Raw genomic sequence first — 55410 nt, forward strand, 5'->3', positions numbered from 1 at the left:
CATTCGCGTATGTGACGGCAACCCGGAAGCTGTTCAGCGCAAGAATGATCAGCACCATATAAACGATCGCATAGGCGACTTTGCTGACCGTGCTTTGCTGGAACGCGTTTTGCAGCAGCTGGAGCAATACACAGAATATCGTCAAAAGGATCAGGGTTCCTAAAAGCTTCCCATTTGCCAGCACTTCATGAAACAAATAGGAAAAAAGCGCTTTACCCCATTCTTCAGGCGAAAAATGCTTCTCGCCTTTAATGAATTCCATTAAGCTTCCTTTTTGGCTTTCCGGAAGATGGCCGCCGTATTCCGTCATGATGTTGTTCCAAAACTCGCCGACCCGGTCCATCTCCAGCGACTCGGCCTGCTGATCGGCCATCGCTTCCGCCGATTTTTCGGCAGCGCCCGCTTCTCCAGCCGGTTCCCCGCCTTTTTCCGAAGCCTGCACCTCCCTCGCCCCCGCGAAAACGAGGCCGATGACCAAGAGCCAGAACAGTAAATGACGTTTCACACCAAAAATCCCCCTTTCTGACTACGACATGGATGGGATCAGCCCGATAATGGTTTCGATAATGACGGTTAAAATCGGAACGGCCATGACTAAAATGAGGATTTTGCCTGCAAGCTCGATTTTCGAGGCGATCGCCCCCTGCCCGGCATCCTTTGTCAGCTGTGCGCCAAACTCCGCTATATATGCGATCCCGATAATTTTCAAAATCGTTTCGACATACATCATGTTGATATTTGCATTGACGGCTATCTTTTCGATCATGCGGATGATCTCGTACACCTGATCCACTAAGAACAAAAAAATCGTACAGCCGGTAAATACGACGATCATAAAAGCAAATGTCGGTTTTTGCTCTTTGACAATCAAGCTGAGGAAGGTTGCAATCATTCCCAATCCTACGATTTGAACGATTTCAATGAGTAAGCCCCCCTATCCCTGGAATAGAAAGACAGCTTTTATCTTTTGGAAAAGATCATCGACGACAGTTGCAACCATGAATAAAATATAAATAAAGCCTAAAAGAGTGACCCATTGGGCGTATTCTTTCTTTCCCATTTGATCAAGTATGGTGTGAAGAAAAGCGACGACGATCCCGACGCCTGCTATTTGAAAAATGATATTTACGTCTACTCCCATTTCATGTGTGCTCCCCTCTTCATTACATCAATAGAAGAACCAGTAACAGTCCCGCCAAAAATCCAAGGCTTTTTACCATTTTTTCGTTTTTCGCCTGGGCGAGGTTCGCTTCGGCTTCCTCCGTTTCCAAATGGGTCAGCGCCAGTTTGATATGCTTCTGCTGCGAAACCAGATCATGCCTGCCGAGCGTTTCTCCAAATTGCCTTAAAATATCAAATTCCTTTGTTTTGAGAGCCGTTTTGGACCATACTTTCCTCAGACTGTCCTCCCAAGCTGCCCCGGCTGATGCGCTGCCTTCTTCAAGCTTTTCCGAGAACGCTTCAAACAGGGAGGAAACAGGTTCAGAAAGCTGTTCCGCGATATGCTTTGAAGCCAGACGGAGCGGAGTATGCCCATACATGATTTCAGCCTCCAGCGATTGCAGAGCGGCCAGTAGCTGCCGGATTTGCTTCGGTCTTTCACTGAAGGGTTTTGCCATTTCAAAACCCGTCCATGTGGCAGCCCCCAAAATCAACGCAGCCCCCAAAAGCTTCAGCATGGCAAAACCCTCTGATTCGCAGCAAGCGGCTCCCCGTCTCCGCCGCAGATCCGGCTGACAGTGCCGGGACCGTTTTTCCGAGATAGCTCCACGATCCGCTGAAATACGCCATGCTCCCGAAGCAGTTTTAAAGAAGGCCGTTTGCTGACATCTGAATACGTAAAACCGTGGGCTGACACGATCACCGACACCCCGGCATGCACCGCTTCTAAAAGGGCTTCGGCATCCTCCATTCTGCCGATCTCGTCCGCAATGACCACCTCGGGGCTCATCGACCTGATCATCATCATCAGCCCTTCCGCCTTCGGACAGGCGTCAAGAATATCGATGCGGTTTCCAAACTTGTACTGCGGAATGCCGTTTACACATCCGGCAATCTCTGACCTTTCATCAACGATCGCGGCCTTTTTCGCGGGGATTTTGCCGCTTCCCGTGCTGATCAATCTTCCCAGATCCCTGAGCAAAGTCGTTTTGCCTGTTTGAGGAGGACCGATGATCAGCGTGTTCAGCCATCCGTTTTGATAGAGATCCGGCACATACGGCTTTGCTATGCCGATTTTTTCTTTGGCGATCCGGATATTAAAGGAGGAAATCTCCCTGATACCCTTGACCGCCCCGTTTTCGACGACGACCCGTCCGGCAAGGCCGACGCGATGGCCGCCCTTGATCGTGATATATCCTTTTTTCAATTCCTCTTCAAGCGTATACATGCTGTAATCGCCCAGCCGGTTCAAAAATATCGCTGAATCCTCCGGTGTCGGCGCATAATTCAAAAAAAGCGGCTGCCCTTTCCGCACCAATTCCAGCGGACGACTTGTCCTCATCCGAATTTCTTCTATCTGATCCACTTCATCTTTAGTAAGCCCGGCTAGCGCCCGTTTCACCGTGTCAGGGAGAATATCTGTGATGTAATGCAAAAACGCTCCCTCCTCTTTTAGCTTGTCTTCTATAAAAATGTATGATCAAAGGAAGACTTTATGACAAGTCAGGACTCTTACCGGCCTTCATTATTTATAGATTCCTGCAATAATGAAGACAACTCCCATGAAGATGAGGATGAGTTTCGCATACGATAGCTGCCCTGCGATCTGATATATTCCGATCGTCATTGTAATAATGAAAATAAGCGGCCCGACCATTGCCAGCACGCTGTTTACGACAACCGCCTTGCGGACGTCATTAAAAAGAAGCATGATGACCGCCGCTGTAAGCTCAATCAGCGAGGATACAACTCTTAAAGCCGCCATTGTCAAAACGGTTGGATTGACTTGTCCAAAGAAAAACTTCATATCATAAACCTCCATTAACACTTCCGGCTTGTTTACAATCTATGCTCTCTCTTTAAAAAGTAGTCTTCTGATTTTTCTATTTCGAACTTGCAAAACAAAAAAAGAGCCGGCTTCATATGAAGCCGGCTCTTTAGCCGCTGGCCTACGCTCTTGATACGTAAGATCCGTCAGATGTATTGACAACGAGTGTATCCCCTTCGTTTACGAAGAATGGAACGTTGACAACTAAACCGGTTTCTGTTTTTGCCGGTTTTGTTCCGCCTGATGCTGTATCGCCTTTGATGCCCGGTTCTGTTTCCACAACCTTCAGCTCAACAGTGTTCGGAAGTTCGATTCCAAGCGTCTCTGCCTGATACATCACGATTTGAACGGACATGTTTTCAAGCAGGAACTTGAGCTCGTGTTCAATCTGAGACGTATTCAGTTCGAGCTGCTCATAGCTGCTCGTATCCATAAAAACGTGCTGATCGCCGTTGGCATACAGGTATTGCATCGTTTTTGTCTCAATTTGGGCGCGGGCCACTTTCTCGCCTGCGCGGAAGGTTTTTTCTTGAATTGCGCCGGTGCGGAGATTTCTCAGTTTTGAACGGACAAACGCTGCACCTTTACCAGGTTTGACGTGCTGGAAATCAACAACGCGCCAAATGCCTCCGTCCACTTCAATCGTTAAACCTGTGCGAAAATCGTTTACTGAAATCATGGTTTTCCTCCTATAGCTCCAATCAAACGGATTATAAAATAATTAAATCTTTTGCGGAATGGGTGAGAGATTCGTTCCCGCCGTCAGTAAGGACAATATCGTCCTCGATTCTGACTCCGCCTGTGCCCGGTATGTAGATTCCCGGTTCAACCGTTACAACCATGCCTTTTTCAAGCTGCTGGTCAGAACGGGCTGACAGCGCAGGACCTTCATGAACTTCCATGCCGAGCCCATGGCCTGTCGAATGACCGAAATATTCGCCGTAGCCTTTGGAAGAGATATAGTCCCTCGTATAGGCGTCAGCTTGTTTGCCGGTAATTCCCGGCTTGATATTATCCATGCCGATCGCCTGCGCTTCATACACGGTTTGATAAATGCTTTTCAGCTCGTCACTCGGCTCTCCCACCGCGATCGTACGCGTAATATCCGAGCAGTACCCTTTATAATAAGCCCCGAAATCCAAGGTCACAAAGTCACCCTTCTCGACAGCCTTGTCACTCGCCACACCGTGCGGCAGACTTGAACGCAGTCCCGAAGCAACGATCATATCAAATGAAGAATGATCCGCCCCCTGGCTCCGCATGTAAAATTCCAGCTCATTGGCGATTGAAATTTCTGTCATGCCGGGCTTAATAACCGTCAGAATATGGCTGAATGCATCATCTGCAATCTTTGCAGCTTCCTTTAATATCTTAATCTCTTCACTTGACTTAATCAAGCGCAACTTTTCCACCGATTGTGAAACCGGAACAAGCTCGGACGCCCCGAGCAAATCCTTGTAGGCAGCATACGTTCCGTATGTCATCTTATCCTGCTCAAAACCGATTTTATTTAATCCCATTTCTTTAATCACATCGGCCGCCTTTTGGATGATTCCGCCCGAATGCTGGACGATGTCAAAACCTTTGACTTGATGTTTGGCCTGCTCTGTGTAGCGGAAATCAGTGATAAAGACCGCTTTGTCCTCTGAAATGACAGCAAGACCTGCAGTGCCGGTAAATCCGGTTATGTACCTCAAGTTGACGCTGCTCGTCACCAGGAGCCCTTCGATGCCCAGACTGCCGAAAAGCTCTCTCAATTTTTTAAGTTTCATTGTTTAACGTCCCCCCATTTGTTATTTGTTGTTCAAAAAATAACAGACAGCAAGCTTGTAGCCTTCAAAACCGAGCCCGGTAATCTGGCCGCGCGCCACGGGTGAAATAACCGACTGCCGCCGAAACTCTTCCCTCGCATGCGGATTTGAAATGTGAACTTCGATCACCGGTATGCTGATGGCGGCTACCGCATCGCGAATGGCGTAGCTGTAATGTGAGAAAGCGCCCGGATTTAAGACGACTCCATCATATTGATCTGAAGCTTCATGAAGCGCGTCGATGATATCCCCTTCATGGTTTGACTGAAAAAACGTCAGTTCGGCCTGAACGCCTTCGGCAAATTGAAAAAGCTTTTGCTCTAAATCGGTCAATGTATCTTTTCCGTACACTTCGGGTTCACGCTTTCCCAGCATGTTTAAATTCGGACCGTTCAAAATGAATATACGCGGCAACTCTTTCCCCCCTTTTTGATGTAAAACTTGCCACCATTTGGCTTCACGCAAAAAAATGTCCACTTACAGTGAACATTTTATCATAATGCTTCCAGTCTCAACACTATTCTCTTGATTCTCCAAGCGCACTGGAGAGCTTTTCGGAATTTAATTCATTATATTCAAATGAAATCGAATAGCCGACAAACAATCCGTACAGCAAATAGATGCAAAACGTCGTGACGACTGTTTTCCTTTTCAGTTCGGCAACCGTTTGCACATCCGGAAACATCGGATTAAACAGATAAAACACGACGAACCATAAAACAGCTCCGTATAAAAGGCCCGGCCACATTCCCTTCGCTTGTTTCAGACAGCCGTAGTAAAGAAGAGCGGCGCCGATGGAGATCACCCCGATCAGCAAAATGCTGACCACCGTTCCGAGAAATCCATTTTTCCAGCCGCCGAGCATAAAGGGCTGAAGAATCATATTCGGATTCACCTCGGAAAACTTAAACAAATACGCCAGCTCTCCTAAAACGCTCCAGAGAATGCCGCCGATAAATCCCGTCGAGATGACCCTCCCGGTGAACGATACGGGATTTTCCCGTTTATTTTGCTCCAGTTCTTCAGGCTGTTTTTCATTGTCTTCATTGCTCATGCTGACAGTTCACCTCCATTCCCAGTATGTCCAAAAACGGAGGCGCCAACATGATCTCTGCAAGTTTTTTAAACAAAAGTGTAAAAATCAAGAAAACGGGTATACTTTAATTAGATTTGACAATTCGGTTCCCTAATTTCTTAAATTTTTAGGCCCATCAATCTAGAGGTTTCAGCGCTTTTCCTGTACAATAAGGTGTAAGGAAATGGTTAATGTAATCATAGATTGATACAGATAGGTTGATGCAGATGTCAAATCAAAAAAAGCCCGCTTACGGAGGGCAGGCCGTCGTCGAAGGCGTCATGTTCGGCGGCAGGCGCCATTATGTAACGGCGATCCGCAGGAAGGATCAAAGCATTGAATTTTTTAAACTGCCGCGCAAATCGAATCCGGCCCTTGAAAAGCTGAAGAAAATTCCTTTTCTCAGGGGAATCATCGCGATCATCGAAGCGAGCGCGAACGGAACCCAGCATTTGAATTTTTCAAGTGAAAGATATGATCTTGATCCTTCCTTAGACGATCAATTAAAGGAAGAGAAAAAGTCAAAGCTGACCATGATCTTCGGGCTTGCCGCTGTCGGGGTGCTTTCATTCCTTTTCAGCAAATTTATATTTACGCTGGTTCCCGTCTTTTTGGCGGAGCTTACCCGGCCGGTATTCCAGTCTGATGTCGCGCAGATTATGATCGAAAGCTTTTTTAAGCTGATTCTGCTTTTAGGCTATATTTACGTGATCTCGTGCACCCCTTTTATCAAAAGGATTTTTCAATATCACGGAGCAGAACACAAGATCATAAACTGTTTTGAACAGAACCTGCCGGTTACGGTTGAAAATGTTCAGCGCCAGTCAAGGCTTCACTACCGATGCGGAAGCAGTTTTATTTTATTCACTGTGATCGTCGGCATGTTTGTTTACTTGCTTGTTCCTGCTGACCCTCTCTGGGTCCGTATTTTAAATAGAATCGCACTGATACCAGTCGTTCTTGGCATCTCATTTGAGGTGCTGCAGCTGACAAACAAAGTGAGAAACATACCTGTTCTCAAGGCATTGGGCTATCCCGGCCTTTGGCTGCAGCTCTTGACGACAAAAGAGCCGTCTGACGATCAGGTGGAAGTGGCAATCGCAAGCTTTAACGAGCTTCTTCATATGGAGACCAAAGCAGAGGACGAACAGAAGGAACCTTCTCATATCGTAATGTAACTCTTTAACGATTTGTTAATTTTTTGGGAGGTGGACAGTTATGAAGCAACGGGTACATCCAGTCTCGGCTTTAGTGATTGCGCTTGGAATTTTGGGTTTCGTTTATTTTGCTGTCACAAGCCCCGGCCAACTGCTGCAATATTTGATTGTTTTCGCAGCGGTCGGCGCAATCATTTATTTTGTGGTCAGATATATTTCCAACCGCGATATGGGCGGCGAGGGAGCCGCTTTTAAGAAAGCGGCCAAACAGTCGCACAAGCGTTTTCAGGATCATAAAAAACGCTCAGCCAGAGGCAGGGTTAATCATCTTAGAAGCGTGCCGTCTATCAACAAATCCAAGCCCGTCTTGGTCAAGAAAAAAAGCCAGACTCAGCTGACAGTGATTGAAGGCAAAAAAAGCAAAAAGAAAAACAGAGCTTTCTTTTAATACGTCCACTGTTTCAAAAATAATTCTGTTCGTTTTTTTCCTAGCTCAATCAGAGCTAGTTTTTTTTCTGCCGAAATCGCAAATTCCGTTGACAGCACCTCTTCAACAGGTAGAAAAATAATGTTCCGTTCGTGCTTTGTGGCGATATGCCTGGCATCATGCGCTTCCTTCATCGTCTCAAAAAGCGCTCCAAACAGCTCAAACGCATTGTTGATGACCTTCTTCGGCCTCTCTTTTTCGCACGGCGTCAATGTAACGCCTAGAACCGGGCGCTTTTTTTCAGCGGTAAACAGCCAAATCGGAAAATTGCTCAGCACCCCGCCGTCCACCACCGTTGAGATGCCGGCCGAAGATTTCAGTTTGACGGGCTCAAAAAAATAGGGAATGCTGCAGCTCATCCGAACCGCCCTTGCGACGGAAAACCGTTCCGGATGTAAGCCGTAGCGGGGTAGGTCGTCAGGCAGGACAAGCATCTTGCCATTCGTTAAATCTGAAGCAATCAGCTTGAGCTTTCCTTTCTCAAAGTCGCCGAACACGGAGACACCTTTCCTCCTTAATTTTTCAGAGATCCAGTTTTCAAGCCGATCTCCCTTATACAAACCAAGGCGCCAATAGATCGAAGCCCATTGCAGCATTTTTAAAGGGAAAAAAGAAAATCTCGGATCAAGGAGCTCACCTTCGTCTAATTCCTCCACCATGCTGCGCATCTCCGCACTCGTATATCCGGCCGCAATCAATGCCGCAATGATCGACCCCGCGCTCGTTCCGGCCAGTCTTTTAAAACGGAAACCGCGTTCCTCGAGCGTTTCATATGCTCCTACAAGCGCAATGCCTTTCATTCCTCCGCCTGAAAAAACCCCGTCTATGAACATCCGTTCTCCCCCCTTAAAAGATTGGCCCTACCACCATTTTAGGAAGAAGACAGAAAAAAAAGACCATTAGAAAAACGGCCGCATACAAATAAAAAAGCCGCCGTGCCGCGGCAGCTTTTTCTACTGATTGTCCTGTTCATTTCTTTTTTGGACGCTTCTCAGATCGTCGATCCTTTGGCGGTCATCCTCAAAATACTGCACAAGGTCTCCGACCCGGTCAATGCTGTTCCAGCTTAAATGATGTTCGATTCCTTCAACATCATCATAAATTTTCTCTTCGTCAACACCAATGATTCGTAAAAACTGTTCCAGTAATTCATGTCTGTATACTAAACGCTTGCCTATTTTTTTACCTTTAGGCGTCAGCACGAGACCGCGATACTTTTCATAAATCAAATATTCATCTTTGTCGAGTTTTTGAACCATTTTTGTAACCGAGGAGGGATGGACGGCTAAAGCTTCTGCAATATCTGAGACTCTCGCATATCCTTTTTCTTCTATCAGCATATAAATTTGTTCTATGTAATCTTCCATACTCGGTGTTGTCATCAAATCCCTCCAAATCACACCTATTAAAATCATTACAAGTTTACACTATGTGCATGTAAAAAACAAGCAATCAGATAACGTTTACATCTATGCTCTATCGTTTAAAATTCCATTCATCTGTCGCGTATTTCGTCCGGGCCAATTCCTCGACAAACGCCGTTTCTTCTTCTGTCAGTTCATACGGCTGAAGATGAATGTTAAGCCCTTTTTCAAAGCCTTTTTTAAACGCTTTGCTCGCTTCTTCGATCGTCACTTTTTCCGCGGCCAGCTGATTAATGGCAACTGCCTTTTGTTTAAAATTGCGCTGCATGCGCTCCCTGATGCGGTCGTTTTTATAGATAAACAAATCAAACAGCTTGTCCTCATCCAAATCAAGGAGGATCGAGCCGTGCTGTAAGATGACCCCTTTTTGTCTCGTCTGGGCGCTCCCTGCGACTTTTCGGCCTTCGACAACGAGCTCATACCAGGAAGGCGCGTCAAAGCAGACGGATGATCTCGGGTTTTTCAGGCTTTCTTTTTCTTTCTCCGTTCTCGGTATTGCAAAATATGCCTCAAGTCCAAGCTCTCTAAAGCCTTCAAGAATGCCTTCGGAAATCACCCTGTACGCTTCCGTCACAGTCTGCGGCATGTCAGGATGCTCTTCAGATACGATCACACTGTAGGTGAGTTCTTGATCATGGAGAACGCCTCTGCCGCCGGTCGGCCTTCTTACAAAGCCCAAATTATAGTTTTTGACGGCTTCCAGATCGATTTCCTTTTCAACATTTTGAAAATAACCGACAGAAAGCGTCGCAGGATTCCATCCGTAAAAGCGGATGGTAGGCGGGATCTGCCGTTGGCTGTGCCAGTAAAGCAGCGCCTCGTCAAGTGCCATATTAAAAGCGGGCGCCCGTCGTCCCGAATCGATAAAACGCCATGTTTCCTTTTCCATAACCTACCCTCTTTTTCTTTGGTATAAAATAAGTCTACCATTCCCTTTGAAAATTGAAAATAAATTCGGCTAATCAGATGACAGAATTACCGCCCTTTACTATAATAGTATTTGTCTTAACATATCGATAAAACTTTCCCGTTTAAGGCGGGACGATGTAAAAAGGAGTCGGATCAGATTGTCTACCAGCAGCATTATTGTTCTCATCATTTGCGCCGCACTCATTATCTACGCGGTCGTTTCATACATTTATCAGCAGCGCATTATGAAAACCTTGACAGAAGAAGAGTTCCGCGCAGGGTACCGCAAAGCCCAGCTCATCGATGTGCGTGAACCGAATGAATATGAAGGCGGCCACATTCTCGGTGCAAGAAACATTCCGCTTTCCCAGCTTAAACAGAGAAAAACGGAAATCCGCACTGACAAGCCCGTCTACCTTTACTGCCAAAACAGCGTCAGAAGCGGGCGCGCAGCCCAAACGCTCCGCAAATACGGCTGCCAGGAGATTTACAACTTGAAAGGCGGCTTCAAAAAATGGAGCGGGAAAATTAAAACGAAGAAATAATGAACGGCTGTCTCGTCTGAGACGGCTTTTTTCATACAAAAAAGCCGGCGGAATCATACACCCGCCGGCTTTCATCTTATTCAGCCTCTTTCATAGCGAAGCACAGGCTTGCGCGCCGCTTTTGTTTCATCCATTCGTTTAACAACTGTAGTATGCGGTGCTTCTTGAACCATCTCTGGCGTTTCTTCCGCTTCTTTGGCAATCTGGATCATCGTTTCGATAAACGCGTCAAGCGTTTCTTTTGATTCTGTTTCTGTCGGCTCAATCATGATGCATTCCTCCACATTAAGCGGAAAGTAGATGGTCGGCGGATGGAAGCCGAAATCAAGCAGACGCTTGGCGATATCCAGCGTTCTGACGCCGAGCTTTTTCTGACGTCTGCCGGACAGCACAAATTCATGCTTGCAGTGGCGGTCAAACGGCAGATCATAATACGGCGCAAGTTTCCTCATCATATAATTCGCATTTAAAACGGCGTTTTCCGTCACTTCTTTCAACCCGTCAGGACCCATTGAACGAATATACGTATAGGCTCTCACGTTTATGCCGAAGTTGCCGTAGTACGGCTTGACCCTGCCGATGGATCGGGGGCGGTCATTGTCAAATGTAAAGCGCCCGTCTTTTTTGACCAGCACAGGTTTTGGCAAATACGGGATGAGATCGGCTTTGACGCCGACGGGACCTGAGCCCGGTCCGCCGCCCCCGTGGGGTCCCGTAAAGGTTTTATGAAGATTTAAATGCACGACATCAAATCCCATGTCGCCCGGCCGCGCTTTACTGAGCACGGCGTTGAGGTTGGCGCCGTCATAATAGAGCTTCCCTCCGGCCTGATGCACGATCTCCGCCATTTCTAAAATATGCTCTTCAAACAGGCCGAGCGTGTTCGGATTTGTCAGCATCAGCGCAGCCGTTTCTTCATTGACGACCCGTTTTAAATCTTCCAGGTCGACAAGCCCATCGGCATTCGATTTGACGGTGACCGTTTCAAATCCGGCAACCGTCGCAGATGCCGGATTTGTTCCGTGCGCAGAATCCGGAACAATCACCTTCGTTCTTTTCCGATCGCCGTTGGCCTCATGGAAGGCGCGGATCATCATCAGCCCGGTCCATTCGCCATGCGCGCCGGCCGCCGGCTGAAGTGTGACCTGATCCATGCCCGTAATTTCCTCCAAATGCTCGCTCAGGTCGTAAAGTAGCTCCAGCGCCCCCTGCACCGTATGTTCGTCCTGAAGCGGGTGAATGGCTGAAAACCCCGGAATCCTCGCGATTTTCTCATTGAGCTTCGGATTGTATTTCATCGTGCAGGAGCCAAGCGGATAAAAACCGGAATCCACGCCGTGGTTTCGCCTTGATAAAGCGGTATAATGCCGCATAATATCAAGCTCAGACACCTCGGGAAGCTCTGCCGGCTCTTTCCTGATATAGGCCTCATCCAGAAGGTCTGATTCATCTGTTTCAGGGACGTCAAGCTCAGGCAGGCTGTAGCCGACCCTTCCTTCTTTTGATATCTCAAAAATAAGCGATTGATCCTGATTATGCATGGCGATCCCCCAATTCCTTGATGAATGTATCTATTTCTTCCTTCGTCCTGAGTTCTGTCACTGCGATCAGCATATGGTCTTTCAAATCCGGATATGACAGGCCGAGATCATAGCCGCCGATGATCTCCTTTTCAAGCAGGCGTTCATTGGCTTGGGTGACAGATTCCTTCAGCTTGATCACGAATTCGTTGAACATAGGACCGTCAAACGCGACTTCAAGGCCCGCCCGCCTGGCGGCTTCTTTGGCATAAGACGCTTTCTGCATATTCTGCCAGGCGATGTCCCTGACGCCTTTTTTGCCGAGCGCCGTCATCGCAACAGAAGCGGCGAGCGCATTGAGCGCCTGGTTCGAGCAAATATTCGATGTTGCTTTATCCCGCCTGATATGCTGCTCCCTTGCCTGCAGCGTTAATACGAACCCTCTTTTTCCATTTTCATCTTCCGTCTGCCCGACAAGACGCCCCGGAACCTTCCGCATCAGCTTTTTAGTGACGGCGAAAAATCCGCAGTGGGGGCCTCCAAACGCGGCCGGTATACCGAATGGCTGGGCATCGCCGACGACGATATCGGCCCCGAATGCTCCCGGAGGCGTTAAGATGCCGAGCGCCAGCGGGTTGGCGGACACGATGAACATGCTTTTTCCTTTATGGGCGATCGGCTCGATTTCGTGCAGAGGTTCGATCTGTCCGAAAAAGTTCGGATATTGGACGATAACGGCTGCGGTTTCATCACATACCGCTGCGTCAATGGCTTCGATATCAGCCGTCCCGTTCTTGGCAGGCACTTCCACGACTTCGATGTACTGCCCTTTTGCATAAGTTTTCAGCACCTCGCGTGATTCCGGATGAACGGTCTCCGAGACGACGATTTTTTTCTTTTTCGTATGCCCTGATGCAAGCATCGCGGCTTCCGCCAGCGCCGTTCCGCCGTCATACATGGACGAGTTGCTGATATCCATTCCCGTCAATTCGCATATCATCGTCTGAAATTCAAAGATCGCCTGCAGCTCCCCTTGCGAAATTTCCGGCTGATATGGGGTGTAGGCCGTATAAAATTCAGATCTTGAAATCACATGATCGACAATGACCGGCTGATAATGGTCGTACACGCCCGCTCCCAAAAATGAAGCGTACGCGGCCGTGTCTTTATTCTTTGCCGCCAGCTTTGTCAGTTCTTTCGTGAGCTCCGTCTCGGATTTTGCTTGTTTAATTTGATATTCGCCTTTAAATCTGACGCTCTCTGGAATATCGGAGAATAAGTCGTCAATCTGGCTGACTCCGATCGCCTCTAGCATCTCTTTTTTATCCTGATCTGTCGCAGGCAGGTAGCGGTGCTTCATCTTCAGTCTCCTTTCATGATCATGGCAAACTTACGGCTGCCGTTTATAAAATGGGGTTTTCGCAATTTTCGCTTTCAGACGCTTTTTCCTGATTTCAACCTCGACAATGGTGCCGAGTTCGGCAGCCTCTTTTTTGAGCAGAGCAAGACCGACGTTTTTTTTCAAGGTCGGCGATTGTGTTCCAGTCGTCACTTCGCCCGCTTGTACGCCTTGATGGTAAACGGGATACCCGTGCCGCGGAATTCCTTTATCAAGCATTTCAAGCCCGACGAGTTTTCTGTCGGCTCCCTCTTCTTTTTGTTTTGCCAAAACAGACTTGCCGAAAAAATCCGCCTCTTTTTTCGTTTTAACAGCAAACCCGATCCCTGCTTCAATCGGCGTAATGTCTTTTGTAAGCTCCTGTCCGTATAGAGGGAGCTTCGCTTCAAAACGCAAGGTGTCTCTGGCGCCAAGACCGCACGGAATGAGGCCTTCATCCCGGCCCGTCTCTAAAAGAAGCTTCCAAATGCGGGCTGCATCTTCACCTCGGCAGTAGATTTCAAAACCGTCCTCTCCCGTGTACCCCGTTCTTGAGACAAGCGCCCGCACGCTGCCGACCGCGGTTTCATCCCGGAAGGTAAACGGCTTTAACGCGGCAAGGTCAATGTCTGTCACTTGTTGTAAGATCTGTTCGGCTTTCGGTCCCTGAAGGGCAAGCAGAGAGATTTCATCTGAGATGTTTTTGATCTTCACATCCCCCTCCGCATGCCGATTCAGCCAATCGATGTCCTTGCCGATGTTGGCTGCGTTGATGACCAGCAGATAGCGCCCGCTTCCCTTCATATAGACAAGAAGATCGTCAATCGTCCCGCCGTTTTCATCGCACATCGCTGTATACTGTGCGCCGCCTTCCTTCAATGCGGCAACATCATTGGTTAAAAGCTTCTGTAAAAACGGCAGACTGTCAGCGCCTGTGACCTCGACTTCCCCCATATGGGAAACGTCAAACAAACCGGCTTTCGTCCTTACCGCTTCATGCTCTTCTTTGATCGATGAAAACTGAACAGGCAGCTCCCAGCCGCCAAAATCAATCGTCTTTCCGCCATATTCCTTATACAGGTCAAATAAAGGCGTTCGTTTCAGCATCCTGCTTCCCCCTTTGTGTTTTAAGTTTGCCAATCATCAGAAAACGCGAAAGATTTCAATAACAAAAGCTCTTCATGCAGCCGGCATTCACGGCACAAAAAAGGACAGAGAACCCCCTTTGTCAGTTCGGAGGCTCTCTGTCCTGGCACCTGAAAGTTTACTTTGCATAAACGCAAAGATGTCCCCTTTGGTGGTTTGCTAAGCATGATTATGGTACAAACTCTCTCCAGAGTTGCGTCAAGCAAGAGTTCTTTTGCCTGAGAGATTCACTATTTCACAGTTTGCTCCTTCGGCGCCGTTATAAGGGATTCCTTATCGGTCTCTCCCCTTGCTGTCATTCGCTCATATTCATTTCTTTTCATGGACATACTAGATAAAGCGTACGATTTTTTCGCTGATGATCTACAAATATCCTACCATCATCACAGCGTTTGGGCAACAGAAAAAAGCATTAACATTTCATTATTTTTCATTTGAATTGTTCGCGTTTTATTCATTTCTTGATTAAATCAGCTTGATTCATAAAAGATTATCTTTTAAAAAAGAACATTCCATTAAATGATAAGAGAGGAAAGGCGGCGATATGATGATTCCAGAGATTCATTTTGACAAGGAGTGGCCTGAACAGTTTGCGGAACACCTTGAACAGGACGGTCCTTGGGCGAATTGGGAGCTTTACCAGCTTTCCTGCGAGGTGCAAAAACGCCTGGCGATTCCAACCTTTGAAGGGCTACAGGCTCCACACCATCTGCCTGATTTCACCCCGCTTCCCCACCAGCTTGAGGTCGCTCGAAAAGTGGTCGAACAGATGAACGGGAAAGCCATTTTAGCCGATGAAGTAGGTCTTGGAAAAACGGTTGAAGCCGGCTTGATATTAAAAGAATACATGATTCGCGGTCTGGCAAAAAAAATTTTAATTCTCGTGCCCGCTTCACTTGTATCACAGTGGGTAAAAGAACTGCGCGACAAATTTTTAATCCCGGCCGTCGAGCAGAAAAAAAGCTATGTATGGGAGCAGTGTGACGTTGTCGTCTCCTCCCTTGATACAGCGAAACGTTCGCCGCACCGGGAAACGGTATTATCCATTCAATATGATGTGGTGATTATTGATGAAGCTCACAAACTGAAAAACAATAAAACCAAAAACTACGAATTCGTCCGCAACTTAAAGAAAAAATACTGCCTGATGCTGACTGCGACACCGATTCAAAACAAGATTGACGAAATTTTCAACCTCGTCTCCCTTTTAAAGCCGGGCCATTTAGGCAATGAAAGCAACTTTAACAAAGATTATTCAAAACAAATCAATTCCGCCGAGGCGCACGAGCGATTGAAATCGCTCATCAATAAAGTCATGATCAGAAACAGGCGGCAGGATACGGGAATCACATGGACGAAGCGCCATGTCGAAACCGTGCCGATTTCTTTTTCTCCGACCGAACAGGCTTTATATGACGAAATCACAAGCCTGAAAAAAGATCACCGCCATTCGGCCGGCATGTTTTCGATTATGACATTGGAGCGCGAATGCTGTTCAAGCAGAGAAGCGGTCTATATGACGCTGAAAAACATGCTCGACAGGAAAGACCGTGAAGCCCCTGTCATCGGAGAAGCCGCGATTCATCAGCTGATCAACAGGGTAAACGAGGTTACACAGAACTCCAAAGCGATGAAAGTCGTCGAGCTGATTCAGGAACTCAACGACAAAGTCATCATTTTTACGGAATACAGGGCGACGCAAATTTATCTGCAATGGTTCCTTCAGCAAAATGGGATCAGCTCTGTGCCGTTTCGCGGCGGCTTTAAACGAGGAAAGAAAGACTGGATGAAGGACTTGTTCCGGGGCAAAGTTCAGGTGCTGATCGCCACGGAAGCGGGCGGTGAAGGGATCAACCTTCAATTTTGCAACAAAATCATCAACTATGATCTCCCCTGGAACCCGATGCGCCTTGAACAAAGAATCGGACGGATTCACCGGCTCGGCCAGGAACGGGACGTCTATATTTACAATATGGCGACAAAACATACCGTAGAGGAACATATCTTGAAGCTTCTCTACGAAAAAATCCATTTATTCGAAAAAGTTGTTGGCGACTTGGATGATATTTTGACAAAAATAGAGGTCGGTCATTTTGAAGAGCACCTTCATGATATCCTCTATTATTCAGCATCTGACGAAGAAATGAAAATCAAAATGGAAAATTTGGCATCGTTTATCTCCTGCGGGGACGACGCTGTTCAAGACCACAAACAGATTGGAGGCTGAAGGATGAGGCAGGAAGAAATACAGCGGTTTTTAGAACGCTTTTTCACCGCGAATCGATGCGACATCATTGACAAGAGCGCCGGCCATATCACCGTGCAGCTGACCGCTGAAGTCGATAAACAAATTATGAACAGGCCTTTTTATTGGCACTGGCTCGAGAAAACGGGCGGACAGCCGAATCCGATGAAAATTACGCTGATTACAAATGAAGAAGCGGCGCCTGAGGATATTGAAGGGGAATTTATTCATTTCGGCTCACCGAGGCTATTTCAAATTTTTCAGGCGGTAAAAAAGAACGGAAAATTTATCCGTCTTTATGAAAAGGTCCGCTTTATGGGAGGCCATACGCCCCTTGAACCGTGGCTCGGCTTGAATGTAACGATCTCATTCCAGTCCGACATGAAAAAAGACAAGCTTCTGTCTCTCGGCCTCCATTTAATCAGCGGACAGCTGATAGAAGGGTTTCAAGAACAAATGGAAGAAAGGGCGCTCTCTACGCACATTTCCGACTACTGCTACACCATGTCGCCTTTAATCAAACCGGAAAGCGGCATCAAACGGCTTGAACGCTATATCGAACAAGCCGCCAGAAGCGAGCCTCTTGATTGGGCTGAAGCTTCTCTTAAAAGATGGAATAACGACCTTTCCCTTCTGAATCAGTTTTATGAAGAGACGGAAGAAAAGCCTGAGGAATACGAAATTGAAAAAAAAGCCCTGCAAACACTGTACGAACCAAAAATCGAAATGAAGATCGAAAACGGCGGTTTGTTTTATCTGCAGAAAAAAACCTCAGGATAATTTTTCCGATTCGACACGGTTCTTCTTTTTATTCAGAAACCTAGGATTATAATGGAAGTAAGACGATAAACTTTCGCATCAACAATTGGACAAGTTTGGAAAAATGCTGAGGCCAGCGATTTATCTTTGTTGCCAACAACAAGGTTGACTGAAATACATAACCAAGTATTTTGGGAGGGGACATGTATCATGAAAGCGAAAAGTGAGAAGGAAGAATTGGACAAGGAGTGGGAAGATCTCATCAAAAGCGCTCTCAGAGCAGGTATTAGTCCAGAGGAAATAAGAATTTTTCTCAATTTGGGTCATAAGCCTTCGGAAGCTTCCACACCAATTGAAAGAAGTCATTCAATAAATCCTTTCTGAATGTGCTATAATATCGAAAGGAAGGTGATGACATTGATTGGCCAGCGTATTAAACAATATCGAAAAGAAAAAGGCTACTCACTATCTGAACTAGCTGAAAAGGCTGGGGTAGCGAAGTCTTATTTAAGTTCAATAGAAAGAAATTTGCAAACAAACCCCTCCATTCAATTTCTAGAAAAAGTCTCCGCTGTTCTGGACGTCTCGGTTCATACCCTGCTTGATGAGAAAGATGAAACCGAATACGATGGTCAATTAGATAGTGAATGGGAAAATCTAGTTCGTGACGCGATGGCATCAGGGGTTTCTAAAAAACAATTTCGCGAATTTTTGGATTATCAAAAATGGAAGAAAAGACAGGAAAAGGAGTAAGTGTCACATATCTTACTCCCTTTGGCATTTAAAAAATATAACGACGCCGATCAAATTTACATAAAAAAAACGGATCTGTTGATCCGCTTTTTTTTAATGGATAGCATTATTTATCTTCACTGTGTGCTCTTTCGTTCTCTTTAACATATCCTTTTTCATCGGCGTGTTTATTTCCATCGATGGTTAAGCCGTTCCATTGAGTACCCTCAAATGAGAAGTCAAGCTGTACAGAATCTCCTTGATATTTGTTCTGTATCATGTTGCCGTTGCTGTCTGTTGTTGTGTCATTGATAAATTCAATGACCATTTCGACTTTGTCGAAATCGTATGGATCTTTTGGAATACCATCGTATTGAGGCGCAGTCTTGCCCTTGATTGTCGCGACATTGATTTTGCCGTTGTCATGCAGGAAGCCCGGCTCAATTAGCTTTTTGATTTTTTCCATTGAGCTTTTATCTTTTTTCGCAGACATATTGTACAGATCATAGAGATTCGCGGAATCAAGAATGATGTTTTTAGGATATCCGTTTCCGCCTTCAACGCCGACAGTCAATACGCTGACTTTAAACTGTTTCAGGAAGTCTTCGGCAGAATTTTTCCCGCCGTTTTTCGCGTTGGCGTCAACGAAATTGCTGAAGCCCATCTGCATTAACACTTCTTTAATGGCCAATGAACCGTCATTTTTAAATGTGAATTCTTTTTTGAATTTATCACCCGGTTTTAAGTTTGACAGGTTCACTCTCGCAGACGTTTCTTTCGCATTTAAGTCAAGCGTACCTGCTGCATACGTAGCTTGTGTCGTTTCGATATCGTTAAACGCGGCCCAAGTTCCCCCTCCTACTAATGCCAGCCCAAGAGCAGCGGACGCAACTCCTAATCCAATTTTTTTCTTTGTACCCATGATAACTCCTCCTTTTATAATTGAAAAATGCTATATATGGAGACCTGAATAACAGGTGACCAACGAAAGTTACATTGAAACCCGGTCTTTTCCGGCGGCTTCGATTGCTTTTGTTTTTTGATCAATTTCACGCAATGCCGCGGATATCGTAATGACCGCATAAAGAATTAACAAGAGACCCGGCACGATCAACAAGATGGCTGTGCCGATGGGTTTGCTGGCGAAATCCAGCAGATACCCCGCATATGGAACGGTAATTCCCGAATACTTTGCGACAACGTTTTCCGCCAAAACAGGATCGGAATCGGGATTTTGGTTGTTGTCACCTTTTGTTTTAAATACGAGATTTGATTTATGTTTTGTTATACCGATAATCCGGTGGGTAACCATTGTGTTCTGATCTTGCATGAATGTAATAATATCGCCCTTTTTCAAGGACTCGGGATTTGCAACTTTTTGAACGGCGATAATTGATCCCGTTTTAAACTCCGGCTCCATTGAACCGGATAAAACCGTCTTCAATTGATAGCCGAACAGCTGAGGCTCCCCGCCCGACGATTTTGTTGATATGACAACAATGACCGCCGCAATGATCAGCGTGAAAATAATCACATATAAGAAATTGCTGACCCATTTCATGATTTTTTTCATGACGCATCCCCGCTTTCTAATGAATGTTTCTCTTTATTTTTTTCCTCACGGACGGACCGACCGCCGTCTGTTCCTTGTTTTTCTGGCTCGATTTTATCTGTTCGTTCAGTCTCCCGGAATGTTTCCGGCTTGTCTTTACGATCTGGTTTGGATTCGGCTTTTTTTGGAGGCTTCGGCGTCTTTTCTTTGCAGTCGCTGAGTTTCATCACCTTTGACCAAATAAACGGCTTTCCCCGTTTGATATCAGGATGACCTTCAGGTTTTATCAATTTAAAAACGTAAATTCCTCCACTTACCGCACGATTTGACTCAATCCTGTATAGATGGCTGCGGACTTCCTTGCCAACCGTGCCTTTGTCTATGACAGCCCCGTCTTTCAGCGGCTTTGAAGAGCTCTCGATTTTGTGCAGCTCCCATTTCCATTCTGAAGCGGTTATGCTGTTGCCGCGGTTTTTAAATTCAGCAAATAAAGGCAACGGCGCACAAGTGCTTCCTTTTGTTTTTGTCTGTTTTTGAAGCTTCAAATCGCTTCCATCCCACTCTCTATCATCTATGTCCTTGAATTTTGCAGACGCTTTCATTGACATGCTATATTTTTCCACATCATGGAACGATGCGTTCGTATTTTGATTCAGCTGACTCCCCAGTCCAATCAAAAGGTAGATGATCAACATCATTTGAAAACCGATGATCGTCTTTTTGTCTTTTTTTCGGCGTCTCCTAGTTCGAGATAATCTAATCATGACTACCCTCCTAGCAGCTTTTCGTTCGTTTTAAAGAACCTAATAGTTAGAGTATAAAGAACAAAGCTCACAATTGAAAACTGTCAAAATAGTCGATTTAGTTCGTTTTACAGAACATTTTCATTCAATTCCTCAAAAAAACTCTTAAATTCTCATCTTTTTGAAAAAAATGAAGTTCTTTATAATGTACACAATTTATTCTTATTTTTTTGTATAAACTGTGTCGACAAGGAAAAAAATAGGGAGGAAAGGATGGTGACCCATGCTGAAAAAGATCATATTATGCGTCCTTTTATTGCTTGTAAGTTCAAAACCGCTGTATGTACAAGGAGCAGGCTATCAAACAGCCGTTATGACGAAATGGGAAGAAAAAGCTGTTCAGGAAGCCAAAAAGAGATACCCGGAAGCTGAAGTCCGGCTCACCCAAAAGGTATGGGACCGAAAACGAACTGATGAAGCTGTTAAACAGTACCACCTGACCCTTAGTGAAGGAAATAAAGATTTTGGCGTATTTGTCACCATTTCGTACGAGCCTTCAACCCATAAAATTAATAAAGTGGTAGTTGTTGAAGAATATAAATAAGCCGCTTTCCTTTAGGAAAACGGCTTCCTATTTCTTGATTGAAATTCGAACCTCCTGGCCCGCGGCCCGCCGAATGGGGATGCCTTTTCTATCTTATGATTTATGACGTTTAAAAAACATCATGCAGCCGATAGGAAGAATCCCGAACCAGCGGTATATGCGGGACGGCGGTCTGCTTTCTTTGCGCTTTTCTTTCATTTCTTTTCTTTCTTGTTTTGGTGTATCCATATACTTGACAAGCTGTTCTGTCATATATTTCACATAATCGTTCGTTTTCATCTGCTCACCTCATCGCACTTCTTATGATGAAGTGTTGTCAGGCGCATACTTTTTTATACGTCTTTTTCAGGCTTAACCGCTACTTCTCTTTCCACCGGCTGATTTTCTTTTTCTTCAAATGATATTGAAATTCCGCAGTTCTCACGGTTTTCGCTGCTGTTTTTATCTTAATCCTCACAAGCTTCGTCTGTTTACCGGCTGGCAAAATGGAATACGAGACCGCACCATACGCCTTTTTTTCCTCTCTTTCCCGTTCGTCTTGGATATGCCGGACGGAATAAAGAACCCCATTTCGAAGGAGATTTTGCTGGGTGTAAAACTCTTTCGTTTGTTTGGCAAACGCTTGCTTCGTGATAAAAACCGCCGCGGAATGGCCGGCGCACAGCATGCAGATCATCGCCATAAAAAGCGCTGCGGGATAAATATAGCCTTTGGAATTGTACAGATTTAACCACCTTCATCCAGAATGATAGATTGGAAATGCCGCGCGATACTTTTTGCCGTTAAGACCGATGACATCAAAGATAACGTGGTGATCTTCAAGTCTGAATTTTACGCGTTTGACTTGCTGCAGCATCGGCATATGGCCTTTTGAATTTACTCTTTTGCGAATCAATGTCCGATACGGTTCATAGCGGACCGCATCACCTAAAGAATTTTTCAACTCAAGTACCCGGCCGTTGTTCTTTACTTTAATGTCCTCAGCTTCTTTGCATTCTTTGAGCATCTGTTCAGCTGTAATGGTCCATTCTTCCGGACGGATATCATCCTCGTTGACAGCCGGGGATAAAAACAGATGAAACATTGAGACGGCCGTTCCGGCAATGAACATGTAGACCATTAATGAACTTAAAGTATTAAGAAGGGTAAAGCCCTTTTGTTTTGAGAATTCCGAAACAATGCTGGCGGTCTTTTCTGTCTTCAATGGAGATGCAAACTTTATATTCATCTCCTTTTTCCTCCCATTCAATAAAGTAGGCGGTTCCCTGATAAAAAACGGTTTCTGCCGCCTGATAACGCCCGATCAGCATGTAGCGGCTGATCTTCTCATCTAAGATGCGGTATGCTTCTTCTTCTTTTCCCATCATGTCAGCTTTCAATTCGAGCTGATGATATGCCGGAATTAAAAAAGCGGCTATCATCATCCAAATACTAAATGCAGAAACAGTTTCAAGTGTCATAAACCCTCTATTTTTTTTGAACATTGATTCTGCCGCTTCCTAAATAAATCGTCAATTCAAACGAGGTTTTATTTGCATTAATCAACAGTTTTCCTCCTTGATTCGGAGCCCCGCTCGGGCTATAGGTGAAATGTTGTCCGATTGTCGATTTTTTTATGTCAATTTTGTGATCATACTCCCTGACAAGATAAGGGGGTAAGCTTTCATCAGCCGGCTTGATGGTATATTTGTAATGATCGGTATCAAACAGTACTTTCACCTTCTTGTTTTGAACAAAAGCTGACTGCTGGGCAAAAAGCAAATCTGCTTCAAGCTGTGCAGCAAAATGCTGGACAATCCTTTTTTCATAAGCGGATGGCAATCCGGCAAATAAACATATCATCATAATCGAGCTGATCAGCAAAACGGTGAGGCTTTCAAGAAGAGTAAACCCTTTTTGATACCTTGCCATTATCGGGTTTGTACACTGCCATTTGAAATCACAATCGGTTTTCCGTTAGGACAAGCCAAGTTCTTCTTAATGTATCCCTCTGATTCCAGATCGCCCAGACTCGGCGTTTTTCCGTCATGATCGATCTCATAAGCCGTAATTTGGGCCTGAATCATGCTTTTTAATCCCTCACAGCCTTTCTTTTGAATACTTTGGTTGTGCTTGGTGACATTCGGGATCGTAATTAAAAGCAGAATTGATATGACAAGCATGACGACTAGCATTTCAATCAGCGTAAATCCCTTTTCATTCATTTGGACGGCCTCCTTTATAACTGATTCATCATTTGATACATTGGCAACAGCATGGACAGATAGAGTATTAAAATCATGGCCGCGGTAAAACCGTAAATCAGCGGCTGCAGCAGGCCTGTCCACTTTTCCGCTTTCTTTTCAAACCGGTCGATCAGAAATTGGCTGTATGAATAAAGCTCTCTGTGAAGCTGGCCGTTTAATTGGCCGTGAGCCACCACCTTTGATAGGTCCTTTTCATAAAACGGGTGTCCGTTTAACATATGTTCTATCGCTTCCCCCTGTTTCAGCCTCTCGATCAGCCGTTTAGCTTCCTTTTGGAAAAACGGCAAAAAGGGCTGGCTTTCAAACGCTTTTAAACTGTCATATATAGACAAACCGGATGTAAGAAGATTGCTCAGCTGAAGTGATAAAAAGTAGCTGTTAAACAATTTGAGGATTCTGCCTGCCAGCGGAATTCTGATGAGAAGAGCCATTTTGTCTTCAGGGGGCTTTTGGCGGAAAGCGTACAAATAATACGCCCAAAAAACAGCAGCGGCGGCTAGTATGCACAGAAACAACAAGGAGAAACTTTCAAAAAATAAAAAGATGAAGGATGTCAGAAAGGGCGTTTCCATGTTCATCGAGTCATAGATCGCGGAAAACTGCGGAACAATGGCGGCTTTCATCATATAGACAATGAGGCAAACCGTCAAAATCAAAAATGCCGGATAATGTGCGGCTTTTTTGATTTTTTCGGCCTGTTCGATTTTACGGCGGAGCAATTCGCCGCCCTGCATAAAAGCAAATGGCACATTACCGTGACGTTCGGCGAAATAAACGATGCTGACGGCAGCTTTATGAAATGAAATCATATTTAAAACTTGAAAAACAGGATACCCTTCCGCAAGCCTTCTCCTCCCGAATGCAATATCCGTTTTTTGCTGCCGCTTTAATTGCAGTTCCAGCATGCTTAATGCATCAAGAAGCGTATAACCGTTCATCATCATCTCGCCAAGCTTTTCAAGGAACTCTGCCTGTTCCCCGACAGGCCATCTGTTCTTAATCGGCTTCATGATGCACCCAGCGTTCATAAGATCCGGCCGGCACATAACCGAGCGCTATCCCTTTGCGGATCAATTTTCTCAATGTGTCGAAGCGGTTGTTTACATATGCGCCTTTAGCTTCTTTTATACAAAGATTCAGGCTCTTTCCATACAGAAGCTCAAAAATGCTTGCTCTTCTGACTTCCCTCGCCATTCTGCAATAAAAAGAACACTGCTCTCCGCAAAATGGACAGACAAGATTGACGAGTCGTTGCGCGCTTACAGCAACCAGCGTCTGTTCAATTTCTGTCATTGTGACGCCGAATTCAAGCAGTCTGTATATCGCGCCTTTTGCGTTTTTCGCGTGCATGCTCGATAATACAAGATGACCTGTCAGCGCCGCTCTGACCGCGGTTTTGGCTGTTTCTGCATCGCGGATTTCCCCCAGAATGATCATGTCCGGATCATGGCGGAGAACAGCCTTTAAGCCGGCAGAATATGTCATACCCGCCTTCTCATTTACCTGTACTTGAAGAACATGCTCGCTTCTGGATTCCACCGGATCCTCCAGGGTAATAATATTGCGGTTAAAATGCTGTTTTGCATATTCGATTAGCGAATACAGAGTTGTCGTTTTTCCCGAACCTGTAGGGCCGGTGAAGATCATCAGGCCGTGTGAATGCTTCAGAAAAGACAGCAGCTTCGACGTTGCATCCGGAAACAATGACAGGCTTCTGAGCGGCGGGGCACTTGCTTGCGGCAAAACGCGGATCACCAAGCTTTCATCGTATACAGTGGGCAAAGTCGACATTCTTAAATGAACAGGCTTATTATTCACTTGAAGGGTTAAAGCACCGCTTTGCGGCTGTCTCCGTTCTCCGATATCCATTGAAGAAAGAAATTTAAAGTGGGAAATCAGCCTTGAGCACTCAAGCCTCGTCAGCCTGTCCTTTTGAATCAATTCACCGTCGATTCTAAAACGGATAATCGCCTCTTTTTTACACGGAACAATATGAATGTCAGATGCTCTCATTCTGCATGCCTCTTCGATTACTCTCCCGCTTAATGGTTCAATCGCTTGCAAATCCTTGCGCCTCCTTTCTAACCGCAGTTTAGCGAAAAGCGCCGGAAGCTTCAAATCCTCAAAAAAAGAAAATGAGCGGGTTGCGGAAGGCAAAAAAAGAATATGAAAGACGAAAATCTATTTTTAAAAAACGGGTCCTCATACCATGTTTTTATCATTTTGCACGGAGACGTCTCCTTCCCAGATGCGAAAACCTTTTTTAGAAAGTGCCACTGCGAGACTTTGCTCTGTTTTGATATTGGAAAAATCGATGCCGATCTTGACGACCGTCTGGGCAATCTCGGGACGAATGCCGGAAATAATCGTCTCAATCCCTAGAAGCCTTGTGCTGTCAACTACCCTGAATAACTGGTAAGCAACCATTGTATCAACAATCGGAACACCTGAAATATCAATGAACAAATGAGTCAGATGAAGCTCTGCACATTGTTCAAGGGCGGATTCCAAAATGACTTTAGCTCTATTTGTATCGATTTCTCCTATGAGGGGCAGAACGCCTATATGATTTGAGATCGGAATCACTGGAGCGCTTAATTCACGGATCATTTCCTTTTGGGCATGCAATTGTCTGATTGTGGTCCTGTCATACTCATCCATAAATTGCTCAATGAATTCATCCAACATCAAGTTAAGCCGTTTACTCCACTCAAAAGCTTCTTTTTTGGAAATGTCATGTGCACTTTCATTTGAAAATGTTTCGATTTCATCCATAAAGATGCGCCGGAATATTTTAAAACCTTTTAGGCTTTCATGAATGGGAGCTTGGATGACAGCCTTGTCCCGCGCTAATTTTCTCGCGCACTCCAAGGCTGCCTTCCATTCCTTTTGCGGCTTTTTTTCTGTTAATATATTGATGACCGCCTGAACAAATTCTTTATATTGCTTTGCCGTAGAAAGACCGGATTGTTGAATCGGCGTATTTGATAACCATTCATCTGTGATGTGACTCGACCGTTTCATGAAATGCTGATAAAGGGCTGAATTTTTGCTTTTCATATCCATCCTCCTTAAGTAATTGCATTAGAACATCCCATATGTATAAAACAAAAATTTTTGCTAAAACTAAACGTGTAGTATGATGGGCTATAGCCAAGCGGTAAGGCAACGGACTTTGACTCCGTGATGCGCTGGTTCGAATCCAGCTAGCCCAGTTTTCCAAGCGTAAAAACCGAAGATATGCTGAAAAATTCCGTTTTCAGCAATCTTCGGTTTTTTCAGGACACAGATCGTTGCAAAGCGTTTTTCTTCGATAGCTTTAATAACTCGCCGGGATTATATCCGATAACAAGCTTGTCTCCGCTCACGAGAATCGGACGCCTCAAGAGCTTCGGTTTTTGAATGAGCAGGTCCACTACTTCGCTAACCGTCAGCTCCTCAATATTCAAATTGAGCTGTTTGAACGCCTGGCTTCTCGTCGCCAATATTTCATCGAAGCCTTCTGTTGTCAAAGACAGAATATGCTTTAATTCTTCTTGATTCGGCGTCTCCCTGAATAAGTGGCGCTCTTTAAAATCAATCTGATTCGCTTTCAGCCAATGTTTTGTTTTGCGGCATGATGTGCAGCTTGGATAAGAGTAAAAAATCAGCTCTTCCATGTCCGTTTCCTCCTTTTTTATTGCTATGCCTTGTCTTTGTTATGATACGTACCCGGGATCTTTTTTTATTAAACACGGTAAGAAAATTTCATGCCGGCCATTCGATCACAAAATTGTAAAAAATGAATTGATTTTCTCAAAATGAAAATGTTTACATTTCAAGATGAACTGATCTATAATAGAAACAAAGGGGCTTTCTGGGAGGGATATCAATGAATCGCATGTTCCGCGTGTTGGGTTTCTGGACAGGTATTTTTGCGGTCATGTTTTATTTAGGAGATATGAAGGATGCGTCATTGCTGTTTTTCGGGCAAACCGTTTTCTTTGTTTTCTTATCGTATCTCAACTTGACAGAACGAATGTACATTTATATTTTCGGCGCATATTTGACGGTCTTTTTTGCTGGATTTACATACTATTCGGTTTTTATTATGGTTCCCGGCCAGGGAGGCCATTAAGGCAAGAAAAAAGAGACGATCCGCTTGGATTTCGTCTCTTTTTTCCTGTCTATAGCGTAAAGCCGTTGATGAACGGATTTTGTTCCTGTTCCGTCATCAAATCCGTCTCTGGTCCATGTCCGCTTAATACAAGCGTCTCTTCAGGCAGAGAGAGCAGTTTTTTATGAATGCTGTCCATCAGAACGTCATGGTTTCCGCCGGGAAGATCTGTGCGGCCGACGCTCCCTTTAAACAGGACATCTCCGGAGATGATCATGTTTTCCTCTTGTACATAATAAGAGACGCTTCCGGGAGAATGGCCTGGGGTAAAGAGAACCTGAAGCTTAAATGAGCCGATTTTGAGCTCGTTCTCCTCATCGATCAGGCGGTCGGCTTTTTCCGCGGTAATCTGCTGCCCCGTCAGCAGGGCCGATCCGTTTAATGAAGGATCTGTCAGCCATTCGGCTTCATTTTCATGGACATAGACGGGAATATTCCACTCTTTTCTTACCTTGTCCACAGCCCCGATATGGTCAAAATGGGCATGCGTCAGCAGGACGGCAAGCGGTGTAAGCCCTTTTTCTTTTATGTATGCGTTCAGTTTTCCGGCTTCACTGCCTGGATCAAATATTAAGCAGGTGCCGTCATCATTTGATAAGATATATGCATTTGTTTGAATGGGCCCTAAAGGCATTCTTCTCCATTTCATCTTTTTCACCTCGATATCATTATGAAGGTTTTGAGAGAAACTTTCAATGAATCATGTTACCCTCGACAAAGTTGATGAAAACGGTTAAAATAAAATTGGAAATAAACTGCAGGGGAACCAAACGAAGGGGGTTTATATTGATGTTGCTCGTAATCATTTTTGGCCTTGTCTCGATATTATCTGCTATTGGGGTTCTTCGTTCGCTCAAACAAATCAACGTTCTCGGAATATTGTTCGGCGGAGCCGCTTTTTTGGTCTTCGGCTGGTTTACGGTCATGACGATTATTCACAGCGGGTATCCGACAGCACACTAAAGCTGCCTTTTCTGCGCATGGGACAGCCTTGCTCCGGCCGGAACAAGGCTTTTTTATTTATCGGTTTAAATGTTTTTGAACGCTAGACAGCTTGCCTTCCATTGTCGTTTTCTTATCGCGCCGGTCATCAATTCTGATATTGGTGGCCACCCTGTGTATCCCCTTTTGAAAAGGTGCCTCATGGATGGTCTGAATCACCTGAAACACATCGCTTAATTCACCTTCAATTAAGGTGTTCATCGGTGTCAGCTGATATTTGATTTTGCCTTCTTTTTTAAACTCTTCTAAAATCGTTTGAATCTCCGCAACATACGCGCTTACACTCGGGGTTTCTGTTCCAATCGGAATGATGGTTACGTCTGCTATCGCCATTGTACTGCTCCTTCCTATTCCTTCTCTACAAGGGATTTTATTGTTTTTGAACCGAGTGACATGACCTTATCCTGCGCATAGCCGTACAATGCGTATTTACCATCAGGAGACACAGTGATCGGAAGCATTTCGATGCCTTCCTGAACCACCCGCCGGTCTCCTGTTTTAAGATTGATGGATATCAGATCAAACAGGGAGCTAGATTCACCCGGCTGATACGTATAGAACCATTCATTTTTCTGATCATAGCTGTATTCCATTGGAGACAGGCTTGCATCATCGGAAAACAGCGGAAGGGTGAAAGACAGCCGTTTTTTCGATGATGGTACATCTGAAAATATGTAGGTTCCCTCCCCGCTTTTTTCAGATGATGTCACGATCAGCCGCACATGTTTAAATACATCGGCATGCAGCGCGTCATCCGCGAGCTTCTTTTCCCTTCCCGCCGATATGTTATAGGAATAAACAGGAGCCGGCTTTTCCCGGTCCCTGTTATCCCACTTCACATAATCGAACGAATCGGGCGATGTCCAATGAATGAAAGCGGCCTGGACGACGTCTTGGTCTGTTTTATTTTCCTTTGCATTGATCAATAACGAACGATACTCCCAATCTTTTGTGAATGCCGTTACATATAAAAGATAAGGATCGAATTCATTCCAGTCCACTTGAAGTTCATGGGTGTTGAATCCTTTTGCAAACAGCTTTTCGCCCCGCGTATTGATAAGCGTCAATTTAAATTTGGAGCCGTCTCCTGCAGTTTGGACGAGAATCATATTTTTTTCCCGGTTAAGTTCAGCTGTGATCAGCCGTTCATCGGTTTTATATATCGTTTTTTCCGTCCCTGTAAATATATCATATGACTTTACTTCACTTCCTGCAACCGGGTCTGTTGCGGTATATAAAATGGTTTCATTATCCAGCCACCCTGCCGCCTCATCAAAATACCGGTCCTTCAGCGATACAATCTTTTTTTCTCCGCTTGCTTCATCGCTTTTTTTCTTTCCGTCGGTCACCGCATGATGGTCACCTTCTGAACCGCTAGATTCCGAAGGTGTACAGGCGGCTGTTAAAACTGTCATCACAGCGGCTATGATTAATAATGAAACTCTCAAACCAGCCATTCTCCTTCCATAAATGTTCGGCTACCTCCTTTTACGGTTTTGCGCCGCAAAAGGTTTCAGCCCTCAAAAAAACATGATGCCCAAAGAATTCCTCTGCTTTTACAATATATATCGTCAAATTGTTCCAATGGTAAAGGGTTTTTCCCTTTTCCAAGTTCAACGGTATACCCCTCTTTGCCGAAATGATGGATGAACCAGTCCCTAAAACCGGCGTAGCTGTCAATGTATCTGACGCCTTTATAGCCGCTGAACCGCTCAAACGTTTGAATGACGTCCGCGGATTCCCGGGGCTCATAGCCTTTATAGCCCCAATAAATCTCTTCCCCTTGTGTATGAAGCGCGACAAGGCGGTCCGGCGGGCGCCTTACGATCAAATTCCTCATGGCTGCCGCCTCAGGCTCTGTAAGCGGAGCGTCCCCGGGATAGTCCCGGTATGAAGGCGCTTTAGGTGGCTTTCGCTGTTTTTCGATTTCCCAAAAAGACGGAAATTGATTGTTCAAATCCACTCCATTGATATTCGCTTTCCATTCTCTATAATCAGGCTGATATTCATTCATTTCATCCAGTGTCTTCCGCTCTAGTCCGAGATGACCGGGACCGTGCAAAACAAGGTCAACGCCATCGGGATTTACAAGCGGAACAATTGAAAGTTTTGTCATGCGGAAAAGCTGCACAGGGGAAAACCCGAACACTTGCTCATCTTTGCATAAAGACAGGCAATATTCTTTTATCCATTTCATGAGCACCGATGTGGTGATCCACTCGTTCGCATGAAAAGAGGCATTGATATGCGTTCTTTTTTCGGCGTTCTCCTCTCCGATGTTCAGTTCATAAATAGGCTGGCCCAATACAGAACGGCCAATGATATGGTATGTGACAAACGGAAAACAATCTGCAATTTTTTCCATTTCTTGTTTCAATGTTTGTGAATCATGAACCGCCCTATTTGTCAGCCATTTTTCATGTTCCAGTTTCGGCTGCCTGTTTACCAATAATTTCATCTCTTCATATGTTTCGGCTGCCGGCGCTTCTTTTCCTGCTTGAACATGCAATCCGGGAAAATAAAATACGTCTAAGTCCGCGTGAAGGTTTGCGCTGATTAAAAGCGGTTCGGGTATGTTCAGGATGTCTGACAATCTTGTCATGTCTTGTTTTAACTCCGGTTTGATGTAGATGAATGCCATCAATGATCCCTCCCACAATAGCATATGTAGGATGCCTGTTCAAAAACTCTGCGCGTTTGCAAGCGAAAAAAAGCTTCCGTCCACAGGACGGAAGCGCCGCAAAAAACGTTTCTTTTATTTTATTTCGTCAAATTGTCTGTAATGAACTTCAGCTGTCCTTCTAAAGAAATCGGATCAGAAAAATAGAAGCCGATCGGGTCGATTTTATAGACATGTCCATGTTTGACAGCGTCAAGATTTTTCCAGATGGATGTTTCAAACACGCCGCCGTCGTCTCCGCCTGATTGCCAAGGTCCGATAAACATATAGTCTCCGGCGAAGTCAGGCAGCTTTTCTAAAGAAATGCTCGTATATCCAGGGCCTTGGCTGATCGCTTTTTCTTTTGTCAGCTTCGTTGCCTTTAAACCAAGATCTTGATAGATGATGCTTCCACCCCGTCCGTATTTATCTCCGAATACGTAAATTTCTTTTCCATTTGTCTGCATAACGGAAACCGTTTTGTCGCCCACGGCTTTTTGCACTTTAGATTTTGCCGCTGCAACTTTTTTATCCCACTCGGCCAGCCACTTTTCCGCTTTATCTTCAGTACCCGTCATTTTTCCGAAATCCCTCAGCTGTTCCGCGCTGCTCTTGCCATACTTCAAAGCAACAGTCGGCGCGATTTTTTCCATCTTCTCGATATCCACCTTTTGAGTTGTCCATACAACGATCAGATCCGGTTTTAAATTAATGATTTTTTCAGCAGACATACCGTCTCCAATGTTTGTCACACCATCGGTTTTCCCTTTGAAATACGGGTTTTGGAAAACCCTTTCAGATGCCCCGACCACTGGAATGCCAAGCGTCTTCAAGTATCCGTAGTAGTCGTCGGCCAGGACAACTACTCTTTTAGGATGCTTAGGAACTTTAACCGTTCCATTTTCAGCCTTGTATGTAATCGTTTCTTCCTTATTTGAGTCTGAAGAAGAACCTTTGCTTTCTGTTTTATTTCCGCATGCTGCCAGTGCTGTAATCAATAATAAGGCAAAGAATGCAGCAATGAATGTCCTGCGTCTAAAAGCCATATATCATACCTTCCTTCCGAACTATTAGTGATAAAGAGAATCATTATCAATTCGATTATACCACAGCTTTTCATCCGTAAACCATTGTTTTTTTGAAACGATGAAACCGCGTCCAAAGAGCATAAAAAAAGCTTCCACTATGACAGCGGAAGCTTTTCTCATTCTTTTTTATCGCCTTTCTTTTTGATGGAAGCTGACTGTTTTTTTAATCGTTCACTGTCATAAAATCTCAGCAAATCGCCGTAAATGATTTGATCTGAGTATGAAAGCTCCTGTTTTGCTTTTTCAGCAAACGCTTCACAGCCATCTTTATTCTTCGTAGGCTTGCCGGTCGATTTATCATAGCATACGCCATCCGTGTATACTTTATCTTTCGTAATGACGCTTCCGTCGCGGAGGACAGTGAATTCCATCTTATCTCCGGAAAACAGGTCGTTCCCAAACTGGACCTGATCGCTTGAATCAATCCCGAGCAGGTTGAGCAAAGTCGGACGGATATCAATCTGCCCGCCGACCGTATCAATCGTTTTCGGCTTTTTATCGGTGACGCCCGGGATGTGGATCACGAGCGGAACCCTTTGAAGCTGCACTTCCTCAAAAGGCGTAATTTCCTTGCCGAGGAATTGTCCCATCGCTTCATTATGGTTTTCTGAAATTCCATAATGGTCGCCATACAAAACGATAACCGAATTGTCATACAGTCCATTCTCTTTCAGTTTTTCAATAAACCTTTTCAGTGCCTCATCCTGATAGCGGACGGTCGGAAAATATCGGTTCAATGTGCCGCTTTTTGAATCAAATTCATCAATCATTTTATCTTCTTCATCCAGCTCAAATGGGAAATGATTCGTCAACGTGATCAGACGGGTATAGAACGGCTGCGGGATGCCTTTCATAAGCTCTGCTGTCTGCTCAAAAAATTCTTTGTCTTTCAATCCCCACCCTACAGAGTTTTGATCATTCACATCATATGATTTGATATCGTAAAACTTGTCATACTTTAAAGAATCATACATGATGTCGCGGTTCCAGAAGCTTTTGTTGTTCGCATGAAAAACAGAAGAATAGTAGCCGTGGTTTTTCAAAATTTCAGGCATTGCCGTATATTCATTTGCCGCATTTGTAAAGAAGACCGCTCCCCTTCCCAAAGGATAAAGAGAGTTATCGACGATGAATTCAGAATCGGCGGTTTTTCCCTGCCCCGTCTGATGGTAAAAGTTGTCAAAGCTGTAGCTTTTTTTGATCAGGTCATTCAAATAAGGGGTGATTTCTTTGCCGTTCAATTTGCGGTTCACGACAAAGCTTTGTGTGGATTCCAAGGACACTAAAATGACGTTGCGCCCTTTGGCAATGCCGAACAGTTCCTTGTCCGGATCCGTCCGGTTTGCGCTGACATAGTTTTCAATTTCGGTGAGGCTGTTGCTGTCAGCCAACGCACGCTGGGCGGACTGCTTGGACTGGATCAGTGCGTCGTAGATATGGAAATTATAGAGACTGATGTTCTTGACGAGCACTTCCCTGTCAAACGATCTCGTCAAGAGCTGCGGCCGTTCTGTTTCCGATACGCCCAAATTGAAAAAGAAAACGGCGGCGACAAAAAGAAAATAAGCCGCCCGCTCTTTCCTTGTCGCAGCACCGCCTGCTTTCACCGGCTGGCGCTTGTACAGCCAAATCAAAATTACGATATCGACGGCCAAAAGCAGATCGGCGGGCATGAACAACGAGTTGATGCTGCTTCCCAAATCACCCATGTTATTCGTCTGAAATAGTACAGGAATCGTCAGAAAGTCATTATAAAAACGGTAGAAAATCATATTTGCCAAGAGGACGAGCGTCAGAATGATGCTGGCCCCGATGATAAAGCGGTTTCTGTTTTTTTCTTTAAAAAACAGCCCGATTCCAAATACAAACAGCAAAAAGCTTAATGGGTTGATAAACAATATAAACTCCTGCATGAAGTTTTCAATTTTAATATTGAAGCTTGTTTTGTAAACGACATACGTTTTCAGCCACATCAGCAATGTCGCAATGAACAAAAATGAAATTTTCGAAAAAAATGACTTTTGCATTCCAATCCTCCCTATAGAGCAAAACTCGGGCAGATTCCTTCAATTGTACGTTTTTGAAAAGATACCAAAAATAACTAAATTATATCTTAACTTGTCTGTACAAAAAAATCAATCCATTAAACAAGGTGTTATAAACGGTTTCATTGAAGCTGAGCCTGGCTCTTCAGCCATGCGTTCTTGGCGATCCAAGCCCCTCCGATGACCCCAGCATCATTCCCGAGGGTAGCGATGACGATGTCGGCAGCTTCTCCCGCTCTTGGAAACACGTATTTTTTAAAGGATTTTTCAACATTGGCGCGAAGGATTTCGCCCGCTTTTGACACACCGCCGCCAATGACGATTTTTGAAGGGTTCAGGGAACTTGCCAAATTGCCGAGAACCAGTCCCAAATGATTGGTTACATAACCGATCACATCTGTTGCGACAGGGTCGCATTGCTCCGCGGCTTCAAAGATATCGCGGGATGTTAAAGACTCATATTTGTTTAAAACGGTTTCACAGTCGCCCGCTGCCATTTTCTCCTTGGCGATTCTCACAATGCCGGTCGCGGACGCGATGGTTTCAATACAGCCGGTTTTCCCGCAGTTGCATGGGGCTCCCCCTTCTGCAACAGAACAGATGTGGCCGATTTCTCCGCCGGCTCCGTTTACTCCATGGACAATTTCTCCGTTTACAATAATACCCCCGCCGACTCCTGTACCTAACGTAACAAGAATCAAATCCTTGGCGCCGTCTCCTGCACCTTTCCACATTTCCCCGAGGGCAGCGATGTTTGCATCGTTTTCGATGACGGCAGGCAAGCCTGTTTCCGCTTCCAAGTGATCTTTTAAAGGATAGTTTTCCCAGCCCATATTTGTCGTTTTGTAGACAACTCCGGTCTCAATATTGACCGGTCCCGGCGCACCCATTCCGATATATTTTAATATGTGCTTCGGTTTGCCGATTTCCCTCAGTTTGCTGTCAATCGCCTTTGCTATGCTGACCGTCACCGTATTTCCCGATTTATCCGTCGGTATTTCCCACTTGTGTTTGATTTCCCCATAAGCGCTTACAAAAGCAAGTTTTACAGTCGTTCCCCCGAGGTCGATCCCGACCAGCCAGCTTTCATTCATCTTTTAGTCCCCCTTACAACCCAACTGTTTTATTTTCTCTTTATATTTGTCAGTTCATTCTGCAAAATCGTCATGGCTTGTGCCCATTCTTCTTTTTCTATCAGGTTTGAAAGAAGCATTTCTTTGAGTTCGTCCATCATATATTCGAGCTCCAGCTCCCGATCTCCGAAATACACATAGCAGCCGAATCGCTTCAGCAATACCTGAACATCATATGCTGTTTTCATTTGATTCACCATTCTTTTTAAGACCTAACAATAGCGTATAAATAATCGGGTTTTGCGTCAAGCAAAAAAAAGCCTGCTTTCTGATTGAAAACAGACTTTAGCGGTCAGGGTCCTGCGGGTCCAAAAAAACGGGCCTTCTATTTTTCAGCGGCATTGGCGTGCGGATCGCGATATCACGGAAAGCTCTGTAATTGAAGGGAATAAACGGCCATAAATAAGGGACATGAAAAGATTTCATCCTTGCCAAATAAATGATCCAACAAAATATTCCGACGATAAAGCCTATCGGACCGAAAGCGCCTGCGGCGAGGAGAAGCACGAGTCTGACAAGGCGGTTTGCAATGCTCATCTCATAGCTCGGCGTGGCGAACGTACCGATCGCTGCGATTGCAAGGTACAGAACGACCTCATGAGAGAAAAGTCCGACCTGCACCGCCACTTCGCCTATCATTAAGGCCGCCACAAGACCGAGGGCTGTAGCAAGGGATGAAGGGGTGTGAATCGCGGCCATTCTCATCATATCGACCCCTACTTCGATGATCAGGAACTGAGCCAGCAAAGGAATCGCTCCTTTTTTTTCCGGCCCGATATATTGAAGGGCGTCCGGGAGCAATTCGGGATGAATCGAAACCAAAAACCATAGCGGCAGTAAAAAGATCGACGCCAGCACCGATATAAAGCGGACCATCCTCAAATAAGCGCCTGCAAGCGGCTTATTTCTGTACTCTTCGGCATGCTGCATATGGTGCCAAAAGGTTACGGGCGTGATCAGAGCGCTGGGTGACCCGTCAACAAAAACGAGAATGTGGCCTTCATACAAATGCACGGCCGCCGTATCGGGCCTTTCTGTATAGCGTACCGTCGGGTAGGGATTCCAATGCCGGCCGCCGATGTATTCTTCCAGCGTTTTTTCAGCCATTGTCAGCGCGTCCGTATCGATGGCTTCCAGTGATTTCTTCAGCTTTTTCACATTTTCCAAATCGGCGATGTCTTCAAGATAGCAAATGACGACATCAGTTTTGCTTCTTCTTCCGACTTGCAGAAACTCCATTCTTAATGACCTGTCGCGGATTCTCCTTCTTGTCAATGCCGTGTTAAACACTATTGTTTCAACAAAACCGTCTCTCGACCCTCTGACGACTCGTTCATTATCAGGCTCTTCCGGGCTTCTCGCCGGGTAAGTTCTCGCATCTATCATAATGGCGTGATCAATACCGTCGGCGAGCAAAACGGCCGGGCCCGCCAGCACCTGTGCAGCTGCTTTGTCGAGGTCGTCCTCTGTCTCAATTTCAATATAGGGGATGTACGTCTTGATCAGCTTTTCCAGCGGATCGTCTTCCAAACATTCAGGGGAAAGCTTTGAGAGATTTTTCAGCAGGTGGTGCATAATATCATCTTTTACAAACCCGTCGACCAAATATAACGCCATCTTTCTTCCGGCATAGATCATATCAAGCCGGATCATGTCAAAGCTTTTGTCGACCCCCAACTTTTCATTCAAATATTCGATATTTTCAGCCAAACTTTCTTGGACATACTGTTTTTTTTCCATGCAAAAGCTCCCGTCAAATCAATCTGTCTTCATCAGACCATTTTTAACATAACGGGAGCTTTTCATACTTTTTTATTGCGCCATTTCATTGTTAATTTCTTTTTTCAGCGTTTTATACATGTCTTCATCAGGTTTTTCTTTTAGCGCTTTTTCAACGGTCTGCTCGGCTTTCTCCAATTCGCCTTTTCTATTGTACAGCCAAGCTAAATTATAAAGGGAAGCGTGATCAGTTGGATCTTTTTCAACGACGGCCGCGAGTCTTTTTTCAGCAGAATCGTATTCACCGAGCTGAATTTCAGCAGTGGCGAGCACTTTCAGAATGTCGGTTGAAGCGTCCTTTCGCCCGGCAGCTTCCTGCAAGACGTCCTTCACCTTTCTATACTCGCCTTCTTGATACAACTTCCCTGCCTTATACAGCAGGGCGCTTTCCTGAACGGGTGTGGAATGAAAGCCCCAGTAGAGGGCTCCCCCTCCTATGATCAGCACGAGAACCCAGCCAATCACCCGCTGCGCCAGCCTTTTTTTCTCTGGAAGCCCGACGGCCATTGCCGAAAGTAACCCCCCGACCAATCCGCCGATATGCCCGGCATTGTCAATGTTTGAAACGGCGAAGCCGAGCCCGAGGTTGAGGATGATCATAACCATAATATTGGTTCCAATCGTTTTTAAGAAGGCCTTCCGATTCGAAAAAGCAAGGAACAACAGAGCTCCCAGACAGCCGAAGATCGCCCCCGATGCTCCCGCCGAAGGATACGGACTAAACAAAAAGCTGCCGATCGAACCGAAAACACCGGCTGTTATGTAAATGATAAGAAAACGGAATGAACCGAAAACCCTCTCGGCCGCCGCTCCTACTGATAATAACGCAAACGTGTTGAACATGAGATGAATCAATCCGATATGAAGAATGATCGGAGTGACGAACCTCCACCATTCTCCCGCCAATATCAAACTATTTTCTTTTGCGCCAAAACGAATGAGTGTTTCGGTATTTTGGCTTCCTCCGGCTAATTCTAATAAAAGAAACATGATCACCTGAAGGCCGGCGAAGAACCAGGTAAACACCGGTTTGCCCTTTTCAAAAACCGCGGCTTCCCGCTTTCTTTCTTCCTCTTTTCGTCTGGCAGCAGCAAGCGCTTCGGCCCTGATGGATTCGACTTCTTCATAAGTTGCATGTCTGAAGCGCTCCGGCACTTCACCGAAATTTGTATTTAATGCAATCGCGATTTTATTGAAGCCGGCTTCGATCGAGGTTTCATCGATAAAAATCGGCGCAATGCTGACTCTCTTGGCCTCAACCGGATGACTGACGACATCTTCCCATTCATCGACAGGCGCCTGCGCTGATAAATAAATGGTTAATACAGAGAGCTTCCGTCTGCCTGAGACGACCCTCAAGCGCTCCGTTCTCTCCATTAAAGATTCAAGATCGCGGACAAGCTCCTGTCTAAAATCAACATCCTTCCGGAAGATGCGGACCAAATCATATGGCGCGTTTCCCCCGGCTTCAAGCCAGGCTTCTCCGAACGAAGCCGGCGCCTGAACAAGCTCAAAATCCCGCTGTAATAGATGCTTGATGATATACCAGTACATATAATCAAATGAATACATAGCGTCGCTCCACAATTGGTTTTTGTTCATTATAACAAGAAACCGCCCTCATTGCGCGGCTCCTGTCTGTCCGGGCATGAAAAAATCCCGTTCTAGACGGGATTTAAAAAGCCTGCTGGATAAACTTATTTCGGAAAAACGGAATTCTCATGATCCAATGAATGAAGTAGTGGCGGATTCGGTCGCGGCCAAGAATGAAATTGATCACACGATAGCGGTTTTGAAAAAATACGAGAGCGGCAAGTGTGCCTAATACGATAAAAGTCATTTTCCTCATATGATCCCTCCTATAACCGTATCGTGTCTCATTTTCCGATATTTATTCAGCTGCAACCCCATGTTGCTTTATCTGTGAAAATCCGGTTGACCGGAATATCATGCTCTTCGCGGGGAACCCGCTCAATCATTTGGCAGTGGAAAGCAAGTGAGGCCGTCTCATGATGAAAACCGGCTAAATATCTGTCGTAATAACCGCCTCCATAGCCGATTCTATAGCCATGCCGATCAAAGCATACGCCCGGAACGAGGATGAGGTCGATGTCTTGAGGCATGATCAGGTCTGTTTTATGTATGATCGGTTCCTGGAGTCCGAAGTAGACAACCTCCAGCTCGCTGTCATCTTTAAAACGGCGGAATTGCATGTCTTTTGTTTCCGGAAGGCATTTTGGTATACATACCGTCTTTCCTTCGCGCCAGGCCCGTTCAATAATCGGCCTTGTCGGAACTTCCGGCTTTCGTGATATGGTAAGGGCGATGACAGACGATTCTGTCCATTGCCTTGACTGAAAGAATGCATGATGGATCGCTTCCGTTTTTTGCTGAAATTCTTCGTCTGTAAGCTTTGCAAGTTTCTCTCTCACATCGCTTCTCAACAATCGTTTCACTTCGCTCACCCCCTCTTATATTGAAAAAACAGCAGGAAAATTCCTGCTGCTTACTTTGTTTCGCGGTGTAAAGTTGATTTTTTGTCACGTGGGCAATACTTTTTGAATTCAACGCGATCTGGGTTATTACGCTTGTTCTTTTTAGTAATATAGTTACGCTCGCCGCATTCTGTGCAAGCCAAAGTAATATTTACGCGCATTTATTTTCCCTCCAAACTATATATCATTTGCTGTTCAGACTTATCTATAATACCACTTATGGCGCCGGAATGCCAGGCGTTTTTTTCAGTTTGTCGCGGTTTGGCGAAAAGATTCCGGATAAACGTCTCTTCAACATGCTTTTTCATATTTGCCGGACCAAACGAAAAACTCTGGCGGCCGCCATGCTTCCCTGTCCCGAAGGAAGGGCGGACATATGATCCGCTTCTCCATGCCCAATGCTTCGGCGGCTGACAGGCGGAATCTGTCACCTAATTATGTCAGCTGCAGTGATTATAGTAAGCAATTTTTAAATGAGCGCTAGAAAATGAAAACTCGGTTCGAATATTATCTTGAGAAGATGTTTTCCAGGCGCGCCGTTTGATCATCATCCCCTCCCCGGAAAGCTTTTTTTCTTAAAACCAATCCTATGCCGCAATGAACATTAACTTTTTCGACAAAATTTTTATTTTTTTTATTAATTCCTTTTGAAGCAAGCGTTTTTATGGTATAAAAAAGAAGGAGAAAATAAGAATTGAAGGTGATGAACGTGGAAATTGCTATCATTGCGCTGCTCATTGTCAGCATTGCGCTGATCGCATTCTCATATTTTCAGAGAGAACCGATTAAAGAAGTTGAACAGGAGCTTGAAACGCTTCAGCTGTCTGCCATGCAGGAAATCTATAAGCTGAAAAAGAAAATGACGGTGCTTGAAGAAGAGCTTCTCGATTCAAATGTTGTCGTTCGCAGGCCGAACGCAGGCATCAGCCAGCATATCGCAAAGCAAATTCTTTCAAAATATCAAAACGGCATGTCTGAAGAAGCGATTGCCAAAGCAGAGCATGTCTCAGTTGAAGATGTGAAGGCGATCATTAAAGATAATGAGAGGGTGCTTGTATGACCAGACAAAGTGTACAGGCTTTCGCCGGGGGGATGATTTTGGCGACCGCCGTTCTGGCAGGGACGTTTTACATGACGGGCGGCGGCAACGCAGAAGCTTCAAAAAACGGCCAAAAAGTCAGTGAAGCCGATGTCAAAGCATATTTGAAGGACAATGAGCAGGTTTCGCTGAAACGGGCGGATTACCAGGAACTCCTTCAATATAAGGAAAAATCGTTAAAGCATGACGATGCCAGCCAAGATGACAACAGCGCCGCTGACGAGGCGAAAAAAGGCTCCAAATACAAGCTTGAAATCAAAAAAGGCATGAGTACGGAAGAAGTTGCCGATATTCTTGAAAAAGAAAAAGTCGTCACATCCGCTGATGACTTTAAAGACTATGTCAAAGATGCCGGCTATGAATCTAAAATCCGTGCAGGCAAATATGAATTAAAACGCGGATCGAGTTTAAAAAGCATTTTGAAAACTCTGTCCCGATAAAAAACAGGCTGTGTCAATCCCAGCCTGTTTTTTTTGAACGCAAATATAAAAGGCCGCCGAATCTGATCGGCGGCCTTTTGGCGTTAGCCAAAACGTCCTGTTATATAATCTTTTGTCCGTGCATCATCAGGGGACGAAAACATTTTCATTGTATCATTGCATTCGATCAGCTCACCCATCAGGAAAAAAGCCGTCTGATCGGAAATTCTGGAAGCCTGCTGCATATTATGAGTTACGATCGCAATCGTATACTTTTCTTTCAGCTTCAGCATCAGCTCCTCGATTTTCAAAGTGGAAACGGGATCCAGAGCAGATGTGGGCTCATCCATCAGCAACACATCCGGATTCGTCGCCAGCGCTCTCGCAATGCATAAACGCTGCTGCTGGCCCCCTGAAAGTCCGAGCGCCGGGGACTGAAGGCGGTCTTTCACTTCATCCCACAAAGCCACATCAATCAATGCTTTTTCCACTCTTTCATTCAGCTCTTTTTTATTTTTCAACCCGTGGATTCTCGGTCCATAGGCGACATTATCAAAAATCGACTGTGGAAACGGATTCCCTTTTTGAAACACCATCCCGACATTTTTTCTTAATTCAACAAGATCAACCTTGCTGTTCAGCACATTTTTGCCGTTGTAATTGATTTCACCGGTCATTTTGACGTTTGGAACCATATTGATCATCAGATTCAGCGTTTTAATGAAGGTCGATTTTCCGCAGCCTGACGGACCAATAATCGCGGTGATTTCATATTCCGGGATTGATAAATTAATATTTTTTAAAGCATGATGGCTGCCGTACCATAAATTCAAATCATGAATCAGGTACACCTCTTTTGGTTTTACTGCTGTGACTCCGCTCATGATGGCGTCCTCCTTATCCAAATCTGCCGTTGATATAATCCTCTGTCTTCTTTTCTGACGGGTTTGTAAAGATTTTTTCCGTCCGGTCATATTCAACCAAATCACCGTTTAGGAAAAACGCCGTTTTGTCGGAAATTCTGAATGCCTGCTGCATATTATGCGTAACGATGATGATCGAATATTCCTTTTTTAAAGAAACGATTAATTCCTCTATTTTCGCGTTTGAAATCGGATCAAGCGCTGAAGCCGGCTCATCCAGCAGCAGCACTTCAGGCTTCATGGCAAGCGTCCGCGCGATGCAGAGGCGCTGCTGCTGGCCTCCTGACAATGACAGGGCCGACTGGTGGAGGCGGTCTTTTACTTCATCCCATAATGCGGCTTTTGTTAAGCTTTCTTCGACGATATCATCCAAAACCGACTTCCTGCGTTCTCCCGCATACTTTAGAGCATGGGTAATGTTCTGGTAGATCGATTTTGGAAAAGGATTCGGCTTCTGAAAAACCATTCCGATTTCTCTCCGCAGATTGACAACGTTAATGTTCGAATCAAGAATATTAAGCCCTTCATACATGATGCTGCCCGTCGTTCTGGCGGATGCGATCAAGTCATTCATTCGGTTGATGCTTCTCAAAAAAGTCGATTTTCCGCAGCCTGACGGACCGATCAGCGCTGTAACAGCATGCTTATCAATATCTAGAGAAATATCATTGACAGCCTGTTTTTCTCCATAATAAATATTTAAATTCCCTACGTTTAAAATGTGCTCGTTCGTTTCAGGGAGCGGCGCAATTCCAATATTTCCGCGTTCAATCTCTAAAGTCGGAATTTGAACCATCAGGTGTCACCCTTCCTTTTTATTTATTTGCCGTTAATTTCTTATGAATAAAGGAGCCAAACCATCTCGCCGCCAGATTAAACAGCAGGACGGATAAAACGAGAACCGCTGAAGCGCCGTTTGCGATCGCTTCCGCATCAGGAATGATACCCTGTGTGTTGACGTTCCAAATATGAACGGCCAGCGTTTCTGCCGGTCTGAAAATATTGAGCGGAGACGTTTCCGATAAAGGATTCCAATCAGCAAAATTGAGTCTCGGCGTAGAAAGTCCCGCTGTAAATAATAATGCGGCAGCCTCTCCAAATACACGTCCTGACGCAAGGATTGCGCCCGTAATAATGGATGGGACGGCGCCGGGGATCAAAACGGTTTTAATCGTATGCCATTTTGATACGCCGAGGGCAAGAGACGCTTCCTTTTGCTCTTTCGGAACAGAGCGGATCGCATCCTCTGTCACCCGCACCATCACAGGCAGGTTAAAGACCGTCAATGCCAGGGCACCGCCGATGATGCTGTATCCCCAGCCGGTCAGGTTGACAAACATCAGCATGCCGAACATCCCCATGACAATGGAAGGAAGGGATGACAAAACTTCTATACAGATGCGGATAAAATCCGTCAGTTTATTGTCAGGCGCGTACTCAGCCATATAGATACCTCCGCCTACTCCGAGCGGAACGGTAATGATCATGGTCAGCACCAAAATATAAAACGAGTTGAACAGCTGATCACGAATGCCTCCCCCGCTTGTCAGCGCGCTGGAACGCGATGTCAGAAAATCGATGCTGATATGTGAAAAGCCATTGATAATAATATAAGAAAACAAACCGACGAGAATCGCCGTAATGACCGCGGCGATCAATCCGAAAACACCGGTTGCTATGCGATCGGTAACTTTGCTGTTCATTACAGTTTCCTCCTAGATGACAGATATCGGATCAGCAGAATGAACAAGAACGACATGATCAACAGAACGAGTCCCATCGACCAAAGCGTATTGTTTTCCACGCTTCCATATGTTGTATGTCCCATATTCAACGTAATGATCGTTGTTAATGTTCCCGCCGGATCCAGAAGACTCTCAAATAGGTTCCTTGAGTTTCCGATGACCATCTGCACGGCAAGCGCTTCACCGAAGGCTCTCGCCATTCCGAGCACGACGGCCGTAAGCAGTGATGGCAAAGCGGCCGGGATCAGGACCTTTCTGATCGTCTGCCATCTGGTCGCACCCAATGCGTATGATCCTTCCCGCAAATTTTTTGGAAGGGAGCTGAGCGCATCCGTGGAAATCGAGGTGACCGTCGGCAAAATCATGATCGCCAAGACAATCGTCCCTGCCAAAAGGCTGTGCCCGGACCCGCTTGTTTTAAACTGGCCGATAAACGGCACTAATACTGTAAGGCCTATGAATCCATAAACGACAGAAGGAATGCCAACAAGCAATTCGACAACCGGCTGCAATACCTTTCTTCCCCATGAAGGTGCGATCTCGGTCATGAAAATCGCGCCCCCGATGCCAAGAGGTGCAGCAATCAAAGATGCAAGAAGGGTCACTGCAAAGGATCCGAGTATAAACGGAAGCGCTCCGAATTCAGGGTTTTGATTCGTTGGATTCCAATCTAGACTGGTTAAGAACTCAATCGGACTTACACCATTAGCCAGAAAAGATTGCAACCCCTTGTTTCCGAGAAAGATGGTGATGGAAATTGCCGCCGCCATCATAATAAACGCGCATGCTGCAACCAGCATCTTTCCGCGGACTTCATCCATTTTGCGATTTCGTTTGGAGCTGATCAGCCGCTCTTTTGCGGACAGTTTCTCTATTTTTTGAATCATTTTTTACACTCCTATTAAAACAAGTCATAATAGGGAAAGTGTCAGGAGCACACTTTCCCGGCTGCTATCTTCATTATTTATCCGTTTGTTTTCCTTTTGCGTCACGTTTTACTTCCATGTCTGTGACTGGAATATAGCCCTGATCCGTGACAATGGATTTTTGGATTTCATCGCTCATCAAATAATCAAGGAATTCTTTTGCCAAACCTTTAGGCTCGCCTTTTGTATAAGAATGCTGGTAGGCCCAAATCGGGAATTTGCCTTTTTGCACATTTTCCGCGGTCGGCTTTACTCCGTCAATTGAAAGCGCGGTGATCGAGTCGTCTTTGATATATGAAAAAGCAAGGTACCCGATCGCTCCAGGCGTTTCAGCAATTAATTTTTTGACGGTGTTGGAAGAATCCTCGGTAATGCCTTCAGCCGGAGTTTCTCCGTCAAGCGCATATTTTACAAATGTCGCACGGGTTCCTGAAGAATCAGGACGGTTGACAAGGGTGATCTTTTGATCTTTACCGCCAAGCTCTTTCCAGTTTTTGATTTTTCCTGTAAACACCTTTTTAAGATCCTCTAACGAAATATCCTTGATGCCCACTTCCGGATTGACGGCTGCCGCCATGCCGACTACAGCTACTTGATGGTCGGTCAGCTCCTTGGCAGGAATGCCTTCTTTTTCTTCTGCAAAGACATCGGAGTTTCCGATTTGGACGGTTCCTTCAGCCACTTGAGAAAGCCCTGTTCCAGAACCTCCCGCCTGCACTTGAATGTCGGCATCTGGATTTTCATCCATGAATTTTTCAGCCGCAGCTGTGACTAGCGGCTGCATCGCCGAAGAACCTGAAATCGTCAAAGATCCTGAAGGCTTATTCTCTGCTTTATCGTTTTGTTTGTCTTCTCCTGCGTTTCCATTCGTATTTCCGCTTCCGCAAGCTGCTGCGAAGACAACTAAAACGGACATGATGAACATCAGTGTGATTTTTTTAAATGATTTCACTTCTTAATCCTCCCGCGTAAATGTGTAATTTGTCCTACGTGTATAGCGTAACTTTTCAGTGTTAATCTTGTTTAAATGAATTATTAAGGTTTTGTAAAAGAAGCTTGAAGTTTGTATAAAAGGCCGGACTTAGGGGAGTCGGGAGGAACAAACAGGTGATAAAAAAACGCCCGCATAACGCGGGCGTTTAGGAAAAAACACTTATTCACTTGCTTCTTTTTCAATTTTGTCTTTATTTTTTTCTTCAGTATTGTCTTTCGCCTGTTTAGACTTCAGTTCAAAATATTTATCAAGAACTTTGCGGCCGATTTCGTTTGTGATCGAATACCTCTTGTTGTAGTCGTTATAAGGCCAAGGAACCACGACGGAAATCGCGACTTCTGGATTATCATAAGGTGCATAGGCAACGAGCGTTGTATTATAAGTTTGGGTCCCGGCTTTCGACTTATCAGGGCCGTCATAGTATGACTGGGCCGTTCCCGTTTTTCCGGCCGGTTTATATTTGGCGGATGCAAACTGGCTTGCTGCCGTACCTTTTGTCATCACCCGCCTGAACCCCTGCTGAACTTCTTTGATATACGCTTCACTCATATCCACTCTGTTCAATACTTCAGGCTGTACGGATTGCGCGACGGCTCCGATTCCTTTTTTCGAATCAGGCTCCCTGATTTCCTTGACAATCTGCGGTTTCATCCGATAGCCGCCATTGGCGATCGTTGACACGTATTGTGCCAGCTGCAGCGGCGTATACGTATCATACTGGCCGATGGCAAAGTCAAGCAGGAATCCCGGAAGTCTTTCAGATCCCTGATATCCTGTCGCTTCATTCGGCAGATCGATTCCCGTCTTCACGCCGAGGCCGAATTGGCTGAAATAATATCGGAATGTATCGAATGCTTTCGTGTCAAGATCAAGCGGCTGTTTCGGTTTATAATGCCCTTTCCCGACAGCGATTGCCGTTTTAAACATAAAGACGTTTGATGATTGTTCGAGCGCTCCCTGGATCCCCAATGTTCCCAAGCCAACTCTCCACGACTTTTTCGCGCGCGGCGAGTCACCGATCCACAGCGGTTCATCAAGAAAAGTCGTATTTAAATTAATCGCACCGGTCTGCAGCCCTGTTAAAACGGTCGCTCCTTTGACAGCCGAGCCCATCGCATACGAGGATGTCATCGCTCCGAGAGCATAGTCGTCAAGTTTTAATTTGCCGTTTTCATTTTTCAGCTGTTTGCCGGCGATCGATAGCACTTCACCGTTTCTCGGGTCCATCATCACGACAAAGGCGCGGTCGAGAAGCGGAGCGCTGTGCCGGACTTTTGCCGATTTCAGCTCATCACCAATAATCTTTTCAATCGCTTTTTGCATCTCGACATCAATTGTCAACACGAGATCTTTTCCGCTTTTCCCTTTGGAAATTACTTTCGTATCCACTACATTGCCGGATTTATCGGTTATGTTTTTCACTTTTTCTTCTTGCCCCTGTAAGACATCTTCATACTGGGCTTCAAGATAGCTTTTGCCGACCCGGTCATTCCGGTTGTAGCCCCGGGATAAATAATGGTCAAGCATGTTTTTCGGAAGTCCTTCGTTCGAGCTGGAAATGCTGCCAATCATCGTTCTGAGCAGACCATTGAACGGATAATCGCGCTCCCAGTCCGATGTCACATCCACTCCCGGCAGCTCGTCCAGGTGCTCGCTGACATAGGCCATTTCTTTTGCGGAGACGTCTTTGTTTTTAATATACTGAGGCGTCAACGCGTAGCCTGAGTCCATCTGCCGTTTGATCGCCAGAATTTTCATGTCCTTTTTGGTCAATTCGTTGAGCTGATCTTTTGTAATCCTTTTGAGCTGAAGCTGATATAAATCGTCCTCGGACAGTTTGCCGTCCTTCACTTTTTTGCGGTCCGCGGCGGTAATCAGCTTTTCCGCTTCTTTCGGTCTCGTCAGGATCCAATAATCCTTTTGATCCCGCTCCGTTACCTTCTCTGTATCAACATCAATCATGTCCGCCAGTTTTGTTGCGACTTTCAGCCTTTCCTTCTGCGAGGTTGACGTTGTCCTTGTATAGGTAATGGCATTAAGCGGTTTATTCTTAACAATCGTATTTAAGTTCCTGTCATAAATTTTTCCTCTCGGAACGTTCGAAGAGACGTCGACTTCCTCCTGTTTTTGCACTTCGTTTGTATAATCTTCACCATATACAATCTGCACCATTCCGAGACGGACGATAACAACCGTAAAAATGAGAAATGCCAACAGAAACAATATATTTAATCTGATCGGCAGCGATTTTCGTTTTTCAGTTTTCAGCTTTTTTTTCATCATTCACATCACCTTTTTTAAAGAAAGAAAAGACACCTTATTTAAAGGTGCCATATACATTGTAAAGCGTTTTGCGACATTTTTCTACTATTTTCCCTTATCTTTTTCCTTCTAAAAAATTCGGTTCTGCCGTTTGTTTGTGAGCATCCTTTCCGACCGCTTCCCGGGCGGGCTCTGTCAGGCGGATATCTTTAACGAAATAATAAATCAGCGTATGTCCTGCCCCAAGCAAAACCAGAGACACCGTAATGCCAAGATCCTCTTTCAATAAAAGTACGAGCAATAAAAAAACCAAAATGGAAGCAACCCGGCCGATATTCAGAAAAACCTCCCGGACGACAATATATTCAATCCGCGCTTTTCTGGCGTATCTCGCTTTTCCAATCACATCGTAAGTCAGCGATGAGTACGGGACGAGCAAAATCGGATAACCGATCGCAATGGCCACCGCGTAAAGAAGCAGGGTCACATATGTCATCTGAAATAAAATGAGGAACAGTGCCCCGAATAAGATCAAGCCGCCCAATAAAATTGCTTTTTTGCGCGCTCTTTTTTTGATCAGTCTTGTGGCAAAGTAGTATGCAAAAAAAGAAACAGCTGAATTCACCAATCCGAATTTCCCCAAGGCCAGCTCGCTTTTTGTTGTGATAAACACAAAGACATTAATTAAGAAAACGAAAATCCCTTCTCTGAGTCCCTGAAAAAAATGCGCATTGGTAATACCGCGCCAATTTGCATCCGCATTCCGCTCCGTCCAGATTTTTTTCAGAATATACCGTCCGCGCGATTCTCTCCGTTTGAGAAAGAAGCTCGTCACGACGGCAATCGTAAATAAAGCCAATGATAAGCTGAAAATAACCGTATAACCGGTATTATCAGCGAGTTTTGAGATGACATAGCCGGCGACTATGGGGCCGATCATACCCGCTCCCGACGTCAGCACACCGAGAAAGCCATTGAAAAAATCCCTTGTTTCCGGCTCGGTGATTTCAAACGTCAGCACATTAAAAGCGAGCCAATAAAAGCCATAGCCGATTCCGAGCACACTGCCGAGCAGCACCAGCCGCGATCCGGCATTTTCCCCCGCCAGCAGAACCGTTAAATAAAAAACGGCCAAAAACGAAACGCCAAACCGTAAAATAAACACCCTGTCGATGGTTTTCGCCAATCGGCCAGCAAACATAAATGTCAAAGGCTGCATGACGACAATCGATAAATTGTAAACCGCCAAGTCAAGAAACTTGCCGGATTGCTTCCACAGATACACATTGACAAACGTATTTGAAAGAGCAATGCTTAGTGAATAAAGGCCGCCGACAGTTAGCAAAAGCAGCAAATCCCTGTTTACTTCAACATCGCCTATAAGGTTTTTGATTTTGCTCATAACTGACTCCCCTTTACTGATACTTGTTAGTCTGTCACATCAAAAGTCAGTTATGTACGGATAAGAAAATCGGGAAAAAAATAAAAAAAGCCCGCTTTTTAAGCGGACCTTTCATAATGGATTGACATTATTTTGCTTCGCTGTACAGGCGTGCAACTTCATCCCAATTAACAACATTCCAGAATGCTTTGATGTAATCAGGACGGCGGTTTTGGTAGTTCAGGTAATAAGCGTGCTCCCAAACATCAAGCCCCAAAATCGGCGTTTTGCCTTCTGAAAGAGGAGAATCTTGATTTGGCGTGCTTGTGATTTCCAGCTCTCCATTGTTGACAACGAGCCATGCCCAGCCAGAACCGAAGCGTCCTGCTGCAGCATTCGCGAATTGTTCTTTGAATTGATCAAAGCTGCCGAATTTCTTGTCGATCGCTTCAGCCAATTCTCCTGTAGGAGCGCCTCCTCCGTTTGGTGAAAGCAGCGTCCAGAAAAGTGAATGGTTGGCATGTCCGCCCCCATTGTTGCGGACCGCTGTGCGGATGTCTTCCGGAACAGCGTCAAGATTTGATACAAGCTCTTCAACAGATTTGCTTTCCAAATCTTGTTTGCCGGCCACCGCTTCGTTTAATTTTGTCACATATGTGTTGTGGTGCTTCGTATGGTGAATGTTCATCGTTTCTTTGTCGATGTGCGGTTCTAACGCATCGTAAGCATAAGGTAATTCTGGAAGTTTGTAAGCCATTATCAATTCCTCCTTAAAATATATGTACTGAAATGCCGCATTTAGCAAGCCTTTCCTCTTTCAATGTAACAAAAGAAAAGGCTTGTTTCAATGGAAATGCTCACAAATTGATCACAATTTGCATTTCAATGGGGCATACTAAACTTTAACCGTTCCCATTTCATTTTAAACATCATTCTCCAAATTTTTTAATAAAGAACCGTCCATAAAAAGTACCCGATCATCATAAGCTGGATCACGCTTTTCGCCAATACCCCGGAAATAAAGCCAATCAGCGAACCGACGCCAATTTTAGCAGCTGTCTTGATATCTTTTTTATGGACGATCATTTCCCCGGCCAGCGCCCCGATAAACGGCCCGAGGATAATGCCCGCCACCGGAATGACGAAGGGGCCGATTAAAAGTCCGACCGTACTGCCCCAAATGGCCGCCCTGCTCCCGCCGAAGCGCTTGACTCCAAGCAGGTTTGCAATGTAATCTGCGGCAAATAAGACAGCGGTAAATATCCCTTCTACAATCCAAAACATGTATGAATAATGTTCAAATGTAAATAAAAATCCGTACAGGAGAAACCCGGCCACAATAAAAACGACGCTCGGAATAATCGGAAAAACCAGGCCGGCAAAAGCAATTACAAACATTGCCGCGATAATGATCCAGTATAAAACGCCCAACCATATTCCCTCCATTTTTTGTGATGGTTTTATTATACCTTATTTTTCTGAAAGCACTCTTTTGGACGTAAGTTCCTTGTGTTCATTCTTTTCTGACGATACAATAATGCAGGTACATTATAGAAATGGAAGTGAAAACCGAATGAATATCGTTCAGCTATTTTTTAAAAGCACATATTCTCCTCCGGCAATTGCGAAAACGCGGTTTCAAGGAGTGGGAAAAACGATTTTATACGTATTTCTGCTCAGCATTCTCGCCGCTCTTCCGAACCTTTACCATATCTCGAGCGGTGTTGTGCAAACGATGAACAGCTTTCAGTCTGCGCTTAAAGAATTTCCCGCTTTTACGATTAAGGACGGTTCATTACATACAGATGCCAAAGAACCGATTGAATCCCAGTCATTCGGATTTGTAATTGTCCTTGATCCGACAGGCTCCTACGGAACAAAACAGATCCAAGACAAACGCAATTCAGTCGGCATCCTGAAAGACAAGCTTGTGATCGCAATGGACGGACAAGCCCAGGAGATGCCGTACAAGATGCTCCCCGAGTCCATGGCAAAACAGGACATTCTGTCTCTTGTTGAACAGAATAAAGCGGTGGTCGTTCCGGTACTATGCGTGCTCTTGTTTCTGTCGACGGCTGCGGGCAAGTTTATTAACGTCACGGTTCTTGCCGTTATCGGCCTTTTCATCAGAAACAGCCTGAAGAAAAAACTCTCATACAAACAGCTTTGGGTCATGTCGGCATATTCCATCACGCTGGCAACCGCATTCTTTGTGATTATGGACAGCCTGCAGGCCGTCGTCCCGAGCCAGCAGTTATTGTATTGGTTCGTTAATTTCATCATGCTGTTTTTGGCCGTCAAAGAAATACCGCCTGCGAAAAGCGCTGCCTGACAAGCTGAAAAATTGTTGTCATGCTGAACATGGGACAAGCGTAAAATAGTAAAAAACCAATGAAATGGAGACAAGCCCAATGAAGCGAATCATCGTTCTCCTCTCTATTTTACTGACTTTGTTCATTGTTTATTATGACATAAAATCAGGTACGATTCCCCAGCAAGCAATGCCTGTTTCCGCCTCGACAGCAGATGCTGCCGCTGACGGCATTCAATACAGAACGGTTACCGTTAAACCCGGTGATACCGTGTTCTCCATCATCGGGCAGCAGCGCGTTTCTGCCGAGCGAATGGCCGAGGACTTCGAAGCGCTGAACCCGAATGTAAAGGCGGCAAGCATTCAAGCCGGGGCTACGTACAAGTTCCCGGTTTACCCGGATTAAGCGTTAATTTCTTGTCAGTTTCATGAACGGGCTGTTACAATAGGATTTGTAAACGACATGGTATAAAAAAGAGCATCGGCCTCTAGCATTATACTTAAGGAGCGAATCAAAGTGAGTGAAATCACACATCGTACAAAAACGCGCCCCGTCAAAGTGGGGCCTTTAACAATAGGCGGCAATAACGAAGTCGTCATTCAAAGCATGACAACGACAAAAACCCATGATGTCGAAGCAACCGTCGCCGAAATCAACCGGCTTGCTGAAGCCGGCTGTCAAATCGTCCGTGTCGCTTGTCCGGATGAACGGGCTGCAGACGCCATTCCTGAAATTAAAAAAAGAATATCCATTCCGCTTGTCGTGGATATTCATTTCAACTATAAACTGGCTCTAAAAGCGATCGAAGGCGGAGCAGATAAAATCCGCATCAATCCCGGAAACATCGGCCGCCGCGAAAAAGTCGAAGCCGTCGTGAACGCTGCAAAGGAAAAAGGGATTCCGATCCGCATCGGTGTCAACGCAGGTTCTTTAGAAAAACGGATTCTTGAGAAATACGGTTATCCGACCGCAGACGGCATGGTAGAAAGCGCGCTGCATCACATCAAAATTCTTGAGGATCTTGACTTTCACGATATCATCGTCAGCATGAAAGCCTCAGATGTGAACCTGGCCATTGAAGCATATGAAAAAGCGGCGAGAGCGTTCGACTATCCGCTTCACCTGGGTATCACAGAATCCGGAACATTGTTTGCCGGAACGGTAAAAAGCGCTGCAGGGCTTGGCGCGATCCTTTCAAAAGGCATCGGCAACACCCTCCGTATCTCATTAAGCGCAGATCCCGTCGAAGAGGTGAAAGTGGCAAGGGAATTGCTGAAATCATTTGGACTAGCTTCAAATGCCGCTACATTGATTTCCTGCCCGACCTGCGGACGGATCGAAATCGATCTGATCTCGATCGCAAATGAAGTCGAAGACTATATCGCAAAAATCAAGGCGCCGATTAAAGTGGCCGTTCTCGGATGTGCGGTAAACGGTCCCGGTGAAGCCCGGGAAGCGGATATCGGCATTGCCGGCGCACGCGGTGAAGGCCTTCTTTTCCGGAAGGGCGAAATCGTCCGCAAAGTTCCAGAGGAGACAATGGTGGAAGAACTGAAAAAAGAAATCGACAAACTGGCGGAAGAGCACTATGCTAAACAAGCCGCGGAAAAAGAAAAATTAAACACATGACCAGCAAAAAAGCTTGACGGGAAATCCGCCAAGCTTTTTCATTTAGAAAAACGGGGCTATAAATATGCCGAGTACCAATGAGACAGCACCGATACCCATCGCCCATGCTCCCAAGCCAGCTGCTCCTTGTCTTCTGGCTATATAACCGACTATAATCCCTGCGATTCCCAACAGGACAGGAAGCATAAACAAAGAAATAATCGACAGTGCTAACGCGATATATCCGGTGACCCGGCCGCCGGCAGCACCTGCATCATTTCCCCCGGCCTCACCATTGCGGTTCTCCGCGCGGTACGGTTCAGGAGCAACTTCTGCTGCCGTTTCTTCCAAAAAATCATCTCGATCCAAGCTTGCATCGACTATGTCATTATTATAACGATCATTGTTTTGATCATTGACATTTCGCTCTTTTTCCATTTGTTATCCCCCCTCTTAGAGTCCATAAAGGAGCATTTATAGTTTAAGCAATTTAGACTGATTCATGTTTGCTAAACTTTACTGTAATTGTTAAAAGTTTATGATAGACTGAAGGAATGGAGAATAAGGAGTGTGGACATGTTACATTTAGGAATCGATATTGATGGCACGGTTACAGCTCAAGACACATTTGTCCCCTATTTAAACGAAGCGTTCAGCCTCTCCATCACATTGGAAGATATAAAGGAATATGACTTGACAAAGCTCTTGAATATATCTGATGAGGCATTTTGGGAATGGATGAATGAAAACGAGCCGCGCATCTATAAAGAAGCATTGCTTGCGGAGTATGCAAAACAGACGCTTGATGAATTAAAAGATCACCACAGGCTGATCTATATCACGGCAAGAAGAGGACATTTAAAGGATATTACATTTGACTGGTTCCGCAAAAACGACGTTCATTACGACGATATTGAGCTTGTCGGCGGCCATGATAAACTGGAAGCGGTATTGAGACACGGAGTGGACGTTTTCTTTGAAGATCACCACGGAAATGCGACAATGATCGCTAAGGAAGCCAATATTCCCGTCCTTTTGTTCAATACCCCGTACAATCAGCTCCCGACCGACTCAAACATCATCAGAGTCAACAGCTGGCTTGAAGCGGCGGACTGGCTTAGAACCAATAAAAAAGCCCTTGAAACGGCGAAAGGGCTATAGAATTTGCATTGATAAAAAAACCGGCATATCACGTATGCCGGTTTTCCTTATGCTTCCGCGCTTTTTTCCTCACAGCCCGGACATGTGCCGTATATTTCAAATTTATGTCCGCTGATCTGATACCCGTCCAGGTCATCTGTAAGCTTTTCCATCGGACATAATTCAATCTCTTTCGTCTTTCCGCACGCCATGCAAATGAAATGGTGGTGGTGATGAACGGAAGAACATTTAAAACGGAACAGCTTCTCCCCGGAAAGCTCGGTCGTTTCCAAAATCCCGAGCTCCTCAAATAAAGACAGATTTCTGTAAATCGTGTCAAAGCTCAAGCCCGGATAATCATCATGTAAAGCTGAAAGCACATTTTTCGCCGTTAAATATTTATCAGAATCACTAAAAAGCTGCAGCATATCCTCCCGTTTGCTTGTATATTTATAGCCTTTTTCTTTCAGTAAATCAAGCGCTTCCTGTACGTTCACGGCGAATCCCCCTTTTAATTTTGTTAAAGCTGATACACAATATCAGGATGAGAATGGATAGCAGCACAATCGTTCCCCCTGGTGCCAGATCCAAATGATAGGCCAGGATCAGCCCGATGATAACGGACAGTTCCCCAAACAAAACAGATAAGAAAATCGCCTGCTTAAATCCTTTGGCAATGCGCATGCTTGCCGCTACCGGGAGCGTCATTAAAGCGGACACGAGCAATGTGCCGACAATCCTCATAGAAGCGGCGATGACGAGCGCGACGATCAGAATAAAAATAAAATGAATCCATTTGGCCGAAATTCCTGATGCTTTTGCATGCTCTTCATCAAACGAAAGCAGAAACAGCTCTTTAAAAAGAGAAAAAATCACGATGAGAACGGCGGCCGAAATTCCGATGATCACCATAAGATCCTCA

The 55410-nt window shown here is 45.2% G+C and carries 70 protein-coding genes, 1 tRNA gene and 1 riboswitch (2 of these 72 cut by a window edge); of the genes, 17 read left to right on the plus strand and 54 right to left on the minus strand.

What is annotated here, in order from left to right; translation table 11 throughout:
• From spoIIIAE to BTR1S_RS08735, 10 genes are all read right to left on the minus strand, one after another.
• Positions 1–490: the 5' end (the start) of a stage III sporulation protein AE gene (spoIIIAE, locus tag BTR1S_RS08690; protein WP_087962509.1), read on the minus strand. 707 nt of this gene lie to the left of the window's left edge; only the first 490 of its 1197 coding nucleotides appear in the window; the start codon lies at positions 488–490; its stop codon lies off the left edge, out of view.
• Between the two features lie 36 nt (positions 491–526).
• Positions 527–922, minus strand: a complete 396-nt coding sequence (gene spoIIIAD / locus BTR1S_RS08695; protein WP_255130833.1) for a stage III sporulation protein AD — start codon at positions 920–922, stop codon at positions 527–529.
• A 12-nt stretch (positions 923–934) separates the two neighbouring features.
• Positions 935–1141, minus strand: coding sequence for a stage III sporulation protein AC (gene spoIIIAC / locus BTR1S_RS08700; RefSeq protein WP_003183409.1), 207 nt, complete (start codon positions 1139–1141; stop codon positions 935–937).
• Between the two features lie 22 nt (positions 1142–1163).
• Positions 1164–1679: a stage III sporulation protein SpoIIIAB gene (spoIIIAB, locus tag BTR1S_RS08705; RefSeq protein ID WP_029419386.1), complete on the minus strand. Its 516-nt coding sequence runs from the start codon at positions 1677–1679 to the stop codon at positions 1164–1166.
• Entirely contained in the window at positions 1673–2596 is a 924-nt protein-coding gene (gene spoIIIAA, locus BTR1S_RS08710) for a stage III sporulation protein AA (RefSeq protein ID WP_029419385.1), read from the minus strand. Before spoIIIAA ends, spoIIIAB begins: the two co-directional genes overlap by 7 nt.
• A gap of 90 nt (positions 2597–2686) precedes the next feature.
• Complete coding sequence (locus BTR1S_RS08715; protein WP_006637511.1) at positions 2687–2968, minus strand: YqhV family protein; 282 nt, start codon at positions 2966–2968, stop codon at positions 2687–2689.
• A 142-nt stretch (positions 2969–3110) separates the two neighbouring features.
• Entirely contained in the window at positions 3111–3668 is a 558-nt protein-coding gene (gene efp, locus BTR1S_RS08720; RefSeq protein WP_006637512.1) for an elongation factor P, read from the minus strand.
• Between the two features lie 31 nt (positions 3669–3699).
• Complete coding sequence (locus BTR1S_RS08725) at positions 3700–4761, minus strand: M24 family metallopeptidase (protein WP_006637513.1); 1062 nt, start codon at positions 4759–4761, stop codon at positions 3700–3702.
• 21 nt (positions 4762–4782) lie between these two features.
• A complete protein-coding gene (gene aroQ / locus BTR1S_RS08730) occupies positions 4783–5214 on the minus strand; it encodes a type II 3-dehydroquinate dehydratase (RefSeq protein ID WP_006637514.1) in 432 nt (143 codons plus the stop codon).
• A 103-nt stretch (positions 5215–5317) separates the two neighbouring features.
• Entirely contained in the window at positions 5318–5854 is a 537-nt protein-coding gene (locus BTR1S_RS08735; protein ID WP_006637515.1) for a YqhR family membrane protein, read from the minus strand.
• Positions 5855–6102: 248 nt separating this feature from the next.
• On the opposite strand from BTR1S_RS08735, the gene BTR1S_RS08740 reads away from it, so the two are divergent.
• Complete coding sequence (locus BTR1S_RS08740) at positions 6103–7053, plus strand: DUF1385 domain-containing protein (RefSeq protein WP_029419384.1); 951 nt, start codon at positions 6103–6105, stop codon at positions 7051–7053.
• A gap of 40 nt (positions 7054–7093) precedes the next feature.
• Positions 7094–7480 (plus strand): SA1362 family protein, encoded by a 387-nt coding sequence (locus BTR1S_RS08745; RefSeq protein WP_029419383.1) that lies wholly within the window; start codon positions 7094–7096, stop codon positions 7478–7480.
• Here the strand turns inward: BTR1S_RS08745 and BTR1S_RS08750 are convergent.
• From BTR1S_RS08750 to lipM, 3 genes are all read right to left on the minus strand, one after another.
• Complete coding sequence (locus BTR1S_RS08750) at positions 7477–8352, minus strand: patatin-like phospholipase family protein (RefSeq protein WP_006637518.1); 876 nt, start codon at positions 8350–8352, stop codon at positions 7477–7479. The two genes, BTR1S_RS08745 and BTR1S_RS08750, sit on opposite strands and share 4 nt — an antisense overlap.
• 120 nt (positions 8353–8472) lie before the next feature.
• Positions 8473–8901, minus strand: a complete 429-nt coding sequence (gene mntR, locus BTR1S_RS08755; RefSeq protein WP_006637519.1) for a transcriptional regulator MntR — start codon at positions 8899–8901, stop codon at positions 8473–8475.
• 94 nt (positions 8902–8995) lie between these two features.
• Complete coding sequence (gene lipM / locus BTR1S_RS08760) at positions 8996–9832, minus strand: lipoate--protein ligase family protein (RefSeq protein ID WP_006637520.1); 837 nt, start codon at positions 9830–9832, stop codon at positions 8996–8998.
• Positions 9833–10010: 178 nt separating this feature from the next.
• Here lipM and BTR1S_RS08765 point away from each other — a divergent pair, with 178 nt between their 5' ends.
• On the plus strand, positions 10011–10397 hold the full coding sequence (locus BTR1S_RS08765; protein ID WP_006637521.1) for a rhodanese-like domain-containing protein: 387 nt from the start codon (positions 10011–10013) through the stop codon (positions 10395–10397).
• 80 nt (positions 10398–10477) lie between these two features.
• On the opposite strand, the gene gcvPB is transcribed toward BTR1S_RS08765, so the two are convergent.
• From gcvPB to gcvT, 3 genes are read right to left on the minus strand one after another with little or no spacing between them, the layout of a single operon-like run.
• Positions 10478–11938: an aminomethyl-transferring glycine dehydrogenase subunit GcvPB gene (gene gcvPB, locus BTR1S_RS08770; protein ID WP_006637522.1), complete on the minus strand. Its 1461-nt coding sequence runs from the start codon at positions 11936–11938 to the stop codon at positions 10478–10480.
• Positions 11931–13277 carry an aminomethyl-transferring glycine dehydrogenase subunit GcvPA gene (gcvPA, locus tag BTR1S_RS08775; protein WP_006637523.1) on the minus strand — a complete coding sequence of 449 codons (1347 nt, stop codon included), beginning with the start codon at positions 13275–13277 and terminating at the stop codon, positions 11931–11933. Before gcvPA ends, gcvPB begins: the two co-directional genes overlap by 8 nt.
• 30 nt (positions 13278–13307) lie before the next feature.
• On the minus strand, positions 13308–14402 hold the full coding sequence (gene gcvT, locus BTR1S_RS08780) for a glycine cleavage system aminomethyltransferase GcvT (RefSeq protein ID WP_029419382.1): 1095 nt from the start codon (positions 14400–14402) through the stop codon (positions 13308–13310).
• Positions 14403–14637: 235 nt separating this feature from the next.
• Positions 14638–14740, minus strand: a riboswitch (glycine riboswitch).
• Between the two features lie 248 nt (positions 14741–14988).
• Between gcvT and BTR1S_RS08785 the strand changes: the two genes are divergently transcribed.
• From BTR1S_RS08785 to sinR, 4 genes are all read left to right on the plus strand, one after another.
• Positions 14989–16668: a DEAD/DEAH box helicase gene (locus BTR1S_RS08785; RefSeq protein WP_029419381.1), complete on the plus strand. Its 1680-nt coding sequence runs from the start codon at positions 14989–14991 to the stop codon at positions 16666–16668.
• Between the two features lie 3 nt (positions 16669–16671).
• The gene (locus tag BTR1S_RS08790; RefSeq protein WP_006637526.1) at positions 16672–17466 is read left to right on the plus strand and encodes a YqhG family protein; all 795 of its coding nucleotides are present in this window, start codon (positions 16672–16674) and stop codon (positions 17464–17466) included.
• A gap of 189 nt (positions 17467–17655) precedes the next feature.
• Positions 17656–17829, plus strand: a complete 174-nt coding sequence (gene sinI, locus BTR1S_RS08795) for an anti-repressor SinI (RefSeq protein WP_006637527.1) — start codon at positions 17656–17658, stop codon at positions 17827–17829.
• 33 nt (positions 17830–17862) lie between these two features.
• Complete coding sequence (gene sinR / locus BTR1S_RS08800; RefSeq protein ID WP_006637528.1) at positions 17863–18198, plus strand: transcriptional regulator SinR; 336 nt, start codon at positions 17863–17865, stop codon at positions 18196–18198.
• 106 nt (positions 18199–18304) lie between these two features.
• On the opposite strand, the gene tasA is transcribed toward sinR, so the two are convergent.
• The 3 genes from tasA to tapA form a co-directional block, all read right to left on the minus strand.
• A complete protein-coding gene (tasA, locus tag BTR1S_RS08805; RefSeq protein WP_006637529.1) occupies positions 18305–19099 on the minus strand; it encodes a biofilm matrix protein TasA in 795 nt (264 codons plus the stop codon).
• 69 nt (positions 19100–19168) lie between these two features.
• Positions 19169–19750: a signal peptidase I SipW gene (sipW, locus tag BTR1S_RS08810; RefSeq protein WP_006637530.1), complete on the minus strand. Its 582-nt coding sequence runs from the start codon at positions 19748–19750 to the stop codon at positions 19169–19171.
• Positions 19747–20493 (minus strand): amyloid fiber anchoring/assembly protein TapA, encoded by a 747-nt coding sequence (gene tapA, locus BTR1S_RS08815; protein ID WP_006637531.1) that lies wholly within the window; start codon positions 20491–20493, stop codon positions 19747–19749. Before tapA ends, sipW begins: the two co-directional genes overlap by 4 nt.
• A 262-nt stretch (positions 20494–20755) precedes the next feature.
• On the opposite strand from tapA, the gene BTR1S_RS08820 reads away from it, so the two are divergent.
• The gene (locus BTR1S_RS08820; RefSeq protein ID WP_006637532.1) at positions 20756–21076 is read left to right on the plus strand and encodes a DUF3889 domain-containing protein; all 321 of its coding nucleotides are present in this window, start codon (positions 20756–20758) and stop codon (positions 21074–21076) included.
• A gap of 93 nt (positions 21077–21169) precedes the next feature.
• On the opposite strand, the gene BTR1S_RS08825 is transcribed toward BTR1S_RS08820, so the two are convergent.
• The 9 genes from BTR1S_RS08825 to rsbRD form a co-directional block, all read right to left on the minus strand.
• Positions 21170–21355: a YqzE family protein gene (locus BTR1S_RS08825; RefSeq protein ID WP_006637533.1), complete on the minus strand. Its 186-nt coding sequence runs from the start codon at positions 21353–21355 to the stop codon at positions 21170–21172.
• A gap of 79 nt (positions 21356–21434) precedes the next feature.
• Positions 21435–21758 carry a competence type IV pilus minor pilin ComGG gene (gene comGG / locus BTR1S_RS08830; RefSeq protein WP_224254418.1) on the minus strand — a complete coding sequence of 108 codons (324 nt, stop codon included), beginning with the start codon at positions 21756–21758 and terminating at the stop codon, positions 21435–21437.
• Positions 21759–21812: 54 nt separating this feature from the next.
• The gene (gene comGF, locus BTR1S_RS08835; protein WP_255265708.1) at positions 21813–22304 is read right to left on the minus strand and encodes a competence type IV pilus minor pilin ComGF; all 492 of its coding nucleotides are present in this window, start codon (positions 22302–22304) and stop codon (positions 21813–21815) included.
• Entirely contained in the window at positions 22213–22560 is a 348-nt protein-coding gene (comGE, locus tag BTR1S_RS08840; RefSeq protein WP_029419377.1) for a competence type IV pilus minor pilin ComGE, read from the minus strand. Before comGE ends, comGF begins: the two co-directional genes overlap by 92 nt.
• Positions 22544–22987 carry a competence type IV pilus minor pilin ComGD gene (gene comGD / locus BTR1S_RS08845; protein WP_006637537.1) on the minus strand — a complete coding sequence of 148 codons (444 nt, stop codon included), beginning with the start codon at positions 22985–22987 and terminating at the stop codon, positions 22544–22546. The genes comGE and comGD overlap by 17 nt, the downstream gene beginning before the upstream one ends.
• Positions 22987–23280 carry a competence type IV pilus major pilin ComGC gene (comGC, locus tag BTR1S_RS08850; RefSeq protein ID WP_006637538.1) on the minus strand — a complete coding sequence of 98 codons (294 nt, stop codon included), beginning with the start codon at positions 23278–23280 and terminating at the stop codon, positions 22987–22989. The genes comGD and comGC overlap by 1 nt, the downstream gene beginning before the upstream one ends.
• A gap of 14 nt (positions 23281–23294) precedes the next feature.
• Positions 23295–24332, minus strand: a complete 1038-nt coding sequence (gene comGB / locus BTR1S_RS08855) for a competence type IV pilus assembly protein ComGB (RefSeq protein ID WP_029419376.1) — start codon at positions 24330–24332, stop codon at positions 23295–23297.
• Entirely contained in the window at positions 24319–25386 is a 1068-nt protein-coding gene (gene comGA / locus BTR1S_RS08860) for a competence type IV pilus ATPase ComGA (protein ID WP_006637540.1), read from the minus strand. Before comGA ends, comGB begins: the two co-directional genes overlap by 14 nt.
• A gap of 138 nt (positions 25387–25524) precedes the next feature.
• Positions 25525–26382 carry an RsbT co-antagonist protein RsbRD gene (gene rsbRD / locus BTR1S_RS08865; RefSeq protein WP_006637541.1) on the minus strand — a complete coding sequence of 286 codons (858 nt, stop codon included), beginning with the start codon at positions 26380–26382 and terminating at the stop codon, positions 25525–25527.
• A gap of 83 nt (positions 26383–26465) precedes the next feature.
• Between rsbRD and BTR1S_RS08870 the strand changes: the two genes are divergently transcribed.
• Positions 26466–26537, plus strand: a tRNA-Gln gene (locus tag BTR1S_RS08870).
• 63 nt (positions 26538–26600) lie between these two features.
• On the opposite strand, the gene mgsR is transcribed toward BTR1S_RS08870, so the two are convergent.
• Positions 26601–26981 (minus strand): transcriptional regulator MgsR, encoded by a 381-nt coding sequence (mgsR, locus tag BTR1S_RS08875; protein WP_034326457.1) that lies wholly within the window; start codon positions 26979–26981, stop codon positions 26601–26603.
• A 212-nt stretch (positions 26982–27193) separates the two neighbouring features.
• Here mgsR and BTR1S_RS08880 point away from each other — a divergent pair, with 212 nt between their 5' ends.
• Positions 27194–27439 carry a DUF2626 domain-containing protein gene (locus BTR1S_RS08880; RefSeq protein ID WP_006637543.1) on the plus strand — a complete coding sequence of 82 codons (246 nt, stop codon included), beginning with the start codon at positions 27194–27196 and terminating at the stop codon, positions 27437–27439.
• Positions 27440–27488: 49 nt separating this feature from the next.
• Here the strand turns inward: BTR1S_RS08880 and BTR1S_RS08885 are convergent, their stop codons facing one another.
• Positions 27489–28127 (minus strand): MBL fold metallo-hydrolase, encoded by a 639-nt coding sequence (locus tag BTR1S_RS08885; protein ID WP_006637544.1) that lies wholly within the window; start codon positions 28125–28127, stop codon positions 27489–27491.
• A gap of 140 nt (positions 28128–28267) precedes the next feature.
• Here BTR1S_RS08885 and BTR1S_RS21815 point away from each other — a divergent pair, with 140 nt between their 5' ends.
• Positions 28268–28441 (plus strand): DUF2759 domain-containing protein, encoded by a 174-nt coding sequence (locus tag BTR1S_RS21815; protein ID WP_006637545.1) that lies wholly within the window; start codon positions 28268–28270, stop codon positions 28439–28441.
• Between the two features lie 57 nt (positions 28442–28498).
• Here the strand turns inward: BTR1S_RS21815 and BTR1S_RS08890 are convergent, their stop codons facing one another.
• The 12 genes from BTR1S_RS08890 to rpmG form a co-directional block, all read right to left on the minus strand.
• A complete protein-coding gene (locus BTR1S_RS08890) occupies positions 28499–28813 on the minus strand; it encodes an MTH1187 family thiamine-binding protein (RefSeq protein ID WP_006637546.1) in 315 nt (104 codons plus the stop codon).
• A gap of 14 nt (positions 28814–28827) precedes the next feature.
• Positions 28828–29928: a YqgU-like beta propeller domain-containing protein gene (locus tag BTR1S_RS08895; RefSeq protein ID WP_006637547.1), complete on the minus strand. Its 1101-nt coding sequence runs from the start codon at positions 29926–29928 to the stop codon at positions 28828–28830.
• A 65-nt stretch (positions 29929–29993) separates the two neighbouring features.
• Positions 29994–31121, minus strand: coding sequence for a M14 family metallopeptidase (locus BTR1S_RS08900; protein ID WP_029419373.1), 1128 nt, complete (start codon positions 31119–31121; stop codon positions 29994–29996).
• Between the two features lie 119 nt (positions 31122–31240).
• Positions 31241–32185 (minus strand): iron-hydroxamate ABC transporter substrate-binding protein, encoded by a 945-nt coding sequence (locus BTR1S_RS08905; protein ID WP_029419372.1) that lies wholly within the window; start codon positions 32183–32185, stop codon positions 31241–31243.
• A gap of 158 nt (positions 32186–32343) precedes the next feature.
• Complete coding sequence (locus tag BTR1S_RS08910; protein WP_006637550.1) at positions 32344–34254, minus strand: LTA synthase family protein; 1911 nt, start codon at positions 34252–34254, stop codon at positions 32344–32346.
• A gap of 140 nt (positions 34255–34394) precedes the next feature.
• Positions 34395–35366, minus strand: coding sequence for an ROK family glucokinase (locus tag BTR1S_RS08915; protein WP_029419371.1), 972 nt, complete (start codon positions 35364–35366; stop codon positions 34395–34397).
• Positions 35367–35395: 29 nt separating this feature from the next.
• Positions 35396–35593, minus strand: coding sequence for a YqgQ family protein (locus BTR1S_RS08920; RefSeq protein ID WP_006637552.1), 198 nt, complete (start codon positions 35591–35593; stop codon positions 35396–35398).
• 97 nt (positions 35594–35690) lie between these two features.
• Positions 35691–37145 carry a spore germination protein gene (locus tag BTR1S_RS08925; RefSeq protein ID WP_029419370.1) on the minus strand — a complete coding sequence of 485 codons (1455 nt, stop codon included), beginning with the start codon at positions 37143–37145 and terminating at the stop codon, positions 35691–35693.
• 72 nt (positions 37146–37217) lie between these two features.
• Complete coding sequence (locus tag BTR1S_RS08930) at positions 37218–38756, minus strand: rhomboid family intramembrane serine protease (protein ID WP_006637554.1); 1539 nt, start codon at positions 38754–38756, stop codon at positions 37218–37220.
• Positions 38757–38859: 103 nt separating this feature from the next.
• A complete protein-coding gene (gene yqgO, locus BTR1S_RS22780; protein ID WP_006637555.1) occupies positions 38860–39033 on the minus strand; it encodes a protein YqgO in 174 nt (57 codons plus the stop codon).
• A 46-nt stretch (positions 39034–39079) separates the two neighbouring features.
• Positions 39080–39640 carry a 5-formyltetrahydrofolate cyclo-ligase gene (locus tag BTR1S_RS08935; RefSeq protein ID WP_006637556.1) on the minus strand — a complete coding sequence of 187 codons (561 nt, stop codon included), beginning with the start codon at positions 39638–39640 and terminating at the stop codon, positions 39080–39082.
• 50 nt (positions 39641–39690) lie between these two features.
• Positions 39691–39840, minus strand: coding sequence for a 50S ribosomal protein L33 (gene rpmG, locus BTR1S_RS08940; RefSeq protein ID WP_006637557.1), 150 nt, complete (start codon positions 39838–39840; stop codon positions 39691–39693).
• Between the two features lie 548 nt (positions 39841–40388).
• On the opposite strand from rpmG, the gene BTR1S_RS08955 reads away from it, so the two are divergent.
• Entirely contained in the window at positions 40389–40739 is a 351-nt protein-coding gene (locus tag BTR1S_RS08955; RefSeq protein ID WP_006637560.1) for a hypothetical protein, read from the plus strand.
• Positions 40736–41218, plus strand: a complete 483-nt coding sequence (locus BTR1S_RS08960) for an endolytic transglycosylase MltG (RefSeq protein ID WP_006637561.1) — start codon at positions 40736–40738, stop codon at positions 41216–41218. The genes BTR1S_RS08955 and BTR1S_RS08960 overlap by 4 nt, the downstream gene beginning before the upstream one ends.
• Positions 41219–41301: 83 nt before the next feature.
• Here BTR1S_RS08960 and pstB (BTR1S_RS08965) read toward each other — a convergent pair whose 3' ends face one another.
• From pstB (BTR1S_RS08965) to BTR1S_RS09005, 9 genes are all read right to left on the minus strand, one after another.
• Positions 41302–42081, minus strand: coding sequence for a phosphate ABC transporter ATP-binding protein PstB (pstB, locus tag BTR1S_RS08965; protein ID WP_006637562.1), 780 nt, complete (start codon positions 42079–42081; stop codon positions 41302–41304).
• 13 nt (positions 42082–42094) lie between these two features.
• The gene (gene pstB / locus BTR1S_RS08970; protein WP_006637563.1) at positions 42095–42916 is read right to left on the minus strand and encodes a phosphate ABC transporter ATP-binding protein PstB; all 822 of its coding nucleotides are present in this window, start codon (positions 42914–42916) and stop codon (positions 42095–42097) included.
• 19 nt (positions 42917–42935) lie between these two features.
• On the minus strand, positions 42936–43823 hold the full coding sequence (gene pstA / locus BTR1S_RS08975) for a phosphate ABC transporter permease PstA (protein ID WP_006637564.1): 888 nt from the start codon (positions 43821–43823) through the stop codon (positions 42936–42938).
• Positions 43823–44752, minus strand: a complete 930-nt coding sequence (pstC, locus tag BTR1S_RS08980) for a phosphate ABC transporter permease subunit PstC (RefSeq protein WP_006637565.1) — start codon at positions 44750–44752, stop codon at positions 43823–43825. Before pstC ends, pstA begins: the two co-directional genes overlap by 1 nt.
• A 73-nt stretch (positions 44753–44825) precedes the next feature.
• The gene (locus tag BTR1S_RS08985) at positions 44826–45743 is read right to left on the minus strand and encodes a phosphate ABC transporter substrate-binding protein (protein ID WP_029419369.1); all 918 of its coding nucleotides are present in this window, start codon (positions 45741–45743) and stop codon (positions 44826–44828) included.
• A 201-nt stretch (positions 45744–45944) separates the two neighbouring features.
• Positions 45945–48068 (minus strand): peptidoglycan D,D-transpeptidase FtsI family protein, encoded by a 2124-nt coding sequence (locus tag BTR1S_RS08990; RefSeq protein ID WP_029419368.1) that lies wholly within the window; start codon positions 48066–48068, stop codon positions 45945–45947.
• Between the two features lie 94 nt (positions 48069–48162).
• The gene (locus BTR1S_RS08995) at positions 48163–49449 is read right to left on the minus strand and encodes an MFS transporter (protein WP_006637568.1); all 1287 of its coding nucleotides are present in this window, start codon (positions 49447–49449) and stop codon (positions 48163–48165) included.
• Positions 49450–49576: 127 nt separating this feature from the next.
• Positions 49577–50185, minus strand: a complete 609-nt coding sequence (gene sodA / locus BTR1S_RS09000; protein ID WP_006637569.1) for a superoxide dismutase SodA — start codon at positions 50183–50185, stop codon at positions 49577–49579.
• A 188-nt stretch (positions 50186–50373) separates the two neighbouring features.
• Entirely contained in the window at positions 50374–50859 is a 486-nt protein-coding gene (locus BTR1S_RS09005; protein ID WP_006637570.1) for a DUF456 domain-containing protein, read from the minus strand.
• Positions 50860–51001: 142 nt separating this feature from the next.
• On the opposite strand from BTR1S_RS09005, the gene BTR1S_RS09010 reads away from it, so the two are divergent.
• The 3 genes from BTR1S_RS09010 to ispG all read left to right on the plus strand — a co-directional run bounded on the left by BTR1S_RS09010 (position 51002) and on the right by ispG (position 53369).
• The gene (locus BTR1S_RS09010) at positions 51002–51760 is read left to right on the plus strand and encodes a DUF1189 domain-containing protein (RefSeq protein WP_006637571.1); all 759 of its coding nucleotides are present in this window, start codon (positions 51002–51004) and stop codon (positions 51758–51760) included.
• Between the two features lie 79 nt (positions 51761–51839).
• On the plus strand, positions 51840–52145 hold the full coding sequence (gene yqfZ, locus BTR1S_RS09015; RefSeq protein ID WP_006637572.1) for a protein YqfZ: 306 nt from the start codon (positions 51840–51842) through the stop codon (positions 52143–52145).
• A 105-nt stretch (positions 52146–52250) separates the two neighbouring features.
• Positions 52251–53369: a flavodoxin-dependent (E)-4-hydroxy-3-methylbut-2-enyl-diphosphate synthase gene (gene ispG, locus BTR1S_RS09020; protein ID WP_087962503.1), complete on the plus strand. Its 1119-nt coding sequence runs from the start codon at positions 52251–52253 to the stop codon at positions 53367–53369.
• 42 nt (positions 53370–53411) lie between these two features.
• Here ispG and BTR1S_RS09025 read toward each other — a convergent pair whose 3' ends face one another.
• Entirely contained in the window at positions 53412–53786 is a 375-nt protein-coding gene (locus tag BTR1S_RS09025; RefSeq protein WP_029419367.1) for an MFS transporter, read from the minus strand.
• Positions 53787–53924: 138 nt separating this feature from the next.
• Between BTR1S_RS09025 and BTR1S_RS09030 the strand changes: the two genes are divergently transcribed.
• Complete coding sequence (locus tag BTR1S_RS09030; RefSeq protein ID WP_006637575.1) at positions 53925–54509, plus strand: 5' nucleotidase, NT5C type; 585 nt, start codon at positions 53925–53927, stop codon at positions 54507–54509.
• Positions 54510–54556: 47 nt separating this feature from the next.
• Here the strand turns inward: BTR1S_RS09030 and zur are convergent, their stop codons facing one another.
• On the minus strand, positions 54557–54985 hold the full coding sequence (gene zur, locus BTR1S_RS09035; RefSeq protein ID WP_006637576.1) for a zinc uptake transcriptional repressor Zur: 429 nt from the start codon (positions 54983–54985) through the stop codon (positions 54557–54559).
• Positions 54963–55410, minus strand: partial view of a metal ABC transporter permease gene (locus tag BTR1S_RS09040; protein WP_006637577.1) — the 3' portion only. Its footprint extends 413 nt past the window's final position; only the last 448 of its 861 coding nucleotides appear in the window; its start codon lies off the right edge, out of view — the gene reads right to left on this strand; it ends in the stop codon at positions 54963–54965. Before BTR1S_RS09040 ends, zur begins: the two co-directional genes overlap by 23 nt.

The organism is Bacillus sonorensis NBRC 101234 = KCTC 13918 (genome assembly GCF_001592005.1).
Lineage (GTDB): Bacteria > Bacillota > Bacilli > Bacillales > Bacillaceae > Bacillus > Bacillus sonorensis.

Coding starts and splice junctions, on each gene's coding strand:
- BTR1S_RS08930 (WP_006637554.1), bottom strand. CDS start 38,756: ATGTATTCATTTGATTATATGTACTGGTATATCATCAAGCATCTATTA.
- BTR1S_RS08750 (WP_006637518.1), bottom strand. CDS start 8,352: ATGTTCATAGACGGGGTTTTTTCAGGCGGAGGAATGAAAGGCATTGCG.
- BTR1S_RS08885 (WP_006637544.1), bottom strand. CDS start 28,127: ATGAAATGGAGAAGAATGCCTTTAGGGCCCATTCAAACAAATGCATAT.
- comGG (WP_224254418.1), bottom strand. CDS start 21,758: ATGGCGATGATCTGCATGCTGTGCGCCGGCCATTCCGCGGCGGTTTTT.
- sodA (WP_006637569.1), bottom strand. CDS start 50,185: ATGGCTTACAAACTTCCAGAATTACCTTATGCTTACGATGCGTTAGAA.
- pstC (WP_006637565.1), bottom strand. CDS start 44,752: ATGATTCAAAAAATAGAGAAACTGTCCGCAAAAGAGCGGCTGATCAGC.
- BTR1S_RS08740 (WP_029419384.1), top strand. CDS start 6,103: ATGTCAAATCAAAAAAAGCCCGCTTACGGAGGGCAGGCCGTCGTCGAA.
- yqgO (WP_006637555.1), bottom strand. CDS start 39,033: ATGAGGAAAATGACTTTTATCGTATTAGGCACACTTGCCGCTCTCGTA.
- BTR1S_RS08880 (WP_006637543.1), top strand. CDS start 27,194: ATGAATCGCATGTTCCGCGTGTTGGGTTTCTGGACAGGTATTTTTGCG.
- pstB (WP_006637563.1), bottom strand. CDS start 42,916: ATGGTTCAAATTCCGACTTTAGAGATTGAACGCGGAAATATTGGAATT.
- spoIIIAB (WP_029419386.1), bottom strand. CDS start 1,679: ATGCTGAAGCTTTTGGGGGCTGCGTTGATTTTGGGGGCTGCCACATGG.
- BTR1S_RS09025 (WP_029419367.1), bottom strand. CDS start 53,786: ATGGAAAAAGAGCGAAATGTCAATGATCAAAACAATGATCGTTATAAT.
- BTR1S_RS08920 (WP_006637552.1), bottom strand. CDS start 35,593: ATGAAAACAGCATATGATGTTCAGGTATTGCTGAAGCGATTCGGCTGC.
- tapA (WP_006637531.1), bottom strand. CDS start 20,493: ATGATTAGATTATCTCGAACTAGGAGACGCCGAAAAAAAGACAAAAAG.
- BTR1S_RS08790 (WP_006637526.1), top strand. CDS start 16,672: ATGAGGCAGGAAGAAATACAGCGGTTTTTAGAACGCTTTTTCACCGCG.
- comGD (WP_006637537.1), bottom strand. CDS start 22,987: ATGGCAAGGTATCAAAAAGGGTTTACTCTTCTTGAAAGCCTCACCGTT.
- comGC (WP_006637538.1), bottom strand. CDS start 23,280: ATGAATGAAAAGGGATTTACGCTGATTGAAATGCTAGTCGTCATGCTT.
- BTR1S_RS08735 (WP_006637515.1), bottom strand. CDS start 5,854: ATGAGCAATGAAGACAATGAAAAACAGCCTGAAGAACTGGAGCAAAAT.
- comGF (WP_255265708.1), bottom strand. CDS start 22,304: ATGAATATAAAGTTTGCATCTCCATTGAAGACAGAAAAGACCGCCAGC.
- BTR1S_RS08725 (WP_006637513.1), bottom strand. CDS start 4,761: ATGAAACTTAAAAAATTGAGAGAGCTTTTCGGCAGTCTGGGCATCGAA.
- spoIIIAC (WP_003183409.1), bottom strand. CDS start 1,141: ATGGGAGTAGACGTAAATATCATTTTTCAAATAGCAGGCGTCGGGATC.
- BTR1S_RS08820 (WP_006637532.1), top strand. CDS start 20,756: ATGCTGAAAAAGATCATATTATGCGTCCTTTTATTGCTTGTAAGTTCA.
- mntR (WP_006637519.1), bottom strand. CDS start 8,901: ATGACAACACCGAGTATGGAAGATTACATAGAACAAATTTATATGCTG.
- rsbRD (WP_006637541.1), bottom strand. CDS start 26,382: ATGAAAAGCAAAAATTCAGCCCTTTATCAGCATTTCATGAAACGGTCG.
- BTR1S_RS08715 (WP_006637511.1), bottom strand. CDS start 2,968: ATGAAGTTTTTCTTTGGACAAGTCAATCCAACCGTTTTGACAATGGCG.
- BTR1S_RS08900 (WP_029419373.1), bottom strand. CDS start 31,121: ATGGCATTCATCTACATCAAACCGGAGTTAAAACAAGACATGACAAGA.
- BTR1S_RS08825 (WP_006637533.1), bottom strand. CDS start 21,355: ATGAAAACGAACGATTATGTGAAATATATGACAGAACAGCTTGTCAAG.
- pstA (WP_006637564.1), bottom strand. CDS start 43,823: ATGAACAGCAAAGTTACCGATCGCATAGCAACCGGTGTTTTCGGATTG.
- mgsR (WP_034326457.1), bottom strand. CDS start 26,981: ATGGAAGAGCTGATTTTTTACTCTTATCCAAGCTGCACATCATGCCGC.
- BTR1S_RS08905 (WP_029419372.1), bottom strand. CDS start 32,185: ATGGCTTTTAGACGCAGGACATTCATTGCTGCATTCTTTGCCTTATTA.
- gcvPA (WP_006637523.1), bottom strand. CDS start 13,277: ATGAAGCACCGCTACCTGCCTGCGACAGATCAGGATAAAAAAGAGATG.
- tasA (WP_006637529.1), bottom strand. CDS start 19,099: ATGGGTACAAAGAAAAAAATTGGATTAGGAGTTGCGTCCGCTGCTCTT.
- BTR1S_RS08890 (WP_006637546.1), bottom strand. CDS start 28,813: ATGGCGATAGCAGACGTAACCATCATTCCGATTGGAACAGAAACCCCG.
- rpmG (WP_006637557.1), bottom strand. CDS start 39,840: ATGCGCGTAAATATTACTTTGGCTTGCACAGAATGCGGCGAGCGTAAC.
- lipM (WP_006637520.1), bottom strand. CDS start 9,832: ATGGAAAAGGAAACATGGCGTTTTATCGATTCGGGACGACGGGCGCCC.
- sipW (WP_006637530.1), bottom strand. CDS start 19,750: ATGAAAAAAATCATGAAATGGGTCAGCAATTTCTTATATGTGATTATT.
- BTR1S_RS08745 (WP_029419383.1), top strand. CDS start 7,094: ATGAAGCAACGGGTACATCCAGTCTCGGCTTTAGTGATTGCGCTTGGA.
- comGB (WP_029419376.1), bottom strand. CDS start 24,332: ATGAAGCCGATTAAGAACAGATGGCCTGTCGGGGAACAGGCAGAGTTC.
- BTR1S_RS08925 (WP_029419370.1), bottom strand. CDS start 37,145: ATGGAAAAAAAACAGTATGTCCAAGAAAGTTTGGCTGAAAATATCGAA.
- comGE (WP_029419377.1), bottom strand. CDS start 22,560: ATGTTCAAAAAAAATAGAGGGTTTATGACACTTGAAACTGTTTCTGCA.
- yqfZ (WP_006637572.1), top strand. CDS start 51,840: ATGAAGCGAATCATCGTTCTCCTCTCTATTTTACTGACTTTGTTCATT.
- sinI (WP_006637527.1), top strand. CDS start 17,656: ATGAAAGCGAAAAGTGAGAAGGAAGAATTGGACAAGGAGTGGGAAGAT.
- pstB (WP_006637562.1), bottom strand. CDS start 42,081: ATGAGCGGAGTCACAGCAGTAAAACCAAAAGAGGTGTACCTGATTCAT.
- BTR1S_RS09030 (WP_006637575.1), top strand. CDS start 53,925: ATGTTACATTTAGGAATCGATATTGATGGCACGGTTACAGCTCAAGAC.
- BTR1S_RS08915 (WP_029419371.1), bottom strand. CDS start 35,366: ATGAATGAAAGCTGGCTGGTCGGGATCGACCTCGGGGGAACGACTGTA.
- BTR1S_RS08910 (WP_006637550.1), bottom strand. CDS start 34,254: ATGCAAAAGTCATTTTTTTCGAAAATTTCATTTTTGTTCATTGCGACA.
- efp (WP_006637512.1), bottom strand. CDS start 3,668: ATGATTTCAGTAAACGATTTTCGCACAGGTTTAACGATTGAAGTGGAC.
- BTR1S_RS21815 (WP_006637545.1), top strand. CDS start 28,268: ATGTTGCTCGTAATCATTTTTGGCCTTGTCTCGATATTATCTGCTATT.
- BTR1S_RS08960 (WP_006637561.1), top strand. CDS start 40,736: ATGACCAGACAAAGTGTACAGGCTTTCGCCGGGGGGATGATTTTGGCG.
- gcvPB (WP_006637522.1), bottom strand. CDS start 11,938: ATGCATAATCAGGATCAATCGCTTATTTTTGAGATATCAAAAGAAGGA.
- BTR1S_RS08785 (WP_029419381.1), top strand. CDS start 14,989: ATGATTCCAGAGATTCATTTTGACAAGGAGTGGCCTGAACAGTTTGCG.
- BTR1S_RS09010 (WP_006637571.1), top strand. CDS start 51,002: ATGAATATCGTTCAGCTATTTTTTAAAAGCACATATTCTCCTCCGGCA.
- BTR1S_RS08990 (WP_029419368.1), bottom strand. CDS start 48,068: ATGATGAAAAAAAAGCTGAAAACTGAAAAACGAAAATCGCTGCCGATC.
- gcvT (WP_029419382.1), bottom strand. CDS start 14,402: ATGCTGAAACGAACGCCTTTATTTGACCTGTATAAGGAATATGGCGGA.
- BTR1S_RS08995 (WP_006637568.1), bottom strand. CDS start 49,449: ATGAGCAAAATCAAAAACCTTATAGGCGATGTTGAAGTAAACAGGGAT.